Origin of the sequence: Variovorax paradoxus (assembly GCF_022009635.1) — a bacterium.
GTDB lineage: Bacteria > Pseudomonadota > Gammaproteobacteria > Burkholderiales > Burkholderiaceae_C > Variovorax.
The window spans coordinates 3,759,670-3,815,753 of the sequence record NZ_CP091716.1; the positions used below are offsets into that span (position 1 = coordinate 3,759,670).

The 56,084-nt window shown below is 67.3% G+C and carries 50 protein-coding genes and 1 tRNA gene (2 of these 51 only partly in view); 24 read left to right on the top strand and 27 right to left on the bottom strand.

Annotated elements, in window-relative coordinates:
- The 7 genes from tolB to L3V85_RS17530 all read left to right on the top strand — a co-directional run.
- Positions 1-1,207, top strand: the 3' portion of a protein-coding gene (gene tolB / locus L3V85_RS17500; RefSeq protein WP_237680300.1) for a Tol-Pal system beta propeller repeat protein TolB. It extends 20 nt beyond the left edge of the window; the window shows 1,207 of its 1,227 coding nt (coding positions 21-1,227); its start codon lies beyond the left edge, outside the window; it ends in the stop codon at positions 1,205-1,207.
- 25 nt (positions 1,208-1,232) lie between these two features.
- Complete coding sequence (pal, locus tag L3V85_RS17505; protein ID WP_237680301.1) at positions 1,233-1,751, top strand: peptidoglycan-associated lipoprotein Pal; 519 nt, start codon at positions 1,233-1,235, stop codon at positions 1,749-1,751.
- A complete protein-coding gene (ybgF, locus tag L3V85_RS17510) occupies positions 1,751-2,500 on the top strand; it encodes a tol-pal system protein YbgF (RefSeq protein WP_237680302.1) in 750 nt (249 codons plus the stop codon). Before pal ends, ybgF begins: the two co-directional genes overlap by 1 nt.
- Positions 2,501-2,519: 19 nt before the next feature.
- Positions 2,520-3,365 carry a tRNA threonylcarbamoyladenosine dehydratase gene (locus L3V85_RS17515; RefSeq protein ID WP_414080131.1) on the top strand — a complete coding sequence of 282 codons (846 nt, stop codon included), beginning with the start codon at positions 2,520-2,522 and terminating at the stop codon, positions 3,363-3,365.
- A gap of 49 nt (positions 3,366-3,414) precedes the next feature.
- Positions 3,415-3,490: transfer RNA gene (locus L3V85_RS17520), tRNA-Lys, on the top strand.
- Between the two features lie 262 nt (positions 3,491-3,752).
- On the top strand, positions 3,753-4,082 hold the full coding sequence (locus tag L3V85_RS17525) for a Rap1a/Tai family immunity protein (protein WP_237680303.1): 330 nt from the start codon (positions 3,753-3,755) through the stop codon (positions 4,080-4,082).
- Between the two features lie 181 nt (positions 4,083-4,263).
- Entirely contained in the window at positions 4,264-5,520 is a 1,257-nt protein-coding gene (locus tag L3V85_RS17530) for an MFS transporter (RefSeq protein WP_237680304.1), read from the top strand.
- Between the two features lie 2 nt (positions 5,521-5,522).
- Here L3V85_RS17530 and L3V85_RS17535 read toward each other — a convergent pair whose 3' ends face one another.
- Positions 5,523-6,416 carry a LysR substrate-binding domain-containing protein gene (locus tag L3V85_RS17535; RefSeq protein ID WP_237680305.1) on the bottom strand — a complete coding sequence of 298 codons (894 nt, stop codon included), beginning with the start codon at positions 6,414-6,416 and terminating at the stop codon, positions 5,523-5,525.
- A 111-nt stretch (positions 6,417-6,527) separates the two neighbouring features.
- Here L3V85_RS17535 and L3V85_RS17540 point away from each other — a divergent pair, with 111 nt between their 5' ends.
- From L3V85_RS17540 to L3V85_RS17555, 4 genes are read left to right on the top strand one after another with little or no spacing between them, the layout of a single operon-like run.
- Positions 6,528-7,370, top strand: a complete 843-nt coding sequence (locus tag L3V85_RS17540; RefSeq protein WP_237680306.1) for an HpcH/HpaI aldolase family protein — start codon at positions 6,528-6,530, stop codon at positions 7,368-7,370.
- A 45-nt stretch (positions 7,371-7,415) separates the two neighbouring features.
- Positions 7,416-8,309 (top strand): amidohydrolase family protein, encoded by an 894-nt coding sequence (locus tag L3V85_RS17545; RefSeq protein ID WP_237680307.1) that lies wholly within the window; start codon positions 7,416-7,418, stop codon positions 8,307-8,309.
- Between the two features lie 31 nt (positions 8,310-8,340).
- Positions 8,341-9,435, top strand: a complete 1,095-nt coding sequence (locus tag L3V85_RS17550; RefSeq protein WP_237680308.1) for a hypothetical protein — start codon at positions 8,341-8,343, stop codon at positions 9,433-9,435.
- Positions 9,432-10,619 (top strand): DUF5624 domain-containing protein, encoded by a 1,188-nt coding sequence (locus L3V85_RS17555; RefSeq protein ID WP_237680309.1) that lies wholly within the window; start codon positions 9,432-9,434, stop codon positions 10,617-10,619. The genes L3V85_RS17550 and L3V85_RS17555 overlap by 4 nt, the downstream gene beginning before the upstream one ends.
- Before the next feature lie 61 nt (positions 10,620-10,680).
- Here the strand turns inward: L3V85_RS17555 and L3V85_RS17560 are convergent, their stop codons facing one another.
- The gene (locus L3V85_RS17560) at positions 10,681-11,700 is read right to left on the bottom strand and encodes a porin (RefSeq protein WP_237680310.1); all 1,020 of its coding nucleotides are present in this window, start codon (positions 11,698-11,700) and stop codon (positions 10,681-10,683) included.
- Positions 11,701-11,872: 172 nt separating this feature from the next.
- Positions 11,873-12,847, bottom strand: coding sequence for a Bug family tripartite tricarboxylate transporter substrate binding protein (locus L3V85_RS17565; protein WP_237680311.1), 975 nt, complete (start codon positions 12,845-12,847; stop codon positions 11,873-11,875).
- Positions 12,848-12,991: 144 nt separating this feature from the next.
- On the opposite strand from L3V85_RS17565, the gene L3V85_RS17570 reads away from it, so the two are divergent.
- Complete coding sequence (locus L3V85_RS17570; protein ID WP_237680312.1) at positions 12,992-14,377, top strand: MFS transporter; 1,386 nt, start codon at positions 12,992-12,994, stop codon at positions 14,375-14,377.
- A 7-nt stretch (positions 14,378-14,384) separates the two neighbouring features.
- On the opposite strand, the gene L3V85_RS17575 is transcribed toward L3V85_RS17570, so the two are convergent.
- The 3 genes from L3V85_RS17575 to L3V85_RS17585 are packed head-to-tail and all read right to left on the bottom strand — an operon-like array spanning position 14,385 to position 15,942.
- Positions 14,385-15,065: an O-methyltransferase gene (locus tag L3V85_RS17575; RefSeq protein WP_237680313.1), complete on the bottom strand. Its 681-nt coding sequence runs from the start codon at positions 15,063-15,065 to the stop codon at positions 14,385-14,387.
- 17 nt (positions 15,066-15,082) lie between these two features.
- A complete protein-coding gene (locus L3V85_RS17580) occupies positions 15,083-15,688 on the bottom strand; it encodes a hypothetical protein (RefSeq protein WP_237680314.1) in 606 nt (201 codons plus the stop codon).
- Positions 15,685-15,942, bottom strand: a complete 258-nt coding sequence (locus L3V85_RS17585) for a helix-turn-helix domain-containing protein (protein ID WP_237680315.1) — start codon at positions 15,940-15,942, stop codon at positions 15,685-15,687. Before L3V85_RS17585 ends, L3V85_RS17580 begins: the two co-directional genes overlap by 4 nt.
- A 74-nt stretch (positions 15,943-16,016) precedes the next feature.
- Here L3V85_RS17585 and L3V85_RS17590 point away from each other — a divergent pair, with 74 nt between their 5' ends.
- Positions 16,017-17,063: an RNA methyltransferase gene (locus L3V85_RS17590; RefSeq protein ID WP_237680316.1), complete on the top strand. Its 1,047-nt coding sequence runs from the start codon at positions 16,017-16,019 to the stop codon at positions 17,061-17,063.
- 154 nt (positions 17,064-17,217) lie between these two features.
- Here L3V85_RS17590 and L3V85_RS17595 read toward each other — a convergent pair whose 3' ends face one another.
- On the bottom strand, positions 17,218-18,639 hold the full coding sequence (locus L3V85_RS17595; protein ID WP_237680317.1) for a short-chain fatty acyl-CoA regulator family protein: 1,422 nt from the start codon (positions 18,637-18,639) through the stop codon (positions 17,218-17,220).
- Between the two features lie 138 nt (positions 18,640-18,777).
- On the opposite strand from L3V85_RS17595, the gene L3V85_RS17600 reads away from it, so the two are divergent.
- The 6 genes from L3V85_RS17600 to L3V85_RS17625 all read left to right on the top strand — a co-directional run bounded on the left by L3V85_RS17600 (position 18,778) and on the right by L3V85_RS17625 (position 25,455).
- Positions 18,778-19,188 carry an acyl-CoA thioesterase gene (locus L3V85_RS17600; RefSeq protein WP_237680318.1) on the top strand — a complete coding sequence of 137 codons (411 nt, stop codon included), beginning with the start codon at positions 18,778-18,780 and terminating at the stop codon, positions 19,186-19,188.
- Complete coding sequence (prpC, locus tag L3V85_RS17605; RefSeq protein WP_237680319.1) at positions 19,185-20,348, top strand: bifunctional 2-methylcitrate synthase/citrate synthase; 1,164 nt, start codon at positions 19,185-19,187, stop codon at positions 20,346-20,348. The genes L3V85_RS17600 and prpC overlap by 4 nt, the downstream gene beginning before the upstream one ends.
- A 70-nt stretch (positions 20,349-20,418) precedes the next feature.
- On the top strand, positions 20,419-23,037 hold the full coding sequence (gene acnD / locus L3V85_RS17610; protein ID WP_237680320.1) for a Fe/S-dependent 2-methylisocitrate dehydratase AcnD: 2,619 nt from the start codon (positions 20,419-20,421) through the stop codon (positions 23,035-23,037).
- Between the two features lie 18 nt (positions 23,038-23,055).
- Positions 23,056-24,246: a 2-methylaconitate cis-trans isomerase PrpF gene (prpF, locus tag L3V85_RS17615; protein ID WP_237680321.1), complete on the top strand. Its 1,191-nt coding sequence runs from the start codon at positions 23,056-23,058 to the stop codon at positions 24,244-24,246.
- A gap of 39 nt (positions 24,247-24,285) precedes the next feature.
- Complete coding sequence (locus tag L3V85_RS17620; protein ID WP_237680322.1) at positions 24,286-25,149, top strand: isocitrate lyase/PEP mutase family protein; 864 nt, start codon at positions 24,286-24,288, stop codon at positions 25,147-25,149.
- Between the two features lie 63 nt (positions 25,150-25,212).
- Positions 25,213-25,455, top strand: coding sequence for a hypothetical protein (locus L3V85_RS17625; RefSeq protein ID WP_237680323.1), 243 nt, complete (start codon positions 25,213-25,215; stop codon positions 25,453-25,455).
- A 71-nt stretch (positions 25,456-25,526) separates the two neighbouring features.
- Here L3V85_RS17625 and L3V85_RS17630 read toward each other — a convergent pair whose 3' ends face one another.
- The 3 genes from L3V85_RS17630 to L3V85_RS17640 all read right to left on the bottom strand — a co-directional run bounded on the left by L3V85_RS17630 (position 25,527) and on the right by L3V85_RS17640 (position 31,495).
- The gene (locus L3V85_RS17630; protein ID WP_237680324.1) at positions 25,527-28,613 is read right to left on the bottom strand and encodes an efflux RND transporter permease subunit; all 3,087 of its coding nucleotides are present in this window, start codon (positions 28,611-28,613) and stop codon (positions 25,527-25,529) included.
- A 10-nt stretch (positions 28,614-28,623) separates the two neighbouring features.
- Positions 28,624-29,802 carry an efflux RND transporter periplasmic adaptor subunit gene (locus tag L3V85_RS17635; protein ID WP_237680325.1) on the bottom strand — a complete coding sequence of 393 codons (1,179 nt, stop codon included), beginning with the start codon at positions 29,800-29,802 and terminating at the stop codon, positions 28,624-28,626.
- Positions 29,803-29,884: 82 nt separating this feature from the next.
- A complete protein-coding gene (locus tag L3V85_RS17640) occupies positions 29,885-31,495 on the bottom strand; it encodes an efflux transporter outer membrane subunit (protein WP_237680326.1) in 1,611 nt (536 codons plus the stop codon).
- 257 nt (positions 31,496-31,752) lie between these two features.
- Between L3V85_RS17640 and L3V85_RS17645 the strand changes: the two genes are divergently transcribed.
- Entirely contained in the window at positions 31,753-32,313 is a 561-nt protein-coding gene (locus L3V85_RS17645; RefSeq protein ID WP_237680327.1) for a fasciclin domain-containing protein, read from the top strand.
- Between the two features lie 196 nt (positions 32,314-32,509).
- On the opposite strand, the gene L3V85_RS17650 is transcribed toward L3V85_RS17645, so the two are convergent.
- A complete protein-coding gene (locus L3V85_RS17650) occupies positions 32,510-33,226 on the bottom strand; it encodes a helix-turn-helix domain-containing protein (RefSeq protein ID WP_237680328.1) in 717 nt (238 codons plus the stop codon).
- 71 nt (positions 33,227-33,297) lie between these two features.
- Here L3V85_RS17650 and L3V85_RS17655 point away from each other — a divergent pair, with 71 nt between their 5' ends.
- Entirely contained in the window at positions 33,298-33,531 is a 234-nt protein-coding gene (locus L3V85_RS17655) for a helix-turn-helix domain-containing protein (protein WP_237680329.1), read from the top strand.
- 4 nt (positions 33,532-33,535) lie between these two features.
- A complete protein-coding gene (locus L3V85_RS17660; protein ID WP_237680330.1) occupies positions 33,536-33,772 on the top strand; it encodes a hypothetical protein in 237 nt (78 codons plus the stop codon).
- On the opposite strand, the gene L3V85_RS17665 is transcribed toward L3V85_RS17660, so the two are convergent.
- The 8 genes from L3V85_RS17665 to L3V85_RS17700 all read right to left on the bottom strand — a co-directional run bounded on the left by L3V85_RS17665 (position 33,723) and on the right by L3V85_RS17700 (position 42,716).
- Positions 33,723-34,226, bottom strand: a complete 504-nt coding sequence (locus L3V85_RS17665; RefSeq protein WP_237680331.1) for a hypothetical protein — start codon at positions 34,224-34,226, stop codon at positions 33,723-33,725. The two genes, L3V85_RS17660 and L3V85_RS17665, sit on opposite strands and share 50 nt — an antisense overlap.
- Before the next feature lie 29 nt (positions 34,227-34,255).
- On the bottom strand, positions 34,256-36,256 hold the full coding sequence (locus L3V85_RS17670; RefSeq protein WP_237680332.1) for an ABC-F family ATP-binding cassette domain-containing protein: 2,001 nt from the start codon (positions 36,254-36,256) through the stop codon (positions 34,256-34,258).
- A 168-nt stretch (positions 36,257-36,424) separates the two neighbouring features.
- Positions 36,425-37,303, bottom strand: coding sequence for a 50S ribosomal protein L3 N(5)-glutamine methyltransferase (gene prmB, locus L3V85_RS17675; RefSeq protein ID WP_237680333.1), 879 nt, complete (start codon positions 37,301-37,303; stop codon positions 36,425-36,427).
- The gene (gene dapE, locus L3V85_RS17680; protein WP_237680334.1) at positions 37,300-38,481 is read right to left on the bottom strand and encodes a succinyl-diaminopimelate desuccinylase; all 1,182 of its coding nucleotides are present in this window, start codon (positions 38,479-38,481) and stop codon (positions 37,300-37,302) included. Before dapE ends, prmB begins: the two co-directional genes overlap by 4 nt.
- Before the next feature lie 16 nt (positions 38,482-38,497).
- Positions 38,498-39,646: a PilT/PilU family type 4a pilus ATPase gene (locus tag L3V85_RS17685; RefSeq protein WP_237680335.1), complete on the bottom strand. Its 1,149-nt coding sequence runs from the start codon at positions 39,644-39,646 to the stop codon at positions 38,498-38,500.
- Between the two features lie 65 nt (positions 39,647-39,711).
- A complete protein-coding gene (dapD, locus tag L3V85_RS17690) occupies positions 39,712-40,545 on the bottom strand; it encodes a 2,3,4,5-tetrahydropyridine-2,6-dicarboxylate N-succinyltransferase (RefSeq protein ID WP_237680336.1) in 834 nt (277 codons plus the stop codon).
- A 40-nt stretch (positions 40,546-40,585) separates the two neighbouring features.
- Positions 40,586-41,806: a succinyldiaminopimelate transaminase gene (gene dapC, locus L3V85_RS17695; protein ID WP_237680337.1), complete on the bottom strand. Its 1,221-nt coding sequence runs from the start codon at positions 41,804-41,806 to the stop codon at positions 40,586-40,588.
- A gap of 31 nt (positions 41,807-41,837) precedes the next feature.
- Positions 41,838-42,716, bottom strand: a complete 879-nt coding sequence (locus L3V85_RS17700) for a LysR family transcriptional regulator (RefSeq protein ID WP_237680338.1) — start codon at positions 42,714-42,716, stop codon at positions 41,838-41,840.
- 105 nt (positions 42,717-42,821) lie between these two features.
- On the opposite strand from L3V85_RS17700, the gene L3V85_RS17705 reads away from it, so the two are divergent.
- The gene (locus L3V85_RS17705; protein ID WP_237680339.1) at positions 42,822-43,838 is read left to right on the top strand and encodes a zinc-dependent alcohol dehydrogenase family protein; all 1,017 of its coding nucleotides are present in this window, start codon (positions 42,822-42,824) and stop codon (positions 43,836-43,838) included.
- Positions 43,839-43,860: 22 nt separating this feature from the next.
- On the opposite strand, the gene L3V85_RS17710 is transcribed toward L3V85_RS17705, so the two are convergent.
- The 4 genes from L3V85_RS17710 to L3V85_RS17725 all read right to left on the bottom strand — a co-directional run bounded on the left by L3V85_RS17710 (position 43,861) and on the right by L3V85_RS17725 (position 49,018).
- Positions 43,861-44,862 carry a DUF3829 domain-containing protein gene (locus tag L3V85_RS17710; protein WP_237680340.1) on the bottom strand — a complete coding sequence of 334 codons (1,002 nt, stop codon included), beginning with the start codon at positions 44,860-44,862 and terminating at the stop codon, positions 43,861-43,863.
- A 91-nt stretch (positions 44,863-44,953) separates the two neighbouring features.
- Entirely contained in the window at positions 44,954-45,592 is a 639-nt protein-coding gene (locus L3V85_RS17715; protein ID WP_237680341.1) for a LysE family translocator, read from the bottom strand.
- A gap of 19 nt (positions 45,593-45,611) precedes the next feature.
- Complete coding sequence (gene argA, locus L3V85_RS17720) at positions 45,612-46,958, bottom strand: amino-acid N-acetyltransferase (protein ID WP_237680342.1); 1,347 nt, start codon at positions 46,956-46,958, stop codon at positions 45,612-45,614.
- Positions 46,959-47,020: 62 nt separating this feature from the next.
- Positions 47,021-49,018 carry an AAA family ATPase gene (locus tag L3V85_RS17725; protein ID WP_237680343.1) on the bottom strand — a complete coding sequence of 666 codons (1,998 nt, stop codon included), beginning with the start codon at positions 49,016-49,018 and terminating at the stop codon, positions 47,021-47,023.
- Between the two features lie 430 nt (positions 49,019-49,448).
- Between L3V85_RS17725 and hrpA the strand changes: the two genes are divergently transcribed.
- Complete coding sequence (hrpA, locus tag L3V85_RS17730) at positions 49,449-53,234, top strand: ATP-dependent RNA helicase HrpA (RefSeq protein ID WP_237680588.1); 3,786 nt, start codon at positions 49,449-49,451, stop codon at positions 53,232-53,234.
- 72 nt (positions 53,235-53,306) lie between these two features.
- Here hrpA and L3V85_RS17735 read toward each other — a convergent pair whose 3' ends face one another.
- From L3V85_RS17735 to L3V85_RS17750, 4 genes are all read right to left on the bottom strand, one after another.
- Positions 53,307-53,465, bottom strand: a complete 159-nt coding sequence (locus L3V85_RS17735) for a DUF3309 family protein (protein ID WP_237680344.1) — start codon at positions 53,463-53,465, stop codon at positions 53,307-53,309.
- 131 nt (positions 53,466-53,596) lie between these two features.
- A complete protein-coding gene (locus tag L3V85_RS17740) occupies positions 53,597-54,769 on the bottom strand; it encodes a pyridoxal phosphate-dependent aminotransferase (RefSeq protein ID WP_237680345.1) in 1,173 nt (390 codons plus the stop codon).
- Positions 54,766-55,707, bottom strand: coding sequence for a CysB family HTH-type transcriptional regulator (locus L3V85_RS17745; protein ID WP_007832298.1), 942 nt, complete (start codon positions 55,705-55,707; stop codon positions 54,766-54,768). The genes L3V85_RS17740 and L3V85_RS17745 overlap by 4 nt, the downstream gene beginning before the upstream one ends.
- A 63-nt stretch (positions 55,708-55,770) precedes the next feature.
- Positions 55,771-56,084, bottom strand: the 3' portion of a protein-coding gene (locus L3V85_RS17750) for a sirohydrochlorin chelatase (RefSeq protein WP_237680346.1). It continues 73 nt past the right edge of the window; only the last 314 of its 387 coding nucleotides appear in the window; the start codon falls outside the window, past its right edge; its stop codon occupies positions 55,771-55,773.

A 56,084-nucleotide genomic window follows, 5' to 3' on the forward strand; every position in this document is an offset into this window, starting at 1 on the left:
GTTCCGGGTCGAAGTGTCGGGCGTCGGGCTGACGCAGCTGCCAATCGCGCTCGTCCCCTTCAAGGGACAGGAATCCTCCCCGCAGAAGATCTCCGACATCGTCCAGGCCGACCTGGAACGAAGCGGCCAGTTCCGTGGCGTAGACGCCTCGGGCCAGGCGCTGGACGAGGCCTCGCGCCCCGACCTGTCGCTGTGGCGCCAGCGCACCGCCGATTCGCTCGTGGTGGGTAGCGTCAGCCGCCTGGCCGACGGCCGCTTCGACGTGCGTTTCCGCCTGTGGGACGTGGTCAAGGGGCAGGATCTCGGGGGGCAGAGCTACACGGTGCCGCAAGGCGACCTGCGCCTGGCCTCGCACCGCATTGCCGACTACGTGTACGAGAAGCTGACCGGCGAAAAAGGCATCTTCTCGACCCGCATCGCCTACGTCACCAAGGCCGGCAGCCGCTATTCGCTGTGGGTGGCCGACGCCGACGGCGAGAACGCGCAGGCCGCTCTGGCCAGCCCCGAGCCCATCATCTCGCCGTGCTGGTCGTCCAACGGTCAGCAATTGGCGTATGTGTCCTTCGAGTCGCGCAAGCCGGTCGTCTACGTGCACAACGTGGCCAGCGGCCAGCGCCGGCTGCTCGCGAACTTCAAGGGTTCCAACAGCGCGCCGGCCTGGGCACCCGACGGCAACTCCCTTGCGGTCACCCTCAGCCGCGACGGCGGTTCGCAGCTCTTCACCATTCCGGCCAGCGGCGGCGAACCGCGCCGCCTGACGCAAAGCTCGAGCATCGACACCGAGCCGGCGTTCTCGGCCGACGGCAGCACCATCTACTTCGTCAGCGACCGTGGCGGCGCCCCGCAGATCTACAAGATGAGCGCCAGCGGCGGCAACCCGACACGGGTCACCTTCAGCGGCACCTACAACATTTCTCCCGCTGTCAGCGGCGATGGCCGGTGGTTGGCCTACATCTCCCGGGTGGGCGGAGCCTTCAAACTCCACGTGATGGAGTTGGCCTCCGGAAATGTCAGCGCTATCACGGACACCTCCGCCGACGAGAGCCCGAGTTTTGCCCCGAACAGCAAATTGATCGTCTACGCCACGCAGCTGCAAGGCCGCGAAGCCCTCATGACGACCACTTTGGATGGAAAAATAAAGGCACGACTGGCTGGGCAGGCTGGAGACATAAGAGAACCGGACTGGGGTCCGTTTCAAAAGCAATGATTAGGTTTACTTGAGGAGTTCGAAAATGTTGAAACGTACGATTTATTCGCTGGCCATCGTGGCTCTCATCGCCGGTTGTTCGTCGGGCACCAAGCTCAACGAGACGCCGGTGACCGATCGCACCGGCACCGCCGGCGGCCAGCAAGGTGGCGCTAGCGCCGTGGCTCCCGTGACCATCGATCCGAACGCGGGCACCGCGCAAGGTCCGGTGGGCGTGGCGCGCATCATCTACTTCGACTACGACAGCTACACGGTCAAGCCCGAGTTCCAGTCGGCCATCGATGGTCATGCACGTTTCCTCAAGGCCAACCCGCAGCGCCGTGTCTCGATCGAAGGTCACACCGACGAGCGCGGCGGCCGCGAATACAACCTGGCACTGGGCCAGAAGCGCTCCGAAGCCGTGCGTCGTGCACTGACCCTGCTGGGCGTGAACGACAACCAGATCGAAGCCGTGAGCTTCGGCAAGGAAAAGCCGGCGGTCCAGGGCTCGGGTGAAGAAGTGTGGGCGCAGAACCGTCGCGCCGAAATCACGTACCGCCAGTGATGCAACGCGCTGTGTTGCGGGGCGCGGCGCTGGCTGCCGCCCTGCTTTGCGTCTCGGTGGGGTCGCAGGCCGCATTGTTCGAGGATGACGAGGCCCGCCGCGCCATCCTTGATCTGCGCCAGCGCGTCGAGGCCATGCGCCAGCAAACCGACCAGCGACTGACCGACGAAAACGGCCAATTGCGTCGCAGCCTGCTCGACCTGCAGAACCAGATCGAGCAGATGCGTGGCGACCTTGCGCGCATGACTGGCCAGAACGAGCAGCTCACGCGCACCGTGAGCGAAATGCAGTCGCGCCAGACCACTCTCGACGACAAGCTCAAGCAGAGCGAGCCCTCGAAGGTGTCGGTGGACGGCCGCGAGTTCAACGCCGACCCGAAGGAAAAAGCCGATTTCGACGCCGCCCTCGGAGTGTTCCGCTCGGGCCAGTTCGCGCAGGCGCAGACCGCGTTCGCCGAATTCGTCAAGCGCTATCCGCAGAGCGGCTACAACGCGTCGGCCCTGTTCTGGCTCGGCAATGCCCAGTACGCCACGCGCAACTACAACGAGGCGATCGCGAATTTCCGCTCGATGCTGTCGCTCGCGCCCGACCATGCCAAGGCCCCCGAGGCCGTGCTGTCGATCGCGAACTGCCAGATCGAACTGAAGGACACGCGCGCCGCGCGCCGCACGCTGGAAGACCTGACCAAGGCCTACCCGCAGTCCGAAGCCGCGCAGGCCGGCCGCGAACGCCTTTCGCGTTTGCGCTGATGCAGGCGGAGCTTTCCGCTTGAGCGCGATCATCACTGCCGGAATCACCACGCCTCTCGCCGCCGCGGACGTCGCCATCGACACCGCGGCGCCTGACTATGCGCGTCGCTTCGGCGGCTTGGAGCGCCTGTACGGCGTGGCGGGTGCCGCGCGCATCCGCAATGCGCACGTGCTGGTCGTCGGCATTGGCGGCGTGGGCTCGTGGGCGGTCGAGGCATTGGCGCGCAGCGGGGTGGGGCGGCTGACGCTGGTCGACCTCGACCACGTGTCCGAGTCGAACATCAACCGGCAGATCCACGCCCTCGATGCCACCGTGGGCCAGGCGAAGGTCGAGGCCATGCGCGACCGCATCGCCCAGATCAACCCCGAGTGCAAGGTGCTCGCGGTAGACGAGTTCGTCGAGCCTGGCAACTGGACGACGGTGCTCGAAACCGCTCAGACTGCGAACGGACCGGTGACCGCCGTCGTCGATGCCTGCGACCAGGTAAAGGCCAAGCTGACGATGGCCGCGTGGGCGCGTGCCTCGCGCGCCGCCTTCGTCACCGTCGGCGCGGCGGGCGGCAAGCGGCAGGCACACAAGGTCGACATCGACGACCTCTCGCTCGTCACGCACGACCCGCTGCTGGCCCAGTTGCGCCAGCGCCTGCGCAAGGAGCATGGCGCCCCGCGCGAGGGCCGCAAGATCGGCGTGACCTGCGTCTTCAGCCGCGAAAGCGTGGCGCCGCCCGATGCTTCGTGCGCGATCGAAGGCGACGGTTCGCTCAACTGCCACGGCTACGGATCGGTCGTCAGCGTGACCGCGACTTTCGGTCAATGCGCGGCAGGTTGGGTTCTCGACAAAATAGCGTCAAACCTCGCGCTATAATCTTAGGCTTTGCTGGATTCAACACCGGCAAGAAGCGAAAAATGGTTCCGGGACGTTAGCTCAGTTGGTAGAGCAGCGGACTTTTAATCCGTTGGTCACTGGTTCGAATCCAGTACGTCCTACCAAGCCCTTTCTGAAAAACCTCACCCGCCGCAAGCGAGTGAGGTTTTTTTTCGACCATTACCCTCAGCTGCTTCAAGTTCATGGCGGCTATCCGACTCAGTGCGTTCATCGCCTCGCGATCAGTGACTTCGTGATCGGGAAAAATTCGTGCCGGTCTTGGGTATCCTCAGGACCATGACAATCCTTCCCGAAGTCGCGGCTCAACGCGCTCATGCCTGCGTGCATCGGATGCCTCGAGGTCCAGTGATGCCGAGGTTCCACCGTATGTTTGGACTCCTCCTGGCACTTGCCATGGTTTCCGGGGCTGCCCAGGCCAACACCAACGGGAACGAACTGCTGGCGTGGCTCGGTGGTGCAAACCAAGAAAGGGCAGATGCGCTGCGCTATATCGACGGAGTCGTCGACGGGATCGCCGTCGGCTCGCAGACCGCTGGCAAGGAAACAGTCTGTCTGCCGGCAGGGGTCAACCTCGGGCAGATTGCCGATCTCGTTGCCCAAGACATTCGAAGGACTCCGGCTACCCGGCATCTTGACGCTTATGTGCTCATCTATGCCTCGCTCGTCAATACGTGGCCGTGCAAGCCATCGAACTGACATACCGCACCGCACGCTGATTTCTGGAGCAATGCCTCCAGGGCTTCAGCACCCCATCCATACGAAAAAGCTACCGCAATGCATTCCTGAAAATGTATTTGTGGATATGGATGGCGGCTCCTAGCATCGGCCGGATACCCGGCGCCTCCATGGCGCCGCATCCCCGAAGGAGACAAAAACCATGTCATCGCTCCCATTGAGCTGGGCGAGGAGCCCGTCCGGCATCTCTTCGCGCGCCAGCCGCTATTCGATCTTCGTCTGCTTTCTTGTCGCGCTGATCGACGGCTACGACACGCTGATGCTGTCCTTCGTGGCGCCGCTCATCTCGAAGGAGTGGGGCATGCCGCCTGGCGCTTTCGGCAAGGTCTTTGCCGTGAGTTTCGCGGGCGCGGTGGTCGGCGCCATCGCGGTGGGCGCGGCGGCTGATCGCTTCGGCCGCCGCAGGCTGCTGCTGGGTTCGATCCTCATGGCTGGCGGTTTCATCCTGCTGAGCGCGGGATCGAACACGCCCGAACAGCTCATGGCGTGGCGATTCCTCTCGGGCATCGGGTTGGGCGGCGCCATCCCGACCATCTCGGCGCTCGCGGCAGAGCATGCTTCACCCGACCGGCGCAGCGCCACCGTCTCGCGCATGTTCCTGGGCTTTCCCATCGGCGCGGTGGCCGGTGGGGCCATCACGGCCGCGCTGATGCAGCAGGTGGGCTGGCGCGGCATCTTCATCGGCGGCGGTGCGTTGGCGCTGGCATTGCTGCCGCTGGTCTTTTCCATGTCCGAGCCGGGCCGTGACATCGCGCATGCGACCGACGCTCAGCCAGCGCATGCCAAGCATCCGCTGGCCGAGTTGATCGCCGACGGGCGCGGCGCAGGAACCGCGCTGATCGCCATTGCCGCATTCATGATCCTGCTGGTCAGCTACTTCCTGCTGAGCTGGACCCCGAGCGTGCTTGCAATGAACGGCATGAGCCCGCAACACTCGGCGCTGGCTGGCGTGATGCTCAATGTGGGCGGCGTGGCCGGCGCTTTCGCCATGTCTTTTGTCGTAGCGCGGCGTAGTCCCTTCGGTCCGGTCTCGATCTGCCTTGCGCTCGGAGCGCTGCTGGTGCCGCTCTTCGGCTTTCATGTGGTGGGCAGCGAGATCGCGGCGTTCTGCCTCGTGTTTGCGATCGGGCTGCTGGTCATCGGCGGGCAGATGAACATCCCGGCGCTGTGCGTGGACTATTACCCGGCCAGCGTGCGCGCGACCGGCGTGGGCCTGTCGATGGCTGTCGGCCGTATCGGTTCGATCGTCGGGCCGCTGGTCGGCGGGCTGCTGGTGAGCGCGCAGTTGCCGTGGAGCCGTCTGTTCATGCTGGCCGCCGCGCCGGCCTTGCTCGCGGCGGCGGCGCTGGGCTGGATCGCGCACGGCCGCAAGCGCAACGGGCCGAACCGCCCGGCGTAGCCTCAGCGCTTGCGGCTCGCGCGCAGCAGCCGCAGCAGGCTGTCGAGGTGCGGATTCGAATCCGCATCGCGATAGCCGAGATAGAGGCTCGACACCGCATCCTTGTCGAGGATCGGGCTGTACAGCACGCCCTCGAGCTGGATGCACTGCGTGTCGTTCGGCACGATGGCCACGCCGAAGCCCGCCGCCACGAGGCCCACCATGGTCGAGGCTTCGCGCGTCTCGTGCATCACCGCGGGGCGGAAGCCGGCCTTGGCGCACAGTTCCTGCACCTTCCAGTAAAGCCCGATGCCGGCGTCGCGCGGGTAGACGATCAGCGGCACGTCCTGCAGCTCGCGAATGTGGATGCCCTTGCCGCGCGTCAGCACATGCTGCTGCGGCATGGCCGCGACCAGCGGCGCGGAGTACCACTCCTCGATGGTCACGCCCACGGGAATGCCCACGTTGGGCTTGCGCAGCACGCCCAGGTCGAGTTCGCGGGCGTTGATGGCGTCGAGCTGGTGCATCGACGCCATCTCCTGCAACCGCAGCTCCACCGCCGGAAAGCTCGCACGGTAGTTGCGGATGGCCGCCGGCAGCGCGGCCGTCAGCACCGACGACGCGGTGAACCCCACGCTGAGCTTGCCGACCTCGCCGGCGGCTGCGCTCTGCACCTCGTCTTTCGCGCTCTGCACAGAGGTCAGGATGGCGCGTGCGCGGTCCAGGAAGTGGCGGCCCGCCTGCGTCAGGTACACGCGTCGCTTGTCGCGCTCGAAGAGCTGTACGCCCAGCTCTTCCTCGAGCGTGCGGATCTGCGTGCTCAGCGGCGGTTGCGCCATGTAGAGGCGTTCTGCCGCCCGCGTGAAGTTGAGCTCTTCGGCCACGGCGACGAAATAACGGAGGTGACGAAGTTCCACGATATCTCCTGTGTATCGATTGCCATCCGAATTCGGTATTTCTCGATATGAAGCTCATTCTCTAGCATCCCTTCGCATCAGCACAACAACGCAAATACGAAGGACATCGCAATGGCGCAAGACACGGTTTCGGCTTCGGCCGATGCATCGACCAACCTCGTCATCAGCCGTCTGCGGCAGCGCCTGCCGGTCGCCGCGCTGGGCGTGCGCTGCTCGCGCACGCCGGAGGTCGCGCGCCTGGCCAAGGCCAGCGGCCACCATTCGATCTGGGTGGACCTGGAGCACAGCGCCATCGCCATCGATGCGGCCACGCAGATCTGCGCCGCCGCGCTCGACCTCGGGCTCATGCCTTTCGTGCGCGTGCCCGAGCGCGAGTACGGTGTCATCGGCCGGCTGCTCGACGGCGGCGCGGGCGGCATCATCGCGCCGCGCATCGAGACGGTGGCGCAGGCTGAAGACCTCGTGGCAGCCTGCCGCTTTCCGCCGCTGGGCCACCGCTCGGCCATCGGCACGCTGCCGCACGTGGGCTATCGCCGGATGGGGGCAGGGGACTTCAACGCGGCGATGAACCGCGCCACCGCCGTGAAGGTGCTGATCGAGAGCCCGCTCGGCATCGAGAACATCGCAGCCATCGCCGCGGTGCCGGGCATCGACATCGTGGGCATCGGCACCAACGACCTGAGCGCGGAGCTTGGCGTGGCCGGCGACTTTCGCCATCCGCGCGTGCGTGCCGCGCACGAGGCTGCGCTCGCGGCCTGCCTGCGCGTGGGCAAGCCGCTCGCCATCGGTGGCATCGCGGATGCGGCCTATTCGGCCGAGCTGGTGCATCGCGGCGCGGCGCCTTTCCTCATGACCGGCATCGACACCGACCTGCTGCTGGCCGCAATGCATGAGCGCGTCGCGAAGACGCTGAGTTCCGTCGGCATCGAGAACGGCGATACGCCCGTGCGCTGAAGCGCAACTGCCCGCAGTTTTTTCTTTCATTTTTTCTTCGACACCATGAGCTCACAGATCCTCACTTCCAAGCCCATGCGCGCAGCCGACACGCTGGCGCGTCCCACGTTCGCCGTGCCCGCGGGCGGCTGCGATGCCCATGTGCACGTTTTCGAGAGCGAAGACCGCTACCCCCATGTGGACCAGCCGCACTACACCTTGCCCGACGGCCCGCTCGTCAAGCTCGACGCCATGTGCGGCTCGCTGGGGCTGGACCGCTACGTGATCGTGCAGCCCAGCTTCTATGGCACCGACAACCGCTGCATGCTCGACGCGCTCGACCTCGCCGGTGAGCGCGCACGGGGCGTGGCCATGGTGGACGACAGCATTACCGAAGCCGCGCTGCACGACATGCACCGCCGCGGCGTGCGCGCGCTGCGGCTCGACCTGTTCCTGCGCTCGGGCCTGCCGACGGCGGAGCTGGTGCAGTACATCCAGCGCAGCGTGCGAATAACGAAGGCGCTGGGCTGGCACCTGCAGTTCTATACGCCGGGCTGGGTCGTGCGCGACCTGATTCCCTACCTGGGAGACATCGAGGCCGACTTCGTCATCGACCACATGGGCTACATGCTCGAGAGCGACGGCCTCACGCGGCAGGACTTCGACCGCCTGCTGCGGGTGCTGGCCGAGGGCAACGGCTGGATGAAGCTCTCCGGCCCCTACCGCGTGGCGAAGGACGGCAACTACGAAAAGCTGCGCCCGCTGGCGCACGCCATCGTCGAGGCGCTGCCGCGGCGCACCATCTGGGGCAGCGACTGGCCGCATATTCCCGAAGGCGGGCGAGACACCGGCGAGCTGCTGAACCTGCTCGCGCAATGGGTGCCCGATGCGCAGACGCGCCAGCGCATCCTCGTAGACAACCCGGCGCGGCTGTTCGGCTTCGCGCCGCTTTCGCAGTAAGGTGCACATGCCGAACCAAGGAGCGATCCTCATGCAGAACATCCAGGACCTCGACACCTCCGGGGCGCGCGCCGCGGAGACCTTCGTTCACGGCGGCACGCGCTACCTCGTGGTGCCGCAGCTCGCGGTCGACGTGCCCGGCCAGCCCGCGATGATCACCGTGGGCGACAGCAATGTCGACGCGCTGGTCTATCGCTGGCAGGACGAGGCCTTCGTGCCGCATGCGCGGCTGCCGGTGCCGGGAGGTGAAGACGCCGAGTTCTTCGAGATCGGTGCTCGCGCCTTCCTGGCCACCGCGAGCCTCAAGTCGGGCACGGGGCCCTATGAGCTCAACGTCGAGTCCGTCATCTTCGAACTGAAGGACGGCGTGTTCACCGAGTTCCAGCGCGTGCCCACCTTCGCGGCCAAGCAGTGGACGCACTTCGCCATCGGCGGGCGGCACTTTCTTGCGCTGGCGCAAGGCGTGGCGATGGAAGGCACTGTGCCGAGGCACCCGTCGAAGTCGGCGATCTTCGAATGGAACGGCGAGCGTTTCGCGGAGTTCCAGGTCATCGATTCCGTCTGGGGCTACAACTTCGCCTTCTTCGAGATCGGCGGGCAATCCTTCCTGGCCTATGCCGACCATGTGGCGCCGTCGCGCGTCATGCGCTGGAACGGCACGCGCTTCGAAGACTTTCAATTGCTCGAAGGCAAGACCGGCCGCGCCTTCCAGTTCTTCGAGCACGGCGCCCAGGCCTGGCTGGCCTTCGCCTGCCTGCACGACGACACCGTGCTGCTGCGCTGGGACGGCGTTGCCTTCGTGCGGCACCAGACGCTCTGCGGCCCCGGCGGGCGCGAGTTCGTCTGGCGAGAGGATGCGCAGGGCGGCGAGCTGGTGCAGATCAACTTCCTGCTCGGCAGTCGCGAGGCGCCGGTCACCTCGCTGACTTCGGTCGGCTACCGCTTTGCCGATGGCCAGCTGATGGTGCGGCGCGAGTTTCCGACCCTGGGCGGCACCGACGCCTGTGCCTTCGAGGACAAGGGCCATGCCTATCTGGTGGTGGCCAACAGCCTCGGCGCCGACATCCGCTTTCGCACGCCGAGCAAGGTCTACAGGTTGGAGACAGAAGAAGGAGCCGCACCATGACGAACCCGAATTTCCAGAGCCCCGAGTTCCTTCGGCTCTTCGAGACCTACACCGCCAGTGCCGACAGCATCGGCGCGAAGATGACGCATGCGACCGCCCAGGCCGCGCCCGACGCGGCGCTGGTCGTTGCTACGGCGGCCGACTTCATTCTTTTTCCCGGCCGTGGCAAGCCGCCGGAGGTCGAGGGCTACCGGCTCACCACGCGCGGCTTCAAGGAGCTGGCGGCGGTGTCGCACTTCGGCCCCGCGCTGGCGTCGCTGCTGCGGCTGCGGGAGATCGACCCCGAAGGCGGCCTGTGGCGCAGCGAAGCCGAGCGTTTGCTGGCCGCCACCGTGACCGCGCGCCAGGCCAACAGCCTTTCGCTCTGGCGCGACGACATCGCGGTGCCTGCCTACCGGGGGCGCGAGGCGCGCATCGCGGACATGGTGCAGTACGCCTGCGAACTCACCGAGCGCTACATCCTGCGCGCGCTCGCGCAGCCCGAGACCTTCACGGCCGCCGACCTGCGCACGCATTACCTCGAAGCCACCGGCGACGCCGTGGGCGCGACCGTGCCGATGAACAAGGTGATGATCGCCACCTTCTTTCTCGTCGGGCTGGATACCGGGCACCGAGTGATCGGCTGGTTCGAGCGGCACCGCATCGACTGGGCGAATGCGATGGTGCTGATCGTCGGCAGGCAAGGGCGGCCCACCGCAGGCGTTACCTGGAGCACCAACGCGGTGTGCTCGATGATCCTGGCCGCGTCTCGCCACGCGCTGCCGCTGGAGCGCGTGTACATCGCGCCGCATGCGCCGGCACCGACCTTCACCTATCCGGTCGACCTGGACGCCGTGGCGGCGCACGAGGCGCCGATGCGCAAGCTGTGGTGGGCCACGCGCGCCATGAGCGACCTGGGGCCGCTCATGTACGAGGGCTATCCGCGCTTTGCCCCGGGCCGTGGCGGCCGGCCTGTGCTGCAGCCCGACACCACCGAAGTGAGCGAGATGCCCGCGATCGGCGGCCCCGACGACTGGCATGCACTGAACACCCGCATGCGCGTGATCCTCGAAGACCCTCGGCAACTGCTCGCGGGCTGCGTGACGGACTATGCCGCTGACCAGTTGCAGGCGGCGGGCAACGATCCGCGCGTGGTGGTCGTGCCGGGGCTCGACGGCACCGACTACCCCCGCTGCTTTTCCTGAACTCCTGAGCAAAAGAATGCCGGGCACCTTGCGGCGCCCGGCATTCGTTATTTGGCACACGTCAGAAGTTGTGCGAGATCCCGATCTGGAAGCCGCGCGAGCTGGCCCCAGCCTGCGGATCTTTCAGCGCATCCGTTACCACGTAGGCGGCGTTGCCCTTGTTGCGGATCTTCGACCAGGTTCCATAGATCGCGCTGCGCTTGCTCAGCCAATGCACATAGCCGACGGCCAGTTGCGTTGCGTCGTCCGCATCCACGCCGGGGCCCGAGCGGTTCGAACGCGCAACAGAGGCCTTGATGACACCCGCGCCCACCGGCACGCTGAGGCCCAGCATGATGTTCGTCTGCTTGTCGTTCGGCGCTTTCTGCTGGAGGTAGTTGGCATACAGCTTGGCAAGGCCGAAGTCATAACTGCCGCCGAGGCTCGCGTTGCGGTAGTGCAGGCCTTCGACCGGTGTCTGCCCGTAGCTGGCCGCGATGTCCAGAGCGCCCGACGCATAGCCCAGCCGCAGGCCCGAATACTTCGTGCCGGCCTGGCCCTCGGGCATCGCCACGGTGAACTGGCCGTAGACGCCACCCAGGTTGCGCGGCAGGAAGTAACTGACCGAATTGTTGGCGCGCACCAGCGTCTTGGCACCGCCGAGCCCGAAAGGCCAGCCTTCGACGATGTTGCTGGAACCGCCCACGCCGACGGTGCCGAAGGGCGAGAACTGCGAGATGTTCCAGAAGCTGGGCGTGTAGTCGCGGCCCAGGCGGAGTTCGCCGAATGCGTTGTGCGACAGGCTGAGGGTGGAGCGCCGCTGCCAGGCCACGCCCTGCATTTCGCCGGTGTCGGGCAGCGATGCCGATTCGAGCCAGAAGCCCGCGGCCAGGCCGCCGCCGAGGTCTTCGGTGCCACGGAACCCCAGCCGGCTCGGGAAGATGTTGCCGCCCTGGTCCATGGCGGTGACGGAGGTCATGCCGGACTTCGCGGACGTGACGTTGAGGTCGACCGTGCCGAAGATCGAAATGGTCGATTGCGCGAGCGCATGGCCGTGAAGGCCGAGGCAGCCGGCGGCAATGAGAAGGGTGGGGCGGATCATGGTGCTTGTCTCCTGGTTGTAGAAAAACTGGCGTGCAGCGGTCCGCGGCCCTGCCTGTTGCAAGGGCCGTCGGCGCGTGGTGGTCATGGGTGTGCGCGGCCGGACACGCGGCCTCTTTCGGAAGCCGCGTGAAGGTGGGTGGCGTGCGGTGAAGGCGGGCGAAGGCCCGCCGTCAGTCGATGCGGATGCCCTTGGCCTTGATGAGCCGGCCCATGGTCTGGGCCTCGCGATCGATGATGGCGCGGGTGTCGGCCGAGTTCGTGGCCATGGGCTCCAGCCCGGCATCGGCGATCTGCCGCGCCATTTCGGGCGAGCGCGTCACGGTGGTGATCGCCTGGTTCAGCCGTTCGACGATGTCGGCCGGCGTGCGGGCCGGAACCCAGAAGCCAAGCCATGTCGACACTTCGAGCCCCGGGTAGCGCTCGGCCAAGGTCGGCACATCGGGCAGCGCGGCGCTGCGTTGGGCGCCGGTGTACGCCAGCGCCTTCACGCGGCCGGCCTTGATGTTCGGCAGCGCCGAGATCGGCGGCTCGAAGCCCAGCATCACCTGTCCGCCGATCACGTCGGGCATGGCGCCCAGCTTGTAGGGCACGTGCAGCATCTCGATGGAAGCGGCCTCCTGCAGCAGCTCGAAGCCCAGGTGCGAGGTGCTGCCGGAGCCGTATGACGCGAAGCTGATGTGCCCCGGCTGCTTCTTGGCCAGCGCCACCAGCTCGTCGGCGTTGCGCGCGGGTACCGCGTTGTTCGCCACGATGAAGGAGCCGCCCTTGAGCGCCTGCGTCACCGGCACCAGGTCTTCCTTCGGGTTGTAGGGCAGCTTCGAGAGCAGGAACGGCGTCATCGTGAACGGGTTGCTGGTCGAGAACAGCACCGTGTAGCCGTCGGGCGTGGCCTTGGCGACCGCGTCGGTGCCGATGGTCGCGAGCGCGCCGGGCCTGTTCTCCACGATCACCGCCACCTTCAGCAGCCGCGAGAGCTGGTCGGCATAGCTGCGCGCGAAGATGTCGGAGCCCACGCCCGGCGGCGTTGGCGTCACGATCTTGATGGTTCGCTGGGGCCAGGCTCCAGCGTTCTGCGCAAAGGCAGTGCCGGTGCCGAATGCCAGGCTTGCGGCGCAGGCCAGCACCAGTGTGTCGATCCTCTTCATCTCTTGTCTCCTGCTAGTTATGCGCCGCATGCTAAGGAGACGCTTTCATATTCGGAAATACCGATTTCAGATGCTTTTCCATACCCGTTCGCTATGAGCCTTCAGGCTCCAGCAGCGTCGCGGCTTGCAGCCGACAATGACCCCATGCCGCCCCGCCACCGCATCGTTCCCCTCATCGTCGCCTCGCCCCTTTTCCTGCAGAACCTGGACACCTCGGTGATGGCCACGGCCTTGCCGACCATCGCCAAGGCGCTGGACGTCAGCGTGCTGCACCTGAACCTCGCGATCACCTCGTACCTGCTGAGCCTGGCGGTGTTTCTTCCGGTGAGCGGCTGGCTGGCCGAGCGCTTCGGGCCCCGGCGGGTGTTCTGCGTGGCGGTGGCCTTCTTCTCGCTGGGCTCCACCTTGTGCGGCGCGGCGCAGACGCTGCCTCAGCTGGTGGCGTTCCGCGTGCTGCAGGGGCTGGGCGGCGCGATGATGCTGCCGGTGGGGCGGCTCATCCTGCTGCGCAGCGTGCCGCCGGCGCAGATGGTGTCGGCCATGGTGTGGTTCACCGTGCCGCCCGCGTTCGGCCGGCTGGCCGGACCGCTGTTCGGCGGCGCCATCGTCACGCTGGCCTCGTGGCGCTGGATCTTCCTCATCAACATTCCCTTCGGCCTGCTCGCGATTGCCGGGGCGCTGCGCTTCATCAACGATCTGCCGGAGGACAGCTCGCCAGCGCCCTTCGACATCGAAGGCTTCGTGCTGCTGGCCGTGGGCCTCACGTCGCTGCTCGGCAGCCTGGAGATGGTGGGCAAGTCGCTGCTGCCGGTACCGGCCATCTGGGCGATGGCGGGTTTCGGTGTGCTGGTGTCGCTGGTGTATCACCTGCGAAGCCGCAACAAGGCGGCACCGCTGATCGACCTGGGCATCCTGCGCTTTTCAACCTATCGCGCATCGATCATCGGCGGCACGCCGCTGCGCATCGCCATCGGTGCTTCGCCTTTCCTGCTGCCGCTGATGCTTCAACTGGGTTTCGGGCTGTCGCCGCTGGCCTCGGGCAGCCTGACGATGGCCACCGCGCTGGGCTCGCTGGCCACCCGCACCGTCATGGCCAAGGCGATCCGCACAATCGGCTTCCGCTCGCTGCTGGTCGGCGCCACCTGCCTGACCAGCCTTTTCTACGTGAGCTACGGCCACTTCCGCCCGAGCACTCCGCACGTGCAGATCTTCGTCACACTGCTGTTCGGCGGGCTGGTGAACTCGATGGCCATGGTGTCGCTGCAGACGCTGGGCTTCTCGCAGATTCCCAAGCCGCGCATGAGCCACGCGGCCACGCTGAACAGCATGGCGCAGCAACTCTCGCTGAGCCTGGGCGTGACGCTTGGCGCCACCTTGGTCACGCTGGCCGCATGGTGGAACGGCAGCGGCGCGGACCGGCTGACCGCGGAAGATTTTTCTCCGGCCTTCGGCGTGGTGGGCGCGATGACTCTGCTGTCGCTGCTGTCGTTCACCAAGCTGTCGAAGGAGGAGGGGGCGGGGTTGCGCTGAGCGGCCTCTACGATTTCACGACCGAAATCGAGAACCCGTCCCAGCCCTTTTCGCCGACCGTTTGCAGCGCCGTGCTGTCCAGGCGGCTGTCGGTGGCCAGCATGTCCATGAAGCGGCGGACGCCGACGACGTTCGGGTCTTCGCTGGCCGCGTCGGCGACGGCACCGCCCCGGACCACGTTGTCGCCCACGATCACCGTGCCCGGCCGCGAGAGCTTCAGTGCCCACTCCAGATAGGCCGGGTTGTTCGGCTTGTCGGCGTCGATGAAGACGAGATCGAACGGGCCCTGCAAAGTCGGGAGCACGTCGACAGCGGCGCCGAGGCGAAGGTCAACCTTGTCGGCGATGCCGGCGGCATGGAAGTTGGCCTGCGCGACCTTCGCATGGACGGGGTCGCGCTCGAGGGTGGTGATGCGGCCTTCTTCGGGCAGCGCCCGGGCCATCCAGATGGTGCTGTAGCCGCCCAGCGTGCCGATCTCCAGCACCTTTTTGGCCCCGGTCATCCTGACGAGCAGGGCGAGGAATTTCCCTTGCACGGCCGAGACGTCGTGCGTGGGCATGCCTGCGGTCGAATTGGCAGCCAGCGCCTGGGCCAGGGCTTCGTCGGAGGGGGCCAGCTTGTCGGAGAAGTAGGCGTCGACGGTAGCCCATTTTGGGACGTCGGGGTTGGGGTAATCGGGTGTTCTCATTTTTTCCTGCAGGCGCTTTAAATCAGGCGACTCTTTTGGAGACGCATCTCTCCTCCAGACGCAATGTCTTCGAAGATCAAATCCAGCTTGGGAAAAACGTCCCAACGATCCAAGTGCAGTCGCGTTGCGACTTCGTCGATGACACATAGTTCGAGGGCCTGCTCCCGTTTGCCTTTCCACAGCTTGTCGGCGAGGGCCACCAGCCGCTCCTCGAAGCAGACGCCAGGGGCACTCCATGCCGCATGAGATACGCAGCAGCGGGCAACCTTTGGCTGGACATGGTGGGTGAGAAGAAGCCGTTCTCCGGATGGCTCATGCTGGGAGCCAGGGCCATCCAATTCAGCGGGGTGCTCGATTTTTCCTGCATCGTGCACGGCAACACCCAGTTCGACCAATTTCGCATCGAAGGCTAGGCCCATGCTCGAAAGCGCATGGATCAGTTCGTCAGCAGCTTCTCCAACCAACTGGAGGTGCAGCAGAAGTCGGGTCGATGCGCCGAGCTTCCTCAGAAGGCTGTAGGCATCGTTGCGGTCAGACAGTATCAATGGATCCTCGATCCGTATGGAAGTCGCATGCCCAATGGGTTGCTGCCCACCTGGCAATTCGTTCAGGGCAGTAGTCAATCCGCTCCCGGCTTTTCCAGCTTCACCGAGATCCCATAAAGCGCCAGCAACCCCACCATGTGTCCCACGGAAACCCCGGGCTCGCCCGATTCGATCCGCGCGATGGTCTGCACATGAACCCCCAGCCGCGCCGCCGCGGCGGCCTGGCCTTCGCCGGCGCCGGTGCGCGCCAGCTTGGCTGCGGCGCCCAGCGTCTTGATGGTCTGGAGGGCGTCTTCCCCGATATCGACTGAAATTCGTTTGCCTTGGGCCATGCCCGGATTGTCCGCCACCGAAGCGGCGCGCGGCGCCCGCCGGGCACAATCCGGGGCTACAGCCCCCTCATTGCATGCGAATCCACGAACTGAAACGACGACTCCGGGAAGCCGGCGCGGGCCCCAGCCACGAGCAGCGGATCCTGCGGCTGTGGTCCCATGCGCTGCCGCGCAACAGCGGCAGGCGCCTGCCGGCGAGTTTCTTCCCGTCGTCGCTGATGGAAGCCCTGCCGTCCATCGAGGCCGAACTGGCAGGGCTGGCGCGCATCCACGCGGTCCATCCGGGCGCCGATGGCTCCGAGCGGCTGCTGGTGGCGCTGGCGGACGGCCAGACCGTCGAAAGCGTGCTGCTGCCGCGTGACGGCCTCTGCGTTTCGTCGCAGGTCGGCTGCGCCGTCGGGTGCCAGTTCTGCATGACGGGCCGCGACGGCCTGCTGCGGCAGGTGGGCAGCGCCGAGATCATTGCCCAGGTGGCGCTCGCGCGCATGCGCCGGCCGGTGCGCAAGGTGGTGTTCATGGGCATGGGCGAACCGGCGCACAACCTCGACAACGTGCTGGAAGCCATCGAACTGCTCGGCACCGTGGGCAATGTGGGCCACAAGAACCTGGTGTTCTCCACCGTGGGCGATCCGCGCGTGTTCAATCGGCTGCTGCAGGAGCGCGTCAGGCCCGCGCTGGCGCTCTCGCTGCACACCACCAAGGCCGAACTGCGCCGGAAGTTGCTTCCGCGCGCGCCGAACATGACGCCCGAAGAACTGGTCGCCGAAGGCGAGCGCTATGCGCGAGCCACCGGCTACCCGATCCAGTACCAGTGGACGCTGCTCGAAGGCGTGAACGACGGGCAGGACGAGATCGACGGCATCGTCCGGCTGCTCTCCGGCAAGTACTGCGTGCTGAACATGATTCCCTTCAACGCGGTCGACGGCGTGGCGTTCAGCCGCCCGTCGTGGGAGCGCTGCGAGCAGGTGGCCCGCACGCTGCACGAGCGCGGCATCCTCACCAAGCTGCGCAATTCGGCGGGGCAGGATGTCGATGGCGGCTGCGGCCAGCTGAGGGCGCGCGCCGCCGAAGTGGCCGGCGTGCGGGTGGCGATGCCGCCAAGGGCCGCGAGCCGCAAATAGTTGCCGGCGCGGCGTTCCTCCACAAAGTCTCCCAGATTGGCCGCGATCATCGCGCTGCCCGTTTGATTCCTCCGACGGGCACCTCCCTCCACAGGCCCTTTGCGAGATGGGGGTCATTCAGCCCGCCTTCGTGCGGGCTGCTTTTTTGGGGCGCTCAGGCGTCGGCCACAGCGTAGGGCGTGAATCGGCTTTCGTTTTCGTTCACGTCCAGCGGCCGCCCGATGAATGGAAACGCCCGCTGAGGGCAGGCCACGCGCTCGCACACCTTGCAGCCCATGCCGATGGGGGTGGGCACCTCCTGGTCGGTCAGGTCCAGGCCCTTGGAATAGATCAGCCGCGGCGCATGGCGGATGTCGCAGCCCAGGCCGATGGCGAAAGTCTTGCTGGGCGAGGCGAAGCCGCGCTGCCCGTGCGACACGGTGCGCGCCACCCACAGGTAGGTGCGCCCGTCGGGCATGCGCGCGAGCTGCCGCAGCACGCGCCCGGGCTGGGCGAAGGCCTCGTACACGTTCCACAGCGGGCAGGTGCCGCCGGTCTTCGAAAAGTGGAAGTGCGTGGCCGACTGCCGCTTGGAGATGTTGCCGGCGCGGTCCACGCGAATGAAGAAGAAGGGCACGCCCGGCGCGCCGGGCCGCTGCATGGCGCTCAGGCGGTGGCAGACCGTCTCGAAGCCGACGCCGAAGCGGCGCGCCAGCAGGTCGATGTCGTAGCGCAGGGTTTCCGCAGCCTTCAGGAAGAGGCCGTAGGGCAGCACCACGGCGCTTGCGAAGTAGTTCGCCAGTCCGATGCGGGCCAGCGCATGCGTCGGCGCGTCGTTGAAGTTGGCGCTTTCGAGCAGCGATTCGATCAGCCTGGTCTGCTCCAGCAGCGCCAACTGGGTCGCGAGCTGGAACGATTGCTGGCCGGGCTCCAGGCTGCCCGACAGGCGCAGCACGCGGCTGGCGGGGTCGTAGCGGCGCTGGCTGTCGATGGCGTCGTCGTCCGTGGGCACCACGCGCACGCCGTGCTGCTCCATGAGCCGCGACTGCAGCCACTCCGACAGCGGACCGCCGTGGCTGCGCGCTTCGGCCGCAAGCTCCTCGGCCTGCTGGTCGAGTTCCTCGAAGTGGTTCTGGTGGGCGAAGAAGAAATCGCGCACCGCCTCGAAGGGCATGGGGCGCGCATTCGTCAGCTCGCCGCGGCCGTCGCCGAGTTCGGTGGCCATGATCTCCAGGCGCTCCATGGCTTCCTGGTGGCGTCGGTGCAGCGCGAGCAGGGCGCGCGCCACCGCGGGCATCTGCGAGGCCACTTCGCGCAGCTCGGGCAGGGCGACGCTTTCTCCGCCGGGGTTGTCGGCCAGCGCGTCGCGCATGCTCGAGACGAGGCGGGCTTCCTCGTCTTCCGAGAACTGCTGCACGTCGACGCCGAGCGTGCGGCTGATCTTGAGCAGCACGGCCACGGTCAGTGGCCGCTGGTTCTGTTCGAGCTGATTGAGGTAGCTGGGCGACAAGCCCAGCGCCTGGGCGAGCGCCACCTGTGTCATGCCGCGTTCGGCGCGCAGCTTGCGCAGGCGCACGCCCATGAATGTCTTGCTCATCGTGTGGCTCCTTCTGATTGCGCGCCATCTTGCGAAACCTGCGTATTCGCAAGATTTGCAAAACAGTGATTTCTCATTCGCAATGATTGGCTAATTCAGGCCTTCATTATGGGCATGCATTTGCGTAAATTGCGAACCATGACAAACCAGAGCACGGCACTCGAACTCACGGAAATCGTGTTTCCGGAGCACGCCAACCACTACGGCACGCTGTTCGGCGGCAACGCGCTCATGCTGATGTCCAAGGCCGCTTTCCTGGCGGCGCGGTCATTCGCGCAGGCCGACGTGGTCATGGCCGGCTGCGGCGACGCGCAGTTCCTCGCGCCCGTGCCGGTGGGCAGCGTGCTGCGGCTGCGCGCATGGGTCAGCCGCCAGGGCCGCAGCTCGCTCACGGTCAGCGTCACCGGCACCTTCGAGCAACTGGGGCAGCCGCCGCGCGAGGCGCTGCGCTCCTTCTTCGAGATGGTCGCCGTCGACAAGGGCGGACGGCCCAGGCGCATCCCCAAGGCATATCCGGCACACCCGCATCCAGAAAAGGAAGAAGCATGAACGACACCGCAACCCCCACCGCCCCCGGCTTCAAGGCCAAGAAATCCGTGGCGCTTTCCGGCGTGACCGCCGGCAACACCGCGCTGTGCACGGTCGGGCGCACCGGCAACGACCTGCACTACCGCGGCTACGACATCCTCGACATCGCGCAGGTCTGCGAGTTCGAGGAAATCGCGCACCTGCTGGTGCACGGCAAGCTGCCCACGGCGGCGGAGCTGCGCGCCTACAAGGCCAAGCTCAAGTCGATGCGCGGCCTGCCCGCGAGCTTGAAGGAGGCGCTGGAGCAACTGCCCGCCAGCGCCCACCCGATGGACGTGATGCGCACCGGCGTCTCGTCGCTGGGATGCATGCTCCCGGAGAAGGAAGACCACAACGTGCCCGGCGCGCGCGACATCGCCGACCGGCTGATGGCTTCGCTGGGCTCGATGCTGCTGTATTGGTACCACTGGTCGACGCAGGGCAAGCGCATCGACGTGGAAACCGACGACGACTCGATCGGCGCGCACTTCCTGCACCTGCTGCACGGCCGCAAGCCTTCGGCGAACTGGGAGCGGGCGATGCACACCTCGCTCAACCTCTATGCCGAGCACGAGTTCAACGCCTCCACCTTCACCGCGCGCGTGGTGGCCGGCACCGGCTCCGACATGTACTCGGCCATCACCGGTGCCATCGGCGCGCTGCGCGGGCCCAAGCACGGCGGCGCCAACGAGGTGGCCTTCGAGATCCAGAAGCGCTACGACTCGCCCGACGAGGCCGAGGCCGACATCCGCCGCCGCGTGGAAGCCAAGGAGGTGGTCATCGGCTTCGGCCACCCGGTCTACACCGTGAGCGACCCGCGCAACGTGGTCATCAAGGGCGTGGCGAAGTCGCTCTCGGAAGAGGCCGGCTCGACCAAGATGTTCGACATTGCCGAGCGCCTGGAGAGCGTGATGTGGGAGGTCAAGAAGATGTTCCCCAACCTCGACTGGTTCAGCGCCGTGAGCTACCACATGATGGGCGTGCCCACCGCCATGTTCACGCCGCTGTTCGTCATTGCCCGCACCTCGGGCTGGGCGGCGCATATCGTCGAGCAGCGCATCGACAACAAGATCATCCGCCCGAGCGCCAACTACACCGGGCCGGAAGACCTGAAGTTCGCGCCGATCCAGGATCGGAAGTAAAAAGAGAGTCTTGACGGGCGGCGCCGGGGGCGTGGCCCGTCATCCGGTCCCCACGCCGCCGCCAAGATCAATGAATACCCAATTCCGCAAGAACCTTCCCGGCACTTCGCTGGACTATTTCGACGCGCGCGAAGCCGTCGAGGCCATTCGCCCGGGCGCCTGGGCCACGCTGCCCTACACCTCGCGCGTGCATGCCGAGAACCTCGTGCGCCGGTGCGACCCGGCCATCCTCCAGCAGAGCCTGACGCAGATCGTCGAGGGCAAGCGCGAGCATGACTTTCCGTGGTTCCCGGCGCGCGTGGTGTGCCACGACATCCTCGGGCAGACCGCGCTGGTCGACCTGGCCGGGCTGCGCGACGCCATCGCGCAGCAGGGGGGCGATCCGGCCCAGGTGAACCCGGTGGTGCCGGTGCAGCTCATCGTCGACCATTCGCTGGCGGTGGAGTGCGGCGGCTTCGACCCCGATGCCTTCGAGAAGAACCGCGCCATCGAGGACCGGCGCAACGAGGACCGCTTCCACTTCATCGACTGGACGAAGCGGGCCTTCAAGAACATGGAGGTGATCCCGCCGGGAAACGGGATCATGCATCAGATCAACCTGGAGCGGATGTCGCCCGTGGTGCACGCGCAGGACGGCGTGGCCTTCCCCGACACGCTGGTCGGCACCGACAGCCACACGCCGCATGTCGACGCACTGGGCGTGATCGCCATCGGCGTGGGCGGCCTGGAGGCCGAGAACGTGATGCTGGGCCGCGCCTCGTGGATGCGCCTGCCCGCCATCGTCGGCGTGAAGCTCTCGGGCCGGCCGCAGCCGGGCATCACGGCCACCGACGTGGTGCTGGCGCTGACGGAGTTCCTGCGCAAGTCGAAGGTGGTGGGGGCGTACCTGGAGTTCCACGGCGAGGGCGCATCCAGCCTCACGCTCGGCGACCGCGCGACCATCTCGAACATGGCGCCCGAATACGGCGCCACGGCGGCCATGTTCGCCATCGACCCGCAGACCATCGACTACCTGCGCCTGACCGGCCGCTCCGACGAGCAGGTGCGGCTGGTCGAAACCTATGCGAAGCACACCGGCCTGTGGGCCGACGCGCTGCAGGACGCGCAGTACGAACGCGTGCTGCAGTTCGATCTTTCCACGGTCATGCGCAACATGGCCGGCCCGTCGAACCCGCATGCGCGCGTGGCCACCACCGAGCTCGCGGCCCGCGGCATCGCCGCGCCGTGGCAGGACGAGCCGGGCCGCATGCCCGATGGCGCGGTGATCATCGCGGCCATCACCAGCTGCACCAACACCAGCAACCCGCGCAACGTGATCGCCGCCGGCCTGCTGGCGCGCAACGCCAACCGCGTCGGCCTCGCGCGCAAGCCCTGGGTCAAGTCGTCGCTGGCGCCCGGCTCCAAGGCCGTGACGCTGTACCTGCAGGAAGCGGGCCTCATGGGCGAGCTGGAGAAGCTGGGCTTCGGCGTGGTGGCCTATGCCTGCACCTCGTGCAACGGCATGTCGGGCGCGCTCGACCCCGTCATCCAGCAGGAGATCGTCGAGCGCGACCTGTATGCCACGGCGGTGCTGTCTGGCAACCGCAACTTCGACGGCCGCATCCATCCGTATGCGAAGCAGGCCTTCCTGGCCTCGCCGCCCCTGGTGGTGGCCTATGCCATCGCGGGCACGGTGCGCTTCGACATCGAGAAAGACGTGCTGACGGTGGTCGATGGCAAGGAGATCCGGCTGAAGGACATCTGGCCGGCCGACGAAGAGATCGACGCCATCGTGAAGTCGAGCGTCAAGCCCGAGCACTTCCGCCAGGTGTACGAGCCGATGTTCGCCATCCAGCCCGACACAGGCGAGAAGGTGACGCCGCTGTACGACTGGCGCGCCGCGTCCACCTACATCCGCCGCCCGCCGTACTGGGAAGGCGCGCTGGCAGGGGAGCGCACGCTCAGGGGCATGCGGCCGCTGGCGGTCTTGCCGGACAACATCACGACCGATCACCTGTCGCCCTCCAACGCGATCATGATGGACAGCGCGGCCGGCGAGTACCTCTACAAGATGGGCCTGCCGGAGGAAGACTTCAATTCCTACGCCACCCATCGCGGCGACCACCTCACCGCGCAGCGCGCCACCTTCGCCAACCCCACGCTGCGCAACGAGATGGTGCGCAACGCCGACGGTTCGGTGAAGGCCGGCTCGCTGGCGCGCGTGGAGCCCGAAGGGCAGGTCATGCGCATGTGGGAGGCCATCGAGACCTACATGCTGCGCAAGCAGCCGCTGATCATCGTGGCCGGCGCCGACTACGGCCAGGGCTCGTCGCGCGACTGGGCCGCCAAGGGCGTGCGACTGGCCGGCGTGGAAGCGATCGCGGCGGAGGGCTTCGAGCGCATCCACCGCACCAACCTGATCGGCATGGGCGTGCTGCCGCTGGAGTTCAAGCCCGGCACCAACCGCCTGACGCTGGGCCTGGACGGCACCGAGAGCTACGACGTGAGCGGCGAGCGCAAGCCGCGCGCCGACCTGACGCTGGTCATTCACCGGCGCAACGGCGAGCGGCTCGACGTGCCCATGACCTGCCGCCTCGACACCGCTGAGGAAGTGTCGATCTATGAAGCCGGCGGCGTGCTGCAGCGCTTCGCGCAGGACTTCCTGGCCTCGGCCAAGGCTTCCTCCGTGGCTGCCCCCGCGGCCTCTTGAACCGACAATCGCACCATCATGGTTTCCGCACCACAGATCAAGATTCCCGCCACCTACATGCGCGGCGGCACCAGCAAGGGCGTGTTCTTCCGCCTGCAGGACCTGCCCGAGGCCGCCCGGGTGCCCGGCAAGGCGCGCGACGCGCTGCTGCTGCGCGTCATCGGCAGCCCCGACCCCTACGGCAAGCAGATCGACGGCATGGGCGCCGCCACCTCGAGCACGAGCAAGACCGTGATCCTCTCGAAGAGCGAGCGGCCCGGCCACGACGTGGACTACCTGTTCGGCCAGGTGTCGATCGACCAGCCTTTCGTCGACTGGAGCGGCAACTGCGGCAACCTCTCGGCGGCCGTCGGCCCCTTCGCCATCAGCAACGGCCTGGTCGACGCCGGCAGGGTGCCGCGCGACGGCGTGGCGGTGGTGCGCATCTGGCAGGCCAACATCGGCAAGACCATCGTCGCGCACGTGCCCATGACGGGCGGCGCGGTGCAGGAAACCGGCGACTTCGAACTCGACGGCGTGACCTTTGCGGCGGCCGAAGTGCAGCTCGAGTTCATGGACCCGGCGGCGGAAGAAGAGGGCGCCGGCGGCGCGATGTTCCCTACCGGCCAGCTGGTCGACGAGCTGGAGGTTCCGGGCGTCGGCACGCTGCGGGCCACGATGATCAACGCCGGCATCCCGACCATCTTCGTCAATGCGGAAGCCATCGGCTACACCGGCACCGAGCTGCAGGACGCGATCAACGGCGACCCCGCCGCGCTCGCCAGGTTCGAGGCCATCCGCGCCCACGGCGCGGTGCGCATGGGCCTCATCAAGCACATCGGCGAGGCCGCCGGGCGGCAGCACACGCCCAAGGTCGCGTTCGTCGCGAAGCCCGCCGGCTACACCGCCTCCAGCGGCAAGCAGGTGGCCGCGGGCGATGTCGACCTGCTGGTGCGCGCGCTGTCCATGGGCAAGCTGCACCACGCGATGATGGGCACGGCCGCCGTGGCCATCGGCACCGCTGCCGCCATTCCGGGCACCTTGGTGAACCTCGCGGCCGGCGGCGGCGAGCGCGAGGCCGTGCGCTTCGGACATCCTTCGGGCACCTTGCGCGTGGGCGCGCAGGCGAGCAAGGTGGACGGCGAATGGCAAGTGACCAGGGCCGTCATGAGCCGCAGCGCCCGTGTGCTGATGGAAGGCTGGGTGCGCATACCCGGCGATGCCTTCTGAGCTTTTACTTTCACCGACTCAAATACACAGGAAAAACCGATGTCGACTCGCAAGACCCTCCGATCCCTGGCCGAGGCGCGCCGCGGCGTGCTGGTGCCGGGTGCCTTCAACGCGCTGTCGGCGCGCGTGATCGAGGACCTGGGCTTCGAAGCCATCTACGTCACCGGCGCGGGCGTCACCAACATGTGGTTCGGCCTGCCGGACCAGGGCTTCATGGGGCTGCATGAAATCGCCGACCACACCGCGCGCATCCGCGACGCCGTGGGCCTGCCGCTGATCGTCGATGCCGACACCGGCTTCGGCAACGCGCTCAACGTGCGCCACACGGTGCGCGTGCTCGAGCGCGCGGGCGCCGACTGCATCCAGTTCGAGGACCAGGTCGCGCCCAAGCGCTGCGGCCATTTCTCGGGCAAGGACGTCATCTCCACCGAAGAGGCTGTGAACAAGATCAAGGCCGCCGTCGATGCGCGCACCGACCCCGACCTGCTCGTCATGGCCCGCACCGACGCGGCCGCCACGCTGGGCTTCGAGGCCGCCATCGAGCGGGCGCAGAAGTTCAGCGAGGCCGGTGCAGACATCCTGTTCGTGGAAGCCGTGACCACGGCCGACGAAATCCGCGCGCTGCCGCAGCGCCTGAAGAAGCCGCAGCTGATGAACATGGTGATCGGCGGCAAGACGCCGATCTTCGGCGCCGAGGAACTGGCCGGCCTGGGCTACGGCATCGTGCTGTACGCGAATGCGGCGCTGCAGGGCGCGGTCGCGGGCATGCAGAAGGCCCTGACGGTGCTGCGCGATACCAGGCGCGTGGACGAAGACCCGGCGCTGGTCGTACCCTTCGCCGAGCGCCAGCGGCTGGTGGGCAAGCCCGAGCTCGACGCGCTCGAAAAGCGCTACGCGAGCTGAGGAAACGGCTACAGTCGCCCGTTCCTCATCTCAGGCCGTCTCGCGCGGCCACGGCCCCTTCCGATGCGCTCCTTCATTTCTCCTTCCGTCCTCGTCCTGGCCGCGGCATTGGCTGCCGGGTGCGTCACCCGCACGGCGCCTCGCTACACCCCGCTCGGCAACGGCGTCTTCAAGTCGCCGACCGCGCAGGATGCCGAGAACTACTGCCGCAACTTCGGCGCGCCGATGCGCTTCCTGGCCAATCAAGGCGGGGAAACCCCGGCGAAGGGTGTCACGACCGGAGAGGTCGTCTACCGCTGCGATTGAGCAATTGAAAAAGCCCGCGGTCTTCTCGACCGCGGGCTTTTTCATGCCGGATGAATGGGTGAGCGCAACGCTCAGGCTTCCGGTGCCACGCTGCCCGGCAGTGCCGGCGTACCCGTGGCAGTGCCTTCTTCTTCCGCTTCTTCCTTCTTGTGCCGCGCCGCGATGGCCAGGTACATCGCAGGCACCACGAACAGCGTGAACAGCGTGCCGATCGACAGGCCGCTGAAGATCACGATGCCCATCGCCTTGCGGCCGGCGGCGCCCGCGCCCGAGGCAATCACCAGCGGCAGCACGCCGAACACCATGGCCGCCGTCGTCATCAGGATCGGGCGCAGCCGGGTGCCGGCGGCCTCGACGATGGCGTCGAGCTTGCTCAGGCCCTGCTTCTGCAGCCGGTTGGCCACTTCGACGATCAGGATGCCGTGCTTGCTGATCAGGCCCATCAGCGTCACCAGGCCCACCTGCGTGTAGATGTTCATCGAGGCGAAGCCCCAGAAGATGAAGATCATGGCGCCGAAGAGCGCGAGCGGCACCGACACCAGGATCACCACCGGGTCGCGGAAGCTCTCGAACTGCGCCGACAGCGCCAGGAACACGATGATCAGCGCGAACACGAAGGTGATGGCGAAGTTGCCCGACTCCTGCACGAACTGGCGCGACTGGCCCGAGTAGTCGACCGAGTAGCCGCTGGGCGCCAGCTGCTGCACCACGCCGCGCAGGTACTCCAGCGTCTCGCCCTGCGTGCCGCTGGGCACGCCCTGGATGGTCACCGAGTTGAGCTGCTGGAAGTGGTTGACCGTTTCCGGCTGCACGCTGTACTTCAGGCTTGCCACCGTGCTCGCGGGCACCACGCCGTTGGGCGTCTTGATGTAGAAGTTCAGCACGTCCGACGGGTTGAGCCGGTCGACCTGCTGCACCTGCGGAATCACCTTGTACGAGCGCCCGGCGATCGAGAAGTAGTTGACATAACCGCCGCCCAGCGCCGCGCCCATGGCATTGCCCACGTCCTGCTGGGTGATGCCCAGCGTGGCGATCTTGTCGCGGTCGACCACCACGGTGGCCTGCGGCAGGTCGATCTTCAGGTCGGCGTCGATGTAGTAGAACTTGCCGTCGGCGCGCGCCTTGTCCATGACCTGCTGCGCGAGGGTGTTCAGGTTCTCGAACGGCTCGGTCGTCTTGATGACGAACTGCACCGGCAGGCCCGAGGCGCCCGGCAGCGCCGGGAACTGGAAGGCCACCACCTTGGCGCCGGCAATGCCGTTCCAGCGCTTCTGCAGGTCGGTCTGGATGTCGTGCGCGCTGCGCGTGCGCTGGTCCCAGGGCTTGAGCAGCACGCCCGCAATGCCCGCGTTGGTGCTGGGCACGCCGGTGAGCTGGAACAGCTGCGCGTATTCAGGCGTGTCGTGCGCGATCTGGAAGATCTGGTCGGCGTACGTCTGTATCTGGTTGATGGTGGCCGTGGGCGCGCCCACCACCTGCGACAGCACGATGCCCTGGTCTTCCTCGGGCGCGAGCTCCGACTTCGACATCTTGAACATCACGAACAGCAGCGCCACCAGGATCACGCCCATGACGATCATCACCGGCCAGGTCTTGAGCACGCTGCGCAGGATGAGCTGGTAGCGGCGGTGCACGCGCTCGAAGGTGTGCTCGATGAAGGTCGCGAACTTGCCGGTGTCCTGCTCGGGCTTGAAGAAGCGCGAGCACATCATCGGCGACAGCGTGAGCGCCACGATGCCCGACACCACCACCGAGCCCGCGAGCGTGAACGCGAATTCGGTGAACAGCGACCCGGTGAGGCCGCCCTGGAAGCCGATGGGCACGTACACCGCCACCAGCACCACCGTCATGGCCAGGATGGGCCCGCCCAGCTCGCGCGCCGCGAGCAGCGAGGCCTGCATGGGCGATTTGCCCTCGCGCATGTGCCGGTCGACGTTCTCCACCACGATGATCGCGTCGTCCACCACCAGCCCGATCGCCAGCACCAGCGCCAGCAGCGTGAGCAAATTGATGGAGTAGCCCAGCACCAGCATGATGAAGAAGGTGCCGATGAGCGACAGCGGCATGGCAATCACCGGCACCACCACGGCGCGGAAGCTGCCCAGGAACAGGTAGATCACCACCGTCACGATCACCAGCGCCTCGACCAGCGTCTTGATCACTTCGCTGATGGAGGTGTTGATGAAGTCGGTCGAGTCATACACGATCTTGCCGGTCAGACCGCTCGGCAGCTGCGACTGCAGGTCGGGGAAGGTCGTGCGCACCTGCTTGGCCACGTCCAGGATGTTGGCCTCGGGCGCGACCTTGATGCCGATGAACACCGAGCGCACGCCGTTGAACGCGACGTTGAAGTCGTAGTTCTCCGAACCCAGCGTCACGTTGGCCACGTCCTGCAGCCGCACGATGGCGCCGTTGCTGCTCTTGATGGACAGCTGCTTGAACTCGTCCACGCTGTGCAGCGAAGTGCCGGCCGTGAGTGGCACGCTCACCATCTGGCCCTTGCTCTGCCCGACGGCGGCCAGGTAGTTGTTGGCGGCCAGCGCCGCGCTCACGTCAGTGGCGGTCACGCCGAAGGCGGCCATTTTCTGGGCATCGAGCCAGGCGCGCAGCGCGAAGGTGCGCGCGCCCAGGATTTCAGCGGTCTGCACACCGGGAATGGCGTTCAGCTTGGGCTGCACCACGCGCACCAGGAAGTCGGTCACGTTGTTGTTGGGCAGCGTGTCGCTGTAGAAGCCGATGTACATCGCATCGGTCGTCTGGCCCGTGGCCACCGTGAGCACCGGCTGCTGCGCCTGCGGCGGCAGCTGGTTGCGCACGGAGTTGACCTGCGTGTTGATCTCGGTCAGCGCGCGGTTCGAGTCGTAGTTCAGCCGCAGCGTGGCGGTGATGGTCGACACGCCCAGGCTGCTGGAGGACGACAGGTAGTCGATGCCCTGCGCCTGCGACACGGCGGCTTCGAGCGGCTGCGTGATGAAGCCCGCGACCGTGGCCGCGTCTGCGCCGTAGTAGGCGGTGGTGATGGTGACCACGCCGTTCTCGGTCTTGGGGTACTGGTTGACGGGCAGGCCCGCCAGCGCACGCAGCCCCAGCACCACGATCAGCAGGCTCACCACCATCGCCAGCACTGGCCGGCGGATGAAGATGTCGGTGAAGTTCATGCGCGGGGCCTCACTTTTCCTGCGGCGTCGGCGCCGGGTCGTTGGTGGGCTTGACGCTGTTGTCCACGGTGACAGGCGTGCCGTTCTTCAGCTTGTTCTGGCCGCTGCTCACCACCACCTGGCCGGCTTCCAGGCCCTTGACGATGGAGATCTGGTCGCCGCGTGTCGGGCCGGTTTCCACGAAGACCTGCTGCGCCACGAGTTGCGGCTTGCCGGAGGCATCCGTGGCGGGCGCCGGTGCCGGCGTGCCCGGCGTACCGGGGGCACCCGCCTTGGGCGGCTCGGCCTGCTTCACCACGTACACGGTCGAACCGTAGGGGTTGTAGGTCACGGCGGTGGAGGGCAGCGTCAGGCGTTCCTGCGAGCCGCCGATGTCGATCTTCACGTTCGCGAACATGCCCGGCAGCAGCACCTGCTTGGGATTGGAGATGGTGGCCTCGACCTGCACGTTGCGCGTGGCGGCGTCGACCTTGGGGCTGATGGCGTTGATCTTGCCGCTGAAGCTCTGGCCCGGGAAGGTGTCGACCGTGAGGTTCACCACCTGGCCGACCGCCAGCCCGGCGAGCTGCTGCTGGGGCAGCGTGAAGTCGACGTAGATCGGGTCCAGCGTCTGCAGCGTGACCAGCTTGTCGCCGGCGTTCACGTACTGGCCCGGGTTGAGGGCGGTGATGCCCAGCCGGCCCGCGAAGGGTGCGCGGATCGACTTCTTGGCCACCACGGCGGCCTGCTGCTCGACCTGGGCGCGCTTGGCCTTCAGGTCGTTGACGTCGGCGTCGATCTGCGCCTGGCTCACGGCCTGCACCGCGAGCTGCGCCTGGTCGCGCTTGAGCACGGTGGCGGCCTGCGCGGCGGCGGCTTCGGCGGAGTGCAGCAGGGCGATGTCGGAGTCGGCGTTGAGCTCGACCAGCAGGGCGCCGGCCTTCACGTCCTGGCCGGACTTGAAGTGCACGTTGCGCACCAGGCCGGCGACTTCGGTGCTCAGGTCGGCGCCGCGCACCGGGTTGAGCGTGCCGACGGCGGTGAACTGCGACTGCCACTGCAGCTTCTGCACTTCGACGGTCGACACGGTCTGCGGACCCGGCTTGGGCACGGCCGCAATCAGCGCGCGGATCTGCAGGAACTTGCCGAGCGCCAGCGCGGCGACCAGCAGCAGCACGCAGCCGATCATGATGATCATTCTCCGGGTCATGGGTAGGCTTCTCTTCGAGTTATGGATGAGGGGTTGGGGCGCGGCGGCAGGGGAGTGGAGTGCCGCCGCGGGGTCGATGGGGTCAGTTGCGGACCGGAGCCGCGGTGGTCGTGGCTGCCGCGGGCGCGGACGGCACGGTCGGCGAGAGCGTCGCGTTGGCCAGCTCGGCGCGGTTCCACCAGCCGCCGCCCAGCGCCTGGAAGAGCGCGGCGGTGTCGGCATAGCGCGCGGCCTGCGCCTGCACCAGCGCGGTGTGCGTCTGCAGCCAGGCCTGCTGCGCGGTGAGCAGGGTGACGTAGCTCACGGCGCCGGCGCGGAACTGCGCGGTCGACAGGTCGAGCGACTGCCTGGCCAGCGATTCGGCCGCGGCCTGGTTCTGCAGCGCGATGGCGTCGAGCTCCAGTGCGCGCAGTGCGTCGGCCACGTTCTGGAAGGCGCCGAGCACGGTGTTGCGGTATTGCGCCGCCGCCGAGTCGTAGGCCGCCACCGCGGCGCGTTGCTGCGCCCGCAAGGCGCCGCCGTTGAAGATCGGCTGCGTGAGCCCGGCGCCGATGTTCCACAGCGTGGTCGGACCGGTGAACAGGTCGCGTGCGCGCAGCGCGTTGTTGCCGTAGCTGGCGCTCAGCTGGATCTGCGGATAAAGGTTGGCCGTGGCCACGCCGACAGCGGCGCTGGCCTGGTGCAGCTGCGCTTCGCTGGCGCGCACGTCGGGTCGCTGGCGCGCGAGTTCGGAGGGCAGCGACAGCGGCAGTGCCTGGGGCAGCGAGAGGCTGGCGAGGTCGAACTCCGGCAGGCCGGCCTCGGACGGCAGCCGGCCCGCGAACACCGCGAGCTGGTGGCGGGTTTGCGCCAGTGCCTTCTCGATGGGCGGCAGGGTGGCCTGGGTCTGCGCCACCTGTGTGCGCTGCTGCAGCACGATCGACTTGGGGATCGCCCCGGTGTCGAACTGCTTTTCGATCACGTTGAGCTGCTCGGTCTGCGCCTGCAGCACTTCGCGCGTGGCCTGCAGCTGCGCGCGCAGCGAGGCTTCGCGGATGGCGGTGGTCACCAGGTTGGAGGTGAGCGTGAGGTACACCGCCTCGACCTGGTAGCGCTGCGTGTCGACGGCGGCCTGCGCGCCCTCGATCTGGCGGCGCGTGCCGCCGAACACGTCGAGGTTGTAGGAGACGTTGACGCTGGCGTTGTACAGCGTGAGCAACTGGCCGCCGGGCACCTGGGTGCTGATTTCGGAAGCGCGTTCGCGCTGCACGCCGAGCTGGGCCGAGACCTGCGGCCACAGGTTGCCGGTCTTGGCCTCGTAGGTGGCTTCGGCCTGCCGCAGCGCGGCCTGGGCCGACGCGAGCGTGGGGCTCTGTGCCAGCGAGGCGCGGATCAGTTGGTCCAGCGGCTCCGAGCGGAACACGTCCCACCACTGGGCGGGAATGTCGCGGCCGGCGACCAGCTCCTGCGCCTGCCCGGCCGGCCCTTCGGCCTGGACGGTGCGCGAAGGCATGGGCGCGGGGGTGTAGTCAGGCGCCTGGGCGGCGGCGGGCAGCTCCGGGGTCTTGAAGTCCGGGCCGACCGCGCAGGCGCTCAGCAGCAGGGCGGTGCCGAGCACGGCACCTTGAACGGGCCACCTGGCGAGTCGGCGCGCGGCAACCGCGCGCGGCTCGATGGGGTGATCCTCCGACGCTTTGTTTTCTTGAATGGGCATGGGGCAGCGGTTGTACACCCGGAAACGCCGGGAGACCTGACTCTTTCGTGAATCTCGCAGCAATTGCTTCACGCCGCGAGGCCGGCGCGACGAAATTGGTATTACACGGCGCGAAATGCGTCGAGGCGGTGTCAAGTGCGGGCGCGTGCCGCCGGCGTTTTTATCCGGCCGGTCGAATCTGTTCCGCACGGGGCGCCGTATTGATCGCAGCCGCCGCGATTTTCACGGGGGTCCATTCAACAACCTGGAGCATTTCCATGCAACGCAAACTTCATCGTCTCGCAGCCGTCACCCTCGCCATCGCCATGTCCGCCGGTGCCGTTTCGGCCCTCGCGGCTTCGGTCATGGTGGGCGGTGCACCGATGCTGCCGACCAAGGACATCATCGACAATGCAGTCAACTCCAAGGACCACACCACGCTGGTGGCCGCGGTCAAGGCAGCGGGCCTGGTCGACACGCTCAAGGGCCCGGGTCCGTTCACCGTGTTCGCGCCCACCAATGAAGCCTTCGCCGCGCTGCCGGCCGGCACCGTCGACAACCTGCTCAAGCCCGAGAACAAGGACGCGCTGACCGGCGTGCTGACCTACCACGTGGTGTCCGGCAAGCTCGACGCGGCTGAGCTGAAGAAGGAAATCAAGGCCGGCAAGGGCTCGGCCGAACTGAAGACCGTGGCCGGCGGCGTGCTCGTGGCCAAGGAAAAGGGCGGCAAGATCATGATCACCGACGAAAAGGGCGGTACCGCCACGGTGACGATCCCCAACGTCTACCAGTCGAACGGCGTGATCCACGTGGTCAACAAGGTGCTTCTGCCCAAATAAGGTGCATCGGGAGAAGAATTAGCCAGGAATTAGCGTCGATCGAGGTCAGGTTGCAAGCAGGTTCGGAAGCGATATTCAAGTTTCTCCCTGTGGCCTGCATTCCTCTGATCCTCCCTCCTCCAGCAGGTCACCTTGAAGCCCGCCTTCGTGCGGGCTTTTTTTTGCCCGCCCTGCGCTCGCTGGGTCGGTCGGGCAGTCAGTCTTCGTCTTCCCACTTGCCGATGACGGTGCCCAGCACGGTGAACGCGGTGCGTATGGGTTCGTGCTTCGGGTTCAGCGGCAGCAGCCAGCGGCGGCCGTCTTCTTCCTTGTAGACCTTGCAGGTGACTTCGCCGCTGTCCTCCAGCTTGGCGATGACGCGCTGGCCGTCGGCCGGCGTCTTGCGCTGCGTGTCGACGAAGATGATCGACTCGGCGGGGTAGCTCTTGAGGTGGCCGCTGGTCGCGGTCATGCTGTCGCCGCGCATGCGCAGCGCATAGCTCTCGAGGCTGTGGTGGGCAATGCACGGAATCCACCGCTCGGCCCGGGGCTGGTCGGACACTTCGCGGCTCTCCCAGCGAACGGTGTCTGACCACTGGATGAGCGGCACGGTCTGCGGCGTGCGCGGGTTGTACGAAGGGCCGGCGGGCGGCGTGCGGGTCACGCGGTAGGGGCCGGGCGGCTCGTCTGCGCGGTCGCGGGCGGGGCGGACCTGGTCTTCGTCCCAGGGCGCGGGACCGTCGCCGGTGTCGAGCCAGTTGGGGTCGGCGCGGTAGGCGCGCGCCAGCGCGAGCACGCTCATCGAACGGCTGGTGTCGCCACGCTCGATCTTCGAAATGCTCGATTGCTTGACGCCCGAAACGGCTTCCGCCTGCTTCTGCGTCATCTTGGCGAATTTGCGCGCAGCGAGTGCGCGGCTGGCGATGCTCTCCATGCGCCGGGATTTAAGCGCAGATGAATATTCGTCATGGACTCTACAATATGAAAAACAGGGAGGGCATTGCCATGAAACCACGCGAGTTGGTACAGGCGCTGAGAGCCTTGGGGCTCACGCAGAAACAGATCGAGGCGCGGACCGGAATCCCGCAGCCGACGGTCAGCAAGATCGGCCTCGGGCGGGTGCGCGACGTGATGTCGCGCCACTACCTGGCGCTGCTGCTGGTCTACGAACAGGAAATGACGGGCCAGGTCGTGCAGCCGGCCCGGGTCTACACGCCGCGCAAGCGCACCGGCGATTGAGGCGATGCGCCGCCTCGGGCTGCCGTCGGGGCTGTGCCTCGACCGCGTGTTGTGCGTGCTGCTGGCATTGCTGTCGGCCGCAGCGCTGATCCATGGGTTGTGCGACGCGAGGCCGGCCTTTGCCGGCGCGGGCGTGTTCGGCCTGGCCGGTGCGTTGCAGGCGGCGATGGTGCTGCTGGACGACGATGCGCTCAGGCGCTCGCGTGCGGTTCGGGAGGCGCTAAGGCGAGCGTGGCGCTGACGCGCACGCAGTCCTTGATGTGCTGCTCGCCGAGCGCGCGCAGCGCGGCGTAGCCGAGGGCGGCCGAAACGATCTGCCCGGCAATGGGCACGTATTTGGTCGCCTGCTTGGCGGTCAGGCGCACGCCCGCATGCTTGGCCAGCCGGATCAGCAGGTCGCGCGTGACCAGCCGGCCCACCAGCAGGGCGCCCACGGTGGTGGCCGCCTTCTGGATGCGCTCGCGCTGGTGCGGCGCCAGCCGTTCGACCTGGGTGACCGACAGGCCGAACTCGGCGCTGATCTGCGGCACCAGCCGCGAGAGCAGGGCCGCGTCGGCCATCCAGTCGACGCCGGGCAGTGGCACGGCGCTGGCCGCGGCCGCCATGAGAGCCTTGCGGCCGATCAGGCGGCGCGCGCGGTGCACGGCGGCGACGAGTTTCTCGTCGCCCCGGGCCAGTTCGATGGCTGACGGCATCCAGTGCCCCTTTCAGGTTCCGGGTTGGGTCAGGCCGCGAGCGCTTCCAGCTGGTCCGACAGGGCCAGCCAGCGCTCCTCGAGGCGGCCGATTTCGTCGTTCAGAGCCTTCAGCCGCTTGCCGGCTTCGGCAATCTCGGCGGAGGGCAGCGGCTGGCTCATGCGGGCCTCGAGCGCGGTGCGTTCGGTGCCGGCCGCGGCCAGGCGCTCGTCGATCTGGGCGATCTCGCGCTTGATCGGCTTGGCCTGGTCGCTGCGCTGCTGGCGCTCCTGGGCGTCCTGCTTGCGCTGCTGCGGCGCGGCGGGCGCGGCCACCGGCGCTGCCGCGGCCGCTGCAGCCGTGACGGCCTCGCGCGTGGCGACCTTGGCTTCTTCACGCAGGCGCTTGGCCTCGTCGAGCAGGTAGCGCTGGTAGTCGTCCAGGTCGCCGTCGAAGTCGCCGACCACGCCGCGGCCGACCAGCCAGAACTCGTCGCACACCGAGCGCAGCAGCGCACGGTCGTGGCTCACCAGCATCAGCGTGCCTTCGAACTCGTTCAGCGCCACGGCCAGGGCCTCGCGGGTGGCCAGGTCCAGGTGGTTGGTGGGTTCGTCCAGCAGCAGCAGGTTGGGGCGCTGCCACACCATCATGGCGAGCACGAGGCGGGCTTTTTCGCCGCCGCTCATGGTGCCCACGGGCTGCTTGACCATGTCGCCGCTGAAGTTGAAGCTGCCCAGGAAGCCGCGCAGGGCCTGCTCGCCGGTGGCTTCCTTGGCATTGCTGCCGAGTTCGCGCGCCATGCGCACCATGTGCTCGAGCGGCGTGTCCTGCGGGCGCAGCACGTCGAGTTCCTGCTGCGCGAAGTAGCCGATGTTCAGGCCCTTGCCTTCGGTCACCTGGCCGGCCAGCGCGCCCATCTCGCGCGCGATGGTCTTCACCAGCGTCGACTTGCCCTGGCCGTTGGCGCCCAGGATGCCGATGCGCTGCCCCGCCAGCACCGAGCGGTTCACGCCGCGCAGGATGGTCTTGGGTTCTTCGTTCTCGCCGCCTTCCGGATTCTTGTAGCCGAAGCTCGCATTGGAGATCGACAGCATCGGGTTAGGAATGCTGCCCGGCTCCTTGAACTCGAAGGTGAAGTCGGCCTCGGCCAGGAGCGGCGCCACGCGCTCCATGCGCTCCAGTGCCTTGACCCGGCTCTGCGCCTGCTTGGCCTTGCTGGCCTTGGCCTTGAAGCGGTCGATGAACTTCTGCAGGTGGGCGATCTTGTCCTGCTGCTTGGTGAAGGCCTGCTGCTGCTGCTCCATCTGCAGCGCGCGCATGTCCTCGAACTTGCTGTAGTTGCCGCCGTAGCGCGTGAGCTGGGCGTTGGCGATGTGCAGGGTGACGTCGGTCACGGCGTCGAGGAACTCGCGGTCGTGGCTGATGACGATCATGGTGCCGGCGTACTTCTGCAGCCAGGCTTCGAGCCAGACGAGGGCGTCCAGGTCCAGGTGGTTGGTCGGTTCGTCGAGCAGCAGCAGGTCGCTCGGGCACATCAGCGCGCGTGCCAGCTGCAGGCGCATGCGCCAGCCGCCGGAGAAGCTGTTGACGGGCTCGTCGACCTCGTGCGCCTTGAAGCCCAGGCCCAGGATGAGCGCCTGCGCGCGGGGCACGGCGTCGTGCTCGCCGGCGTCGGCCAGGTCGGTGTAGGCGTGGGCCAGCTGCATGCCGATGTCGGCGTCGTCGGGGTTCTCGGCGTAGGCGGCCTCGATGGCGGCCAGCGCCTCGCGCAGCTCGGTCAGGCGGGTGTCGCCGCCGACCACGAACTCGGTGGCCGACTCGTCCGTCTCGGGCATGTTCTGCGCCACCTGGGCCATGCGCCACTGCTTGGGCACATAAAAGTCGCCGCCGTCTTCATGCAGCGTGCCGTTGAGCAGGGCGAACAGGGTCGACTTGCCGGCGCCGTTGCGACCCACCAGGCCGACCTTTTCGCCGGGGTTGAGGGTGACGGTGGCGCCGTCGAGCAGGACCTTGGCGCTGCGGCGAAGAATGACGTTTTTGAGAGTGATCATGAAAAAGAACCGTAGGGGCGATTATCCCGCCCGGCCCCTTCGGCTCGGCGAAAAGGGGAATAGGCGCGGGGGAATCGCCCGGTAAAGGGGGATTCGCAGCCAGATGCTGCGAGAAAGCGGCTGAAGGGAGCGTGGGCGAGCGTCGCTAACGCACGCCGGCACCGGCCCTCATGGCGCGGTGAGCGAGGCCAGGGCCGCGCGGGTCACGAGCAGCACCTGGTCTTCGCCTGCGGAGGTTTCGAGCCACACCACCTCGAGCTGCGGAAACGCCGCCTCGAAGTAGTCGCGCTCGTTGCCGATTTCCAGCACCAGCACCGCCTGCTCGCTCATGCGCGATGGCGCGTCGGCGAACAGCCGGCGCACGAAATCCATGCCGTCGGTGCCGCCGGCCAGGGCCAGCTCGGGCTCGGCGCGGTATTCGGCGGGCAAGGCGGCCATGCTGGCGCTGTTGACGTAGGGCGGGTTGCACAGCACCAGGTCGTAGGGGCCGGTCAGGTTCTTCAGGCCGTCCGATTCGATCAGCGTGACGCGCGCGTCCAGCTCATGGCGGGTGACGTTGATGGCCGCCACTTCGAGCGCCGGGGTCGACAGGTCTGCCGCGTCCACGGTCACGTCCGGATAAGTGAGCGCCGCGAGCACGGCCAGGCTGCCGTTGCCGGTGCACAGGTCGAGCACGCGCTTCGTGTGCTCGCCGAGCCAGTAGTCGATGCTGCCGTCGGCAATCAGCTCGGCGATGAAGCTGCGCGGCACGATGGCGCGCTCGTCCACGTAGAAGGGCACGCCCTGCAGCCAGGCTTCCTTCGTGAGGTAGGCGGCGGGCTTGCGGCTGGCAATGCGCTCGTCGATCAGCGCGGCGACCTTGCCGGCGTCGGCGGGCGACACGGGGGTGTCGGCCACGGCGTCGATGTCGTCCAGCGGCAGCTTCAGGCGCCACAGCACCAGCCAGGCGGCTTCGTCGAAGGCATTGGCGGTGCCGTGGCCGAAAGCCACGCCGGCGGCCTCGAGCTGCTTCGCGCCCGATTCGATGAGTTCGATGACGGTGCTCATGCGGCAAGCGCAGCATCGAGCTGCTTCAGCGTGCGCACGTAGATGTTCTTCAGCGTCTCGATCTCGGCCACGTCGATGTGCTCATCGATCTTGTGGATGCTGGCGTTCACCGGGCCGAGTTCGACCACCTGCCTGCAGATCTTGGCGATGAAGCGCGCGTCGCTGGTGCCGCCGCTGGTCGACAGCTCGGTCTCGATGCCGGTCTCGTCGCGGATGGCTCCCTGCACGGCGGTGACGAGTTCGCCCGGCGTGGTCAGGAAGGGCAGGCCGCCGATGGTCCAGGCCAGGGTGTAGTCGACCTGGTGCGCGTCGAGCACGGCGTGCACGCGCTGCTGCAGCGACTCGGGCGTGGACTCGGTCGAGAAGCGGAAGTTGAAGTCGATCACCGCGCTGCCCGGAATCACGTTGCTCGCGCCGGTGCCGGAGTGGAAATTGCTGATCTGCCAGCTGGTCGGCTGGAAGTAGGGGTTGCTCGCGGCGTCCCAGCCGCCGGCGGCGTTGATGGCCACCAGTTCGGCCAGCGCGGGCGCGACCGAATGCACCGGGTTCTTCGCCAGGTGCGGATAGGCGATGTGGCCCTGCACGCCCTTGACGGTGAGCTTGCCGCTCATGGTGCCGCGGCGGCCGTTCTTGATCATGTCGCCGCAGCGCTCCACGGCGGTGGGTTCGCCGACGATGCAGTAGTCGATGACCTCGCCGCGCGCGGCCAGCGTGTTGCAGACGACCACGGTGCCGTCGACGCCGGGGCCTTCTTCATCGCTGGTGAGCAGCAGTGCCAGCGTGAGGCGGGGCTCGGGCACGGCCTGCAGAAAATCTTCGATCGAGGTGACGAAGGCGGCCACCGAGGTCTTCATGTCGCAGGCGCCGCGGCCATAGAGCTTGCCGTCGCGGTGCGTGGGCGTGAACGGGTGGCTGGTCCATTGCTCGACGGGGCCGGTCGGCACCACGTCGGTATGGCCGGCGAACACGAGCGTCCTGGTCGTGGCGGCGGCATCGGCCGGGCGGCGCACGGCCCAAAGGTTGGTCACGCGGAAGTCGGCGGGGCCGCTTTCGATGGTCTCCAGCGTGAAGCCCAGTAGCGCCAGCCGCTCGCCGAGGATCTGCTGGCAGCCCGCGTCGTCGGGAGTGACCGAGGGACGCGAGATGAGTTGTTCGGCGAGCTGGAGGGTACGGGACATGTCGGAAGGAGTGGGACTAGAAACGGACGTCGAGCGTGATGTCCGTGAAGGTGGGTTCGTCGACCTGGTCGGTCAGGCTGCGGTCGTCGGCCGCCGCCTTGGGCGCGGCGCGGTTCTGCAGGCGCCACAGCAGGTTGGTGGGCGAGTCGGCCTGGGCCAGGCCTTCTTCGCGGGTCACGCGCTCTTCGGTGATGAGGCGGGCGATGTCTTCCTCGAAGGTCTGAGAGCCTTCGGCCATCGACTTCTCCATGGCTTCCTTGACGCCGGAGAAGTCGCCTTTTTCGATGAGCTCGGCCACGAGGGCGGTGTTCAGCATGACCTCGACCGCGGGCACGCGGCTGCCGGCCTGGGTGCGCAGCAGGCGCTGCGACACCACGGCGCGCAGCGCGCCGCCTAGGTCGCCCAGCAGCGTGGCGCGCACCTCGACGGGGTAGAAGCCCAGGATGCGGTTCAGCGCGCGGTAGCTGTTGTTGGCGTGCAGCGTGGCCACGCACAGATGGCCCGACTGCGCATAGGCAATGGCGGCCGTCATGGTGTCGCGATCGCGGATTTCGCCGATCTGGATCACGTCGGGCGCCTGGCGCAGCGCGTTCTTCAGCGCGGTCTGCAGCGAGGCGGTGTCGCTGCCCACGTCGCGCTGGTTCACCACCGACTTCTTGTTGGTGTAGGTGAATTCGATCGGCTCTTCGACCGTGATGATGTGGCCGCTGGCGTTCTCGTTGCGGTAGTCCAGCATCGAGGCCAGCGTGGTGGTCTTGCCCGCGCCCGTGGCGCCGACCATCAGGATCAGCCCGCGCCGCTCCATGATGAGCGTCTTCAGGATGTCGGGCAGGTTCAGGTCGGCGAAGCGCGGAATGGTGTGGCTGATGTAGCGCACCACCACCGCATAGGAGCCGCGCTGGCGCATGGCGCTGATACGGTAGTTGCCGGTGCCTTCGAGGGCCAGCGCCATGTTGAGTTCGCCGGTGCTCTCCAGTTCCTGGATTCGCTCGGCGGGCGCCACCTCGGCCAGAAGGGCCAGCGGCGCCGAGGGCGGCAGCACCTGCGCGTTGACGGGCACGCAGTTGCCGTTGATTCGGATCAGCACCGGGGAGTGGGCCGACAGATAGATATCGGAGGCCCTGCGCTCGGCCATCAGGCGAAGAATTCGCTCCATCATGTTCATCGGTCTCTCTCCTCGGGTGCTGTTGTTCTCTCAGGCGGAAAGGCGATCGCTCCGTGAGGAGTCGATCAGTCGCGCAGCAGGTCGTTCAGGCTGGTCTTGGAGCGCGTCTGCGCGTCGACCGTCTTCACGATGATCGCGGCGTAGGTGCTGTAGTCCTGGCCCGACTTGGTCTTCTTGGGCAGGTTGCCGCTGATGACCACGCTGCCGCTGGGCACGCGGCCGTACGAGATTTCGCCGGTGTCGCGGTTGAAGATCGGGGTGCTCTGGCCGATGTACACGCCCATGCCGAGCACCGAGTTCTCTTCGACGATCACGCCTTCGACCACTTCGGAACGCGCGCCGATGAAGCAGTTGTCCTCGATGATGGTCGGGTTGGCCTGCAGTGGCTCGAGCACGCCGCCCAGGCCCACGCCGCCCGACAGGTGCACGTTGGCGCCGACCTGCGCGCACGAACCCACGGTGGCCCAGGTGTCGACCATGGTGCCTTCGCCCACGTAGGCGCCGATGTTCACGTACGAGGGCATCAGGATCGCGCCCTTGGCGATGAAGCTGCCGCGGCGGGCCACGGCCGGCGGCACGATGCGCACGCCCGATTCCTTCAGCTCGTTGGCCGACAGGTGCGAGAACTTGGTCGGCACCTTGTCGTAGAAGCCGAGCGAGCCGGCCTGCATCTGCTCGTTGTCCTTCAGGCGGAACGACAGCAGCACGGCCTTCTTGATCCACTGGTGCACGGTCCACTGGCCCACGCCTTCGCGGGTTGCCACGCGCAGCTTGCCGTTGTTCAGTTCGGTGATGACGTGTTCGACGGCGTCGCGCACTTCGGCCGACGAGGCGGAGGGCGAGATGTTGGCGCGGTCTTCCCACGCGGCGTCGATGATTTGTTGCAGTTGCTGGGTCATGGAGAAGGTCTCGTGTGAAAAATGGAAGCCGGGGCGCGGGTCAGCGGGGGCCGGCGGAGTTGTCCTGGCAGAAGCGGACGATGCGCTGGGCGGCTTCGACGCACTCGGCCGTCTCGGCCACCAGTGCCATGCGGATGCGGCCCCGGCCGGGGTTGGCGCTGTGGCTGGTGTCGCGCGCCAGATAGCTGCCCGGCAGAACCGTGACATTGTATTGAGCGTAGAGCGCGCGGGCGAAGGCTTCGTCGTCGCCAGCCCACACTTCGGGTACCCCGGCCCAGAGGTAGAAACTGGCGTCGGGCAGGCGCACGTCGAGCACCGGTTCCAGCAGCGGCGTGACGGCCGCGAACTTGGCGCGGTACATGGCGCGGTTCTCGACCACGTGGGCCTCGTCGCCCCAGGCCGCGATGCTGGCGGCGGCCACGGTGCCGCTCATGGCGCTGCCGTGGTAGGTGCGGTAGAGCAGAAACTTCTTGATGATGGCCGCGTCGCCGGCTACGAAGCCGCTGCGCAGGCCGGGCACGTTGCTGCGCTTCGAAAGCGAGGTCAGGGCGATCAGGTTCCGGAAGTCGGACCGGCCCAGCTTCACCGAGGCTTCGAGGCCGCTGAGCGGCGGCTCGTCGCGGAAGTAGATCTCGCTGTAGCACTCGTCGGCCGCGATCACGAAGCCGTGGCGGTCCGACAGGGCGAACAGCTTCTTCCACTCGTCGAGCGACATCACCGCGCCGGTCGGGTTGCCCGGCGAGCACACGAACACCAGCTGCGTGCGGGCCCAGACGGCTTCGGGCACGCTGTCCCAGTCGACCGCGAAATTGCGCGCGGGGATGCTCGGCGCGTAGTACGGCTCGGCGCCCGAGAGCAGGGCCGCGCCCTCGTAGATCTGATAGAACGGATTGGGCGAGATCACCACCGGCTGCGGCGACACGGTGGCGTCGATCACGGTCTGGGCCAGCGAGAACAGCGCCTCGCGCGAGCCGTTGACCGGCAGCACCTGCGTGGCCGGATCGAGCGCGAGGCTGTAGCGGGTCTGGAGCCAGTCGGTGAAGGCGGTGCGCAGCTTCAGGTCGCCGGCGGTGGCCGGGTAGGCGGCCAGCGCGCCCAGGCTGTTGCTCAGCGCCTCCTTGATGAAGGCCGGCGTGGCGTGCTTGGGTTCGCCGATGCCCAGGCTGATGGCGGGGAACTCGGGGTTGGGCGTGACGCCCGCGAACAGTTGCTTCAGCCGCTCGAAGGGATAGGGCTGCAACCTGGAGAGCAAGGGATTCATGGCCGGGATTATCGGCGACGGGGTGGCCGCCTCATGACGCCAGTGCCTCTATGGTCGCGTCGACCAGGGCGCGCAGCCGCGCGAGGCGCCGCAGGTCGCGGTGATAGCCGAGCCACACGTCGCGCCCCGGCGGCGGTTCGCCCAGCTCGACGCGCTCCAGTCCGGGCGTTTGCGCGCCCAGTGCAATGGGCAGCACGGCAAGGCCGACACCGGCGGCGCACAGCCGCGCCTGCGCCTCGCGGTTGTTGCTGCCGAAGGCGGTGCGGGCTTTCGGCAGCATGCGGCGCAGCCAGACCGCATCGGGGAAGTCGCGGTATGCGCTGTCGAGCGTGACCAGCGCGCTGCCTTCGCCGTCGCCCGCCACCGGATGCGGCTGGCCGGCGGCGGCATAGAGCGCGTAGTCCATGTGCATCAGCTTGCGCTGCAGGATGTAGGGCTCGTCGAACGGCTGGATGCGAAAGACGAGGTCGGCCTCCCGGCGTGCCAGGTTCAGCAGGCGGGCATCGGTCAGCAGTTCGATGCCGACGCCGGGGTGCTGTTTGAGAAACCCCGCCAGCACCGGCGACAGCACATGAACGCCGAACCAGTCGGAGGAAGACACGCGCAGCGAGCCTTCGAGCTGCTGCTGCGCGCTGCCCGCCAGCTCACGCTGGAACGCCAGTGCCTGTTCTTCCATGCGCTCGGCATGGCCCAGCACCGATTCGCCCTCGGCCGTGAGCACGAAGCCGTCGCTGGTGCGCTGGAACAGCGTGAGCGACAGGCTGGCCTCCAGCGCTTTCAGCCGACGGCCCATCGTGGGTTGCGACAGGCCGGTCTGCCGGGCGGCCGCCATCAGCGTGCCGGTGCGCGCGATGGCCAGGAAGACGCGGATGTCGCTCCATTCCATCGGGGCTTTGGTGCTCTCATTCATTTTTGAATGATAAGGCTGCATTTCTGTCGATTTACTTGCATTTGTGTTGATCGAACAATCGATCCATCGCTCATTCATCGATCAGCCAATCCAAGGATTCCAGCCATGACAACGTCTTCTTCCACCATGCGTGCCGCCGTCCTCGATGCCGCCGGCCAGCCTTTTCGCATCGCCGAACTCGGGCGGCCCGTGCCGGCACAGGGCCAGGTGCTGGTGCGCATCCATGCCAGCGGCGTGAACCCGCTGGACACCAAGATCCGCGCCGGCCAGGCGGCCCATGCGCAACAGCCGCTGCCCTCGGTGCTCGGCATGGACCTGGCGGGCGTGGTCGAGGCTGTCGGCCCGGGCGTGACGAAGTTCAGGCGCGGCGACGAGGTCTACGGCATGGCCGGCGGCATCGGCGGGCTGCAGGGCACGCTGGCGGAGTACGTGGCGGTCGATGCCGACCTGATCGCGTTCAAGCCGCACAACCTGAGCATGCGCGAGGCCGCGGGCATTCCGCTGGTGTTCATCACCGCGTGGGAAGGCCTGGTGGACCGGGCGAACACGCAGGCCGGCCAGACAGTGCTGGTGCATGGCGGCGCGGGCGGCGTCGGCCACATGGCGGTGCAACTGGCGCGCTCGCTGGGCGCGAAGGTGTTCGCGACCGGCGGCCCGTCGCAGGCCGAAACCATCCGGCGCTTCGGCGCGACACCGATCGACTACACGACGGCTTCGGTCGACGACTACGTCGCGCAGCACACGGCCGGCGAAGGTTTCGACGTGGTGTACGACACGGTCGGCGGCGCGGTGCTCGACGCCTCGTTCGTCGCCGCGCGCCGCTACGGCGGGCATGTGGTCAGCTGCCTTGGCTGGGGCACGCACGGGCTGGCGCCGCTGTCCTTTCGCGCCGCGACCTATTCGGGCGTGTTCACGCTGCTGCCGATGATCACGGGCCGCGGCCGCGCGCACCACGGCGAGATCCTCGATGCCGCGACCCGGCTAGCGGAGGCCGGGCAGCTCGTGCCGCTGATGGACGCGCGCCGGTTCAGCCTGTCGCAGGCCACGTCGGCCCATGAGGCCGTGGAGGCCGTGGAGGCCGGCAATGCGCGGGGCCGCGTCGTGGTCGACATCGCGGCCTGAACGAGGAGCGGCAGGCGCCGCCTCAGCAGAGCGGGTGGTTGAACTGGCCGATCATGTTGGCGAAGTTCTGGTTGTAGCGGTTGGCCGAGTTGACGATGCTGGAGCTGCGCATGTGCGCCGGCAGCCGGGCCATCGCGCCGCTCTCCTTGCGCTTGAAGACGCCGTCCTTGGCGTCCTTGAGCATCGAGCGCGACTGGCCGATGAACTCGTTGATCTGCAGCATGCCGCCGTCGCAGCTCTTGCCGCTCTTGGCTGTCTGCTCGCCGATCTTCCTGCTCCAGCCCTCGGCCGACTGGGCTACCAGCGCCAGCGAGGCCTCGAAGGCGGCCACTGCCTTGGGGTCGTTGGGCGATTCGAACAGCGCATTGGCGTCGCTGTGGTTCAGCTTGCCGTGGTAGATCAGGCCGGCGCGGTAGTAGGCGGCGGTGTCCTTCGGGGCCTTCTCGAAGGCTTCCTTGGTCAGGGCCCGGTCGCGGGCGCTCAGGCCGTTGTCGAACGCGGCCTCGGCCTGCGCGACGGTGGTGAGCGCGGCCAGGTAGTCGGTGTTCATCTGGCGGGCCTTGTCGCCGTTGTCGGCAAGGTAGCCCTTGGAATTGGCGTAGTTGTTCAGCTCGCGGCTCAGCGGCGACAGCAGCTTGAGCGCGGCGGAAAAGGCCTTGGCCGATTCATCGATCTCGGGCAGCGGCGCGCCGATGGCGGCGGCGGTGTCGAGCTTCTTCGCCGAGCGGTCGATCAGGATGTCGTTCTGGATACGCAGGCTGCTCAGCGGCGCCTTGGCCTGCAGCAGCGGCACCTGCTGCGCGATGTATTCCTCGCGCGCCTGCTGGAACGACGTGCGCAGGTTGTTCGACACGTCGACGTAGATGTTGTATTTCTCGATCTGCTGCTGTTCCGCGTCGGCGGGCGCTGCCTTGGCTTGCGGGGCATTGGCGGGCGGGGCTGCCTTGTCGCCGCAGCCGGCCAGCAATGCCGAGGCCGCGAAAAGCGTGGCGCCAAGGGTCGTCGTCCAGTTCCAGTACTTCATCTTTCTTCTCCTCCGTTAAAAAAGAAACGCGCAGGCATGCCGGGGCCGGCAGGGCCGGCCCGGCGGGAACATGGGGGATGGTTGGGCGCGGTCAGGCCGCGCTGCGCCGGTAGAAGGCCAGCGAGCCGGCCAGCGCCAGCAGCATGCCGCCGCAGGCGCGGTCGATCCAGCGGGTGGCCGACACGGTCAGAAGCCGGATCGCGCGGGCGCCGACGAAGGCGTAGGCCAGCATCACCGCCATGTCGAGCGCCGCGAAGATCAGCGCGATGACGATGTACTGCGGCGCCTGCGCGGCCGTGGGGTCGATGAACTGCGGCAGCAGCGCCGAGCAGAAGATGTAGCCCTTCGGGTTCGTCACCGCCACCAGGAAGGACTTGAAGAAGATCCGGCGGCTTTCGCCCGCCGTCACCGACGCGGCGGCATCGGCGGTCGGCAGCTGGAAGCCGCCCTTGGAGCGCAGCATGCGCAGGCCCAGCCAGGCCAGGTACACCGCGCCGACCCACTTCAGCATCGAGAACCAGAATTCCGAGGCGGCCAGCAGCGCGCCCAACCCGAGCGCCACGGCGCCGACCAGCACGAAGTCGGAGAGCACCGCACCGAGCATGCCCGGCAGCGCGCGGCGCACGCCGTGCCGCGATCCGTTGCTCAGCGCCAGCAGCACCGTGGGGCCGGGGGTGGCGATGGCGGCGAAGGCGACGATGGCGAAGAGCAGGGCGGTGGCGAGCGTCATCGTGGGGGTCTCCTTGGTGTCAGATTTTCTTGACGAGCACCTGGCTCTTGCGGTCCCAGTTGTACTTGCGCTTGCGGGCTTCGGGCAGCCAGTCAGGGTTGACCTGCTGGAAGCCGCGCTTGAGGAACCAGTGCATGGTGCGCGTGGTGAGCACGAAGATGCTGTCCAGGCCCATGGCCTTGGCGCGGTGCTCGATGCGCTTGAGGATGCGTTCGCCGTCGCCCTGCGACTGCGTGTGCGGCGACACCGTGAGCGCGGCCATCTCGGCGGTGCGCTCCTCGGGGTAGGGGTAGAGCGCCGCGCAGCCGAAGATCACGCCGTCGTGCTCGATCACCGTGTAGTGGCCCACGTCGCGCTCGATCTCGTTGCGGTCGCGCTTGACCAGCGTGCCGTCGCGCTCGAAGGGTTCGATCAGCTGCAGGATGCCGCCGATGTCGTCCACCGTGGCTTCGCGCAGGCTCTCGAGCTTCTCGTCGATCACCATGGTGCCGACGCCGTCGTGCACGTAGACCTCGAGCAGCAGCGAGCCGTCGAGCGCGAACGGCAGGATATGGTTGCGCTCCACGCCGGCCTTGCAGGCCTTCACGCAGTGCTGCAGGTAGAAGGCCGTGTCCGTCGGCTTCTGCGGCGGCGGCAGCGAGGCGAGCAGCTTTTCGGCGGCGTCCAGCGGCAGTTCGGTGTCGATGGGGTTGTCTTCGCTTTCGGGCAGCTCGCTGTCCATGCGGATGCCCGGGATTTCCGTGAGGAAGATCAGCTTGTCGGCTTGCAGCGAAATGGCGACGCTGGTCGCCACTTCTTCCATCGTCAGGTTGAAGGCCTCGCCGGTCGGCGAGAAGCCGAAGGGCGACATGAGCACCATCGCGCCGAAGTCCAGCGTACGGCGAATGCCCGCCGCGTCCACCTTGCGCACCAGGCCCGAATGCTTGAAGTCGACGCCGTCGACCACGCCCACGGGGCGCGCGGTGATGAAGTTGCCGGAGATCACGCGCACCGTCGAGCCGGCCATCGGCGTGTTGGGCAGGCCTTGGCTGAAGGCGGCCTCGATCTCGTAGCGCAACTGGCCGGCGGCTTCCTGCGCGGAGTCGAGCGCCACTTCGTCGGTGATGCGGATGCCGTGGGAGTAGCGCGCCTCGTGGCCCTTGGCCGCGAGCTGTTCGTTGACCTGCGGGCGGAAGCCGTGCACCAGCACGATCTTGACGCCCATGCTCTGGATCAGCGCCAGGTCTTGCGCGATGTTCTGCAGTTTGCCCGCCGCGATCGCCTCGCCCGCGAGCCCGACCACGAAAGTCTTACCGCGATGCGTGTGGATGTAAGGCGCGACCGAGCGGAACCAGGGCACGAAGGTGAAATTGAAGACGGTGGACATGGGGCGTGATTGTGCATTCATGAAAGGGCGTTTGCCTGACTCGGGCAATGTGCCGGGCACTGTCAGGCGATCGCGCGCAGCACGCGGGCCGCGCTGGCCGGAATGGAGCCGCCACCGACATGCGCTGACGATGGCGGCAGCAGCTCGGCATGGCGCGCGCGGAAGCTCGCGAGCAGGGCCGAATAGGCGTCCGTCGGTGCGCCGGCGCTGCCCGCTGCCGGGTCGGGCAGGTCGAGCATGGCGGCGAGCTCGGCCGGCGCGATGGAGCCATCGCGCATCAGCGCGTCGACCACCGCCATCAGCGCCGGCGCGTGCGCTTCGAGCAGCGAAACGGCGCGCGCATGCTCCTGCACCAGCAGGGCCTCGATCTCGGGATCGGTGGACGCCACGTCGGTGTTGCGGTTGTCTTCCGGATCGTTCGAGATGTCGGTGCGGCTCAGGCGCGTGCCGAAGGCGAAGTGGCGCACGTATTGAGCCGCGCAGGCGGTGGCCTGGATGAAGTCCTGCACCGCGCCCGAGGTGGTGGCCGCCTCGCCGAACACCAGCAGCTCGGCGGCGCGGCCCGCCAGGCTCACGCAGATGCGGTCGCGCAGGTTCTCCTTCGACCAGGCCTTGCGCTGCTCGTAGCTGTTGTAGCCGCCCTCGAACGAGGCCACGTTGATCTTGATCTCCTGCGGCGCGCGGCCGAACAGCAGGCCGTAGGCCACGCCGTGACCGGCCTCGTGCACCGCGAGCAGCGCGCGGAAGTCCTCGCTCGAGCGCTGCTTCAGGCGGTTCAGCTCCAGCGCCACCGGAAACTGACGGTGCGCCTTGCGGTACCTGGCGGTGATGCAGGAGACGCCCGCGTCCAGCGCGAGCCATACCGGCTCGCTGCCGTTGGCGCCGCGCTCCAGTGCCCACAGCGCGGCGTTGACCAGCGTGGCGCTCAGGATCGCGTGGATCGACGAGAACAGCGGGCGCGTGCCCTGCGCCGGGAACACGGCGTTGGCGTAGATCTGCTCGTACACGCTCGCATCGAGCACGAAGCGCACGCCGGAGCTTTCCTGGATCTCGGCCACGTAGCGGTCGCAGATCGACAGGATCAGGCGCACGTAGGTCGCGCGGTTGAACGAGGGGTAGATCACGTGGTTGTTGCCCAGGCGCGCGATCTGCTCGGGGCGGAAGCGCTCGGCCAGCGCCTTCTTCACGTCGATGACGGAGAGCTTCTTCGTCAGCGCGTGGAAGATGTCGGCGTCGGTGTCGCAGTCTTCGACGCGGCGGGCGGTCTCGGCGTACATCTCGTCGAGGTTGCCCGAGACGAACACCAGCAGCTTGCTGTAGTCGGTTTCCCAGCTCTGCTGCGTGTCGCGGAAGGCGCGCAGGCGCGCGTGCACCTCGGCGGGCTTCCAGGCCATGATCTGCAGCAGGGTCTCGGAGAGCTTGAGGCAGCGCTTCACTTCGCGCGCTTCCCAGGGCGACAGGTGCAGCTTGCGCTTCTTGTCTTCCTTCTTCTTGCCGGCGGCAGTGCCGTCGCGGTCCTGCACGTATTCGGCCTGGGCGAGCGACGATTCGATCTCGCCCAGCATCGACAGCGCGGGCGGCAGGCGGCCGTCGGACAGCAGCGCCCACACGTCCTGGTAGCGCTCGACCTTGGCGTCGTGGCCGTTGCCGTCGACGGTGCGAAAGCGCTGGAACTCGTCGAGCACCAGGATGCCGGGCGTGCCCTCGGCAATGCCCGACTCGGCCAGCATGGCCGAGATGGAGCCGCGGCTGTGATAGCCCGAGCCGTGGCTGAAGCCGTCCATCTGCACTTCGATGAAGCGGTCGTAGAAGCCCAGGTGCTGGGCGAGCCGGCGAACCAGTTGGGTCTTGCCGGTGCCGGTAAGGCCCCAGAGGCAGACCACCACGGGGCGGCTGATGAGCTGCGGCAGCACGTACCAGGCGCGCAGCGAATCGATCACGCGATCGATGATGTCGTCGATGCCGAAGAGCTCGGTCTTGAGCGCTTCGGAAACGGTCTGCAGGTGGCGCGAGCGCTCGGAAAGCTCGGCGTGCAGGGTGGAGCGGATGTCTTTTGGCATGGTGTTTTTCTTCTTGTCGAACAGGTACAGATACGCAAAGCCGGCGGCCGGACGCTCTGGGTGTCGGTTGCGGCGCTCCGGCGTACGGAGCGCACACGCGGCGCGGGCCTCAGGCCGGGCGAGGCAACTTGCCCCTTCCATGCGCAGCGAGCGCATGGCTTGCGCGGCGACGGCGCAAGGTGGTGGGGGCAAGGCGATAGGACATGGACGCGATCGTAGTGGCGGTTTGCAATTGAGTAAAGACTATTTACAGATCGCGTCGCAGCGAAGCCGCGTGCTGTGGATGCCGTGCAACAGCCGCGGTGCGCACCGATAATCTGCGGTTTGCCCGCCGCGCCGGCCCGACGACTGTTTTCCCTTGACGACCACGACACCCCTCCGCATCGAATTTCCCGAATCGCTTCCTGTCTCGGGCAGGCGCGACGAGATCATGGCCGCCATCTCGGCGCACCAGGTCGTGATCGTGTGCGGCGAAACGGGCTCGGGCAAGACCACGCAGCTGCCCAAGATCGCGCTCGCGCTGGGCCGCGGCAAGCTCAACGCCGAACCTGGCAAGGGCCGGCTCATCGGCCACACGCAGCCGCGACGCATTGCCGCCAGCTCGGTGGCCAAGCGCATCGCCGAGGAACTGAAGACGCCGCTGGGCGACGTGGTCGGCTTCAAGGTGCGCTTCCAGGACCGCCTGTCGCGCGATGCCTCGGTCAAGCTGATGACCGACGGCATTCTGCTGGCCGAGACGCAGACCGATCCGCTGCTGAAGGCCTACGACACGCTCATCATCGACGAGGCGCACGAGCGCTCGCTGAACATCGACTTCCTGCTGGGCTACCTGCGCGAGATTCTTCCGCGCCGGCCCGACCTGAAGGTGATCGTCACCTCGGCCACCATCGATGCCGACCGCTTCGCCCAGCATTTCGCCTCCGCCAAGGGGCCGGCGCCGACCATCATGGTGTCGGGCCGCACCTTCCCGGTGGAGCAGCGCTACCGTCCGTTCGAGGAGTCGCGCGAGCACGACCTGAACGACGCCATTGCCGATGCGGTCGACGAGCTCTGGCGCGACCCGCACAACGCGGGCGACATCCTGATCTTCCTGCCCGGCGAGCGCGAGATTCGCGAGGCCGCCGACCACCTGCGCCGCCACGTCAGCCACCAACCGCTGTTCCGCAGTGCCGAGGTGCTGCCGCTTTTCGCTCGCCTGTCGGGCCCGGAGCAGGACCGCATCTTCGAAAGCCACAACGGCCGGCGCATCGTGCTGGCCACCAACGTGGCCGAGACTTCGCTCACGGTGCCGGGCATCCGTTACGTGATCGATACCGGCACGGCGCGTGTCAAGCGCTACAGCTTCCGCAGCAAGGTCGAGCAACTGCTGGTCGAGCCGATCAGCCAGGCCGCGGCCAACCAGCGCGCGGGCCGCTGCGGGCGGGTGGCGAACGGCATCTGCATCCGCCTGTACGACGAAAAAGACTTCGAAGGCCGCCCGCGCTTCACCGATCCGGAAATCCTGCGTTCTTCGCTGGCCGGCGTCATCCTGCGGATGAAGTCGCTGCGCCTGGGCGACGTGGCGCGCTTTCCGTTCCTGGAGGCGCCGTCTCCGCGCGCGATTGCCGACGGCTACCAGCTGCTGAACGAGCTCGGCGCGGTCGACGACGCCAACGAACTCACGCACACCGGCGCCGAGCTGTCCCGGCTGCCGCTCGACCCGCGCGTGGGCCGCATGATTTTGGAAGCACGCGCGCGCGGTGCGCTCGAAGAAGTGCTGATCATCGCCTCGGCCCTCAGCGTGCAGGACGTGCGCGACCGCCCGATGGACGCGCAGCAGCAGGCCGACCAGGCGCATTCGAAATTCGACGACGAGAAGAGCGAATTCAGCGGCTACCTGCGCCTGTGGAAATGGATCGCCGACGCGCGCGGCGGCCACGGCGATACGCACAAGCTCAGCAACCGCCAGTACGAGCAGCTGCTGCGCCAGAACTTCATCAACATCCGCCGTGTGCGCGAATGGCGCGACATCCATTCGCAGCTGCTCACGGTGGTCACCGAGCACAAGTGGCGCATCAACGCCGAGCCCGCGGGCTACGAGCCGCTGCACCTGTCGATGCTCGCCGGCCTGCTGGGCAACGTGGGCTGGAAGCTGGAGGACGACGAGGCGTATCTAGGCGCGCGTGGCATCAAGTTCTACAAGCACCCGGGCGCGCACCTGAAGAAGAAGCCGGGCCGCTGGATCGTGGCGGCCGAGCTGGTCGAGACCACGCGGCTCTTCGGGCGCGGCGTCGCCAACATCGAGCCGCAGTGGCTCGAACAGGTGGCGGGGCATCTGCTGAAGAAGCAACTGCTCGACCCGCACTGGGAGAAGAAGGGCGCGCAGGTCTCGGCGCTGGAGCGCGCGACGCTGTACGGCCTGGTGGTCTACAGCGGCCGGCGCGTCGACTTCACCAAGGTCGATCCGGTCGCGGCGCGCGAGATCTTCATTCGCGAGGCGCTGGTCGGCGGGCAGTGGGAAAGCAAGTTCCCGTTCCTCACGGCCAACCGCAAGCTGGTGCGCGAGGTCGAGGGGCTGGAGCACAAGTCGCGCCGGCAGGACGTGCTGGTCGACGACGAGCTGATCTTCGTCTTCTACGACGCGCAGTTGCCCGCCGACGTGGCGAGCGGCATCACCTTCGAGAACTGGTATCGCCACGCCTCGAGAGAACAGCCGCGCCTGCTGTACCTCACGCGCGACGAGCTGATGCGCCATCAGGCGGCGGGCATCACGACCCAGTCGTTCCCGCCGACGCTGCGGCTCGGCGGTGTCGATTGCGCCGCCAGCTACCTGCATGAGCCGGGCGACGCGAAAGACGGCCTCACGGTCAGCGTTCCGCTGTTCGTGCTCAACCAGGTGAGCGAGGAGCGCTGCGAGTGGCTGGTGACGGGCATGCTGAAGGACAAGATCCAGGCGCTGCTCAAGAGCCTGCCGCAGCGCCCGCGTTCGCGGCTGGTGCCGCTGCCCGAGTCCGCCGGCAAGCTGGCGGAGGAGCTGTCGGTGCCAGAGCTGTTCGGCACCGGCTCGCTGACCGACGTGCTGCTCAAGCGCGTGCGCGACATGACCAGCATCGACGTCAAGCGCGCCGACTTCAAGCTCGACATGCTGCCGCCGCACCTGTTCATGAACCTGCGCGTGATCGACGAGCACGGGCGGCAACTGGGCATGGGGCGCAACCTTGGTGCGCTGAAGGCCGAACTCGGTGCGCAGGCGCGCGGCGCGTTCCAGGCGCTGGCGGGGCTGAACGTGAAAGCGTCGCCGGAGAAGAAGGACGCGGCTTCGTCGGATCAGGGCTCGAAGACGCCCGCGAAGGCTTCCAGCGCGCCCGCGCCCGCGGCGTTGCCGGCCGGCCAGCGCTACACGAGCTGGACTTTCGGCGAGCTGCCCGAGCTGATGGAAGTGCGGCGCGGCTCGCAGTCGCTGATCGGCTTTCCGGCGCTGCGCGACGAGGGCGACGCCGTGACCATCGAGGTGTTCGACGAGCCGGCCGTGGCCGCCGCCAAGCACCGCGCCGGCCTGCGCCGCCTGTTCGCGCTGCAGCTGAAAGACGCGCTCAAGTACCTCGAGAAGAACATCCCCGACCTGCAGAAGATGTCCGTGGCCTACATGCCGCTCGGCACCTCCGAAGAGCTGCGCACGCAGATCATCGACGTGGCGATCGACCGCGCATTCCTGCAGGAGCCGCTGCCGACCGACGAGTTCGCTTTCAAGAAACGGCTGGACGAAGGCCGCGGCCGGCTCACCTTGATCGCGAACGAGGTGGCTCGGCTCGCGTCGACCATCCTCATCGAATACGCCGCCGCCGCGCGCAAGATCAAGGACACGAAGATCCAGCCCGACGCGGTGCAGGACGCCGCGCAGCAACTGCAGCGGCTGGTCGGCAAGCGCTTCATTGCCGATGCGCCGTGGACGCAGCTGCAGCACTTCGCGCGCTACCTCAAGGCCATCGTGCTGCGGCTTGACAAGCTGCGCGCGGACCCGGCGCGCGATGCCGCGAAGCTCGCGGAACTGAAGCCGCAGGACCAGCGCTACTGGCGCCTGGTGGCCGAGCGCAAGGGCGTGGTCGACGACCGCATGCTCGAATTCCGCTGGCTGCTGGAGGAGCTGCGGGTGAGCTTTTTCGCGCAGGAACTGCGCACGCCCCAGCCGGTGAGCGTGAAGCGGCTGGACAAGGCCTGGGCGCAGCTGCAGGCCTGATCGCCAGCGGCGCCCGACGGACGAAAAAAAGCCCGCGGTCGCGGGCTTTTTCAGTTCATGGGCCGCTCGTGCCTATATGCGTCCCATGAGCACGAGGATCACGACGATCAGCACGATCAGGCCGACGCCGCCGCTGGGACCATAGCCCCAGGACCGGCTATAGCCCCAGCTCGGCAGCGCGCCTATCAGTACCAGGATCAGAACGATCAGCAGAATGAACGAGAGCGACATGTTTTCTCCAGGGCGTTGTTGTGATGAGCTTTGATGCTCGCCCTGGCGTGTCGCGCGGATCGCCGGATAGCAGCCTCTTCGGCGGTCATCCAAAGTCCTACCGCCGGTGTCGGCGCCTTGCCGGTTTGCCGTCAGAGGCGCGCGAGTCGCTCCAGCGCGGCGAGCAGCGTTTCGTCCTTCTTGGCGAAGCAGAAGCGCACCACCCGCTGATCGAAGCCGTTGCCGTAGAAGGCCGACAGCGGAATCGCCGCCACGCCGATCTCGCTGGTGAGCCAGAGGCAGAAATCGGCTTCCGACAGGTCGCTCACCGCCGAGATGTCGACGCACTGGAAGTAGCTGCCTTCGCTGCGCAGCAGCTTGAAGCGCGTCTTCTCGGCCAGGCCGGCGGCGAACAGGTCGCGCTTGCGCTGGTAGAAAGCCGGCAGTTCCAGGTAGGGCGCGGGCTCGGCCATGTAGCGCGCGAGCGCGTGCTGCATCGGCGTGTTCACGGTGAACACGTTGAACTGGTGCACCTTGCGGAACTCGGCCATCAGCGGCGCCGGCGCGGCCACGAAACCGACCTTCCAGCCGGTGACGTGATAAGTCTTGCCGAAGCTGCTGACGATGAAGCTGCGCGCCGCCAGGCCCGGGAAGCGCGCCACGCTCTCGTGCCGCGCCTGGTCGAACACCATGTGCTCGTAGACCTCGTCGCTGATCACGAACACGTCGGTTGGGGCGAGCAGTTCCTCGAGCTTGCGCATCTCGGCCTCGGTCCAGACCGTGGCGCTCGGGTTGTGCGGCGTGTTGATGATGATGGCGCGCGTGCGCGGCGTGAGCGCGGCGGCGATCTTGTCGAAGTCGGGGCGGAAGGTGCCGGGCACGAGCGGCACGCGCACCACGCTGCCGCCGGCCAGCTCGATGTTGGGCACGTAGCTGTCGTAGCAGGGCTCCAGCACGATCACTTCGTCGCCCGGGCGCACCACGGCGAGGATGGCCGTGATGATGGCCTGCGTGGCGCCGGCGGTGACGGTGATTTCAGTGGCCGCGCTGTAGCCGTGACCGTACAGCGCCGAGATCTTGGCGGCGATGGCCTCGCGCAGCGCCGGAATGCCCGGCATCGGCGGGTACTGGTTGTGGCCCGCGGCCATGGCCGCCGTCACGTCTTCGAGCAGTTTCGGGTCGCAGTTGAAGTCCGGAAAGCCCTGGCCCAGGTTGACCGCGTTCTTCTCTGCCGCCAGGGTCGACATGACCGTGAAGATGGTGGTGCCGACGGAGGGCAGCTTGGTGCCCACTTCGGGCGTGCGTGGGGCGTGAACTGTGCTCATAGCTCGTAGTCTTGTTGGTGGCCGCTCAGGGCCTTGGCGATCAGGTTGCGGTCTAGGCGGTCGGAGAGCAGCTCGGCGAACTTGAAGACGAAGTTGCGCAGGTAGGCGCTGCGCTTGAAGGCGACGCGGGCGATATTCTGGCCGAACACATGGCCCATGGGGCGCACCACGAGGTCGGCGTTCGACTCGTCGCGCACCGCCATCTCGGCCACGATGCCCACACCCAGGCCGAGGCGCACGTAGGTCTTGATCACGTCGGAGTCGATGGCTTCCAGCGCGATGCGCGGCGTGAGCTTCTTCTGCGCGAAGGCATGGTCGATGCGCGTGCGGCCGGTGAACGACGGGTGGTACGTGATGATCGGCTCGCTCGCCAGGTCTTCGAGCGAAATGCGCTCCTTGGCGGCCAGCGGATGGTCCTTGGGCAGCACCAGCACGTGCTGCCATTCGTAGCAGGGCAGGGTGACCAGCTCGGCGTAGCCGTCGAGCGATTCGGTGGCGATGCCGATTTCGGCGATTTCGTCGATCACCATGCGCGCCACCTGGTCGGGCGAGCCTTGGTGCAGGCTCACGTTGACCTTGGGGTAGGCCTCGCGCAGGTTGGCCACGGGCACCGGCAGCACGTAGCGCGCCTGGGTGTGGGTGGTGGCGATCGAAAGGGTGCCGCTGTCCTGCGCGCTGAACTGCTCGCCGATGCGCTTGAGGTTGCCCACCTCTCGCATGATGAGTTCGATGCTGGCAATGACATGCTGGCCCGGCTCGGTAACGCGCTTGAGCCGCTTGCCGTGGCGCGCGAAGATTTCAACGCCCAGTTCTTCCTCGAGCTCGATGATCGCCTTGGAAACACCAGGCTGCGAGGTATGGAGTGCCTTGGCCGCCTCGGTGAGGTTCAGGTTGCGCCGCACGGCTTCCTGAACAAACTTGAACTGATGCAGATTCATATCAAATTCCGTCTTATTGCGGAATTCATTATGCCTTCGGAATCTATCGAAATTGCCGGATCTTCAGTTTTTGATTGCAATTTTGGCCAGCAGGTCGACCAGTTCGGGCTCCTCGCCCACGATCCGGGCCAGCGAGATGTCGATGGCCGGCCAGCGCTGGCGCAGCGCGTCGACCTGTTGCGGCAGGTCTTCGCGGGCGTGTTTGCCCATGCCGAGGAAAAGCGGAACCAGCCGGACGGCGGTGGCACCGGCGGTGACCAGGGCCGCGACCGCCGTGGGAAGGTCGGGCGCGGCCAGTTCCATGTACGCGCAGGCCACGAGCGCGTCGGGTGCGCGGCTGGTTACGCGCGCGGCCACGGCTTCGATGGGTTCGCGCC

Bases quoted from the DNA above. Each gene is read 5' to 3' on its own strand.
- pal (WP_237680301.1), top strand. From the start codon at position 1,233: ATGTTGAAACGTACGATTTATTCGCTGGCCATCGTGGCTCTCATCGCC.
- ybgF (WP_237680302.1), top strand. From the start codon at position 1,751: ATGCAACGCGCTGTGTTGCGGGGCGCGGCGCTGGCTGCCGCCCTGCTT.
- L3V85_RS17525 (WP_237680303.1), top strand. From the start codon at position 3,753: ATGTTTGGACTCCTCCTGGCACTTGCCATGGTTTCCGGGGCTGCCCAG.
- L3V85_RS17530 (WP_237680304.1), top strand. From the start codon at position 4,264: ATGTCATCGCTCCCATTGAGCTGGGCGAGGAGCCCGTCCGGCATCTCT.
- L3V85_RS17540 (WP_237680306.1), top strand. From the start codon at position 6,528: ATGGCGCAAGACACGGTTTCGGCTTCGGCCGATGCATCGACCAACCTC.
- L3V85_RS17545 (WP_237680307.1), top strand. From the start codon at position 7,416: ATGAGCTCACAGATCCTCACTTCCAAGCCCATGCGCGCAGCCGACACG.
- L3V85_RS17550 (WP_237680308.1), top strand. From the start codon at position 8,341: ATGCAGAACATCCAGGACCTCGACACCTCCGGGGCGCGCGCCGCGGAG.
- L3V85_RS17555 (WP_237680309.1), top strand. From the start codon at position 9,432: ATGACGAACCCGAATTTCCAGAGCCCCGAGTTCCTTCGGCTCTTCGAG.
- L3V85_RS17560 (WP_237680310.1), bottom strand. From the start codon at position 11,700: ATGATCCGCCCCACCCTTCTCATTGCCGCCGGCTGCCTCGGCCTTCAC.
- L3V85_RS17565 (WP_237680311.1), bottom strand. From the start codon at position 12,847: ATGAAGAGGATCGACACACTGGTGCTGGCCTGCGCCGCAAGCCTGGCA.
- L3V85_RS17570 (WP_237680312.1), top strand. From the start codon at position 12,992: ATGCCGCCCCGCCACCGCATCGTTCCCCTCATCGTCGCCTCGCCCCTT.
- L3V85_RS17575 (WP_237680313.1), bottom strand. From the start codon at position 15,065: ATGAGAACACCCGATTACCCCAACCCCGACGTCCCAAAATGGGCTACC.
- L3V85_RS17585 (WP_237680315.1), bottom strand. From the start codon at position 15,942: ATGGCCCAAGGCAAACGAATTTCAGTCGATATCGGGGAAGACGCCCTC.
- L3V85_RS17590 (WP_237680316.1), top strand. From the start codon at position 16,017: ATGCGAATCCACGAACTGAAACGACGACTCCGGGAAGCCGGCGCGGGC.
- L3V85_RS17595 (WP_237680317.1), bottom strand. From the start codon at position 18,639: ATGAGCAAGACATTCATGGGCGTGCGCCTGCGCAAGCTGCGCGCCGAA.
- L3V85_RS17600 (WP_237680318.1), top strand. From the start codon at position 18,778: ATGACAAACCAGAGCACGGCACTCGAACTCACGGAAATCGTGTTTCCG.
- prpC (WP_237680319.1), top strand. From the start codon at position 19,185: ATGAACGACACCGCAACCCCCACCGCCCCCGGCTTCAAGGCCAAGAAA.
- acnD (WP_237680320.1), top strand. From the start codon at position 20,419: ATGAATACCCAATTCCGCAAGAACCTTCCCGGCACTTCGCTGGACTAT.
- prpF (WP_237680321.1), top strand. From the start codon at position 23,056: ATGGTTTCCGCACCACAGATCAAGATTCCCGCCACCTACATGCGCGGC.
- L3V85_RS17620 (WP_237680322.1), top strand. From the start codon at position 24,286: ATGTCGACTCGCAAGACCCTCCGATCCCTGGCCGAGGCGCGCCGCGGC.
- L3V85_RS17625 (WP_237680323.1), top strand. From the start codon at position 25,213: ATGCGCTCCTTCATTTCTCCTTCCGTCCTCGTCCTGGCCGCGGCATTG.
- L3V85_RS17630 (WP_237680324.1), bottom strand. From the start codon at position 28,613: ATGAACTTCACCGACATCTTCATCCGCCGGCCAGTGCTGGCGATGGTG.
- L3V85_RS17635 (WP_237680325.1), bottom strand. From the start codon at position 29,802: ATGACCCGGAGAATGATCATCATGATCGGCTGCGTGCTGCTGCTGGTC.
- L3V85_RS17640 (WP_237680326.1), bottom strand. From the start codon at position 31,495: ATGCCCATTCAAGAAAACAAAGCGTCGGAGGATCACCCCATCGAGCCG.
- L3V85_RS17645 (WP_237680327.1), top strand. From the start codon at position 31,753: ATGCAACGCAAACTTCATCGTCTCGCAGCCGTCACCCTCGCCATCGCC.
- L3V85_RS17650 (WP_237680328.1), bottom strand. From the start codon at position 33,226: ATGGAGAGCATCGCCAGCCGCGCACTCGCTGCGCGCAAATTCGCCAAG.
- L3V85_RS17655 (WP_237680329.1), top strand. From the start codon at position 33,298: ATGAAACCACGCGAGTTGGTACAGGCGCTGAGAGCCTTGGGGCTCACG.
- L3V85_RS17660 (WP_237680330.1), top strand. From the start codon at position 33,536: ATGCGCCGCCTCGGGCTGCCGTCGGGGCTGTGCCTCGACCGCGTGTTG.
- L3V85_RS17665 (WP_237680331.1), bottom strand. From the start codon at position 34,226: ATGCCGTCAGCCATCGAACTGGCCCGGGGCGACGAGAAACTCGTCGCC.
- L3V85_RS17670 (WP_237680332.1), bottom strand. From the start codon at position 36,256: ATGATCACTCTCAAAAACGTCATTCTTCGCCGCAGCGCCAAGGTCCTG.
- prmB (WP_237680333.1), bottom strand. From the start codon at position 37,303: ATGAGCACCGTCATCGAACTCATCGAATCGGGCGCGAAGCAGCTCGAG.
- dapE (WP_237680334.1), bottom strand. From the start codon at position 38,481: ATGTCCCGTACCCTCCAGCTCGCCGAACAACTCATCTCGCGTCCCTCG.
- L3V85_RS17685 (WP_237680335.1), bottom strand. From the start codon at position 39,646: ATGAACATGATGGAGCGAATTCTTCGCCTGATGGCCGAGCGCAGGGCC.
- dapD (WP_237680336.1), bottom strand. From the start codon at position 40,545: ATGACCCAGCAACTGCAACAAATCATCGACGCCGCGTGGGAAGACCGC.
- dapC (WP_237680337.1), bottom strand. From the start codon at position 41,806: ATGAATCCCTTGCTCTCCAGGTTGCAGCCCTATCCCTTCGAGCGGCTG.
- L3V85_RS17700 (WP_237680338.1), bottom strand. From the start codon at position 42,716: ATGAATGAGAGCACCAAAGCCCCGATGGAATGGAGCGACATCCGCGTC.
- L3V85_RS17705 (WP_237680339.1), top strand. From the start codon at position 42,822: ATGACAACGTCTTCTTCCACCATGCGTGCCGCCGTCCTCGATGCCGCC.
- L3V85_RS17710 (WP_237680340.1), bottom strand. From the start codon at position 44,862: ATGAAGTACTGGAACTGGACGACGACCCTTGGCGCCACGCTTTTCGCG.
- L3V85_RS17715 (WP_237680341.1), bottom strand. From the start codon at position 45,592: ATGACGCTCGCCACCGCCCTGCTCTTCGCCATCGTCGCCTTCGCCGCC.
- argA (WP_237680342.1), bottom strand. From the start codon at position 46,958: ATGTCCACCGTCTTCAATTTCACCTTCGTGCCCTGGTTCCGCTCGGTC.
- L3V85_RS17725 (WP_237680343.1), bottom strand. From the start codon at position 49,018: ATGCCAAAAGACATCCGCTCCACCCTGCACGCCGAGCTTTCCGAGCGC.
- hrpA (WP_237680588.1), top strand. From the start codon at position 49,449: ATGGCCGCCATCTCGGCGCACCAGGTCGTGATCGTGTGCGGCGAAACG.
- L3V85_RS17735 (WP_237680344.1), bottom strand. From the start codon at position 53,465: ATGTCGCTCTCGTTCATTCTGCTGATCGTTCTGATCCTGGTACTGATA.
- L3V85_RS17740 (WP_237680345.1), bottom strand. From the start codon at position 54,769: ATGAGCACAGTTCACGCCCCACGCACGCCCGAAGTGGGCACCAAGCTG.
- L3V85_RS17745 (WP_007832298.1), bottom strand. From the start codon at position 55,707: ATGAATCTGCATCAGTTCAAGTTTGTTCAGGAAGCCGTGCGGCGCAAC.